Below are 57,184 nucleotides of genomic sequence, written 5' to 3'. Positions count from 1 at the left end.
TCCCGGTTAGCCAGCGGCAGGCAGCCCAGGGTTGATAAGCTATCGGCGATTTCGTTTTCGCTTCCCTGCAGTAACAAGACGTCACCGGTTTGGAAACGGATATCCCGCAGGCGCTGCTTTAAGCGGCCACCGTCACGGGCGACGGCGACTAAATGCAAGCCGAACTGGTGGTTAAGACGTAGCTCCCGCACGCTGCGGTTAACCATCACCGAATCATTGCGTATCACCACCTCAATCAGCTGAAGGCCTTCGGTATCCACCGGCTGCCGCTCATCGTCTTTCTTGGCGTCAGTTTCCTGTTCCTGCTCCTGCGCTTCATCCGGCTCTTCAGGCTCGGCAATGGCGCTCAGGCCTACTTTATCTTCCAGCAACTTTAGCTCGTCCGGGCCAGCTTCCAGCAGGAGAATATCGCCCTCTTGCAGAACGCCGTGGAATTGATAACCCGCTCGGCGATTATCCTCACGAACCACTGCTAAGACAGGAATGGTCTCATCAAGCTCATCGCGCAGTTGTTGGAGGGTGAGCCCATTAGCTTTGGAGTCTTCGGTTACTTTCAGCTCGACCAGATAGTTGGCGGTATCAAACATATCGTCCGCCGCCGCCTGACCGCTGCGCTTAGGCGTTAAGCGCCAGCCCACCAGCACAATAAACACCAGGCCAGCAAGCGCTACCACAATGCCCACCGGTGAGAAGCTAAACATGCCGAAGTTTTCACCGGTCATATTGCCCCGGTAAGCAGCAATGATGATGTTGGGTGGCGTGCCAATCAGCGTGGTTAAACCACCCAGCAGCGAACCAAACGCCAGGGGCATTAATAGCAGTGAAGGAGACGTATTGTGTTCCCGTGCAAGGCGCATCGCCACCGGCAGCAGTAGCGCCAGCGCCCCCACGTTATTCATCACACCGGAAAGCACGACCACCGTGCCCACCAGGACCAGAAGCTGTAGCAGCAGGCGCTCGCCCACCTTTAGCACCTGATTGGCAATCACATCGACCACGCCGGAGCGTTCAAACCCACGGCTCAACACCAGCACCGCCGCCACGGTGATCACCGCCGGATGCCCAAAGCCCGCAAAGGCGTCCTCCGCAGGCACCAGCCCCAGCATCACCGAGCCTAGCAGGGCAGCCAAGGCCACCAAGTCGTAGCGGAAACGGCCCCAAATAAAGGCGACTAGCGTTAGCCCCAGCACGATGAATACCAGCGTGCTGGGGGAGAGTCCTATGCTTTCCAGAGTCATGCGCGTGCCATCTCCTTATGTTGGCTCAGCTATGCCCCCTTGATATCCCTGATATCAAGAAGCGCTGGGCAGTGAGCGCCACATTAGACGATGACTATACGGCCATACAAGCACTGAAAAAATAGGGAAAATTCCACGCGCCTTAACTTTTCATACGGGCCAGCAACCGCTCGACGGCTTCCAGGTGCTCAGGCTCATTATGGCACATCCCCTGGAACACGGCGCATACATCCAGAAACGCCTTCAGCTCCATATCCGGGGCCATTTTCATTAGCCGCTTGGTGAGACGTGTGGCTTTCGGCGGCTGGGCTGCAATACGCTTGGCGTGGGCCAGCGCCGCATCCATCAGCTGCTCAGGCTCTACCACCTCTAGCACCACGCCATAGGTAAGCGCTTCATCGGCGCTAATCACCCGCCCCGACATCGTTAGCTCAAAGGCGCGCTGGTAGCCAATTTGGCGCTGCATAAACCACGCACCGCCATCGCCGGGGATGATGCCTAGGTTAAGAAACGTTTCCCCAAAGCTCGCCTTGCGGGAAGCAATACGCAAGTCCGCCATGTTCGCTAAATCGAAACCGGCACCAATCGCCGCGCCGTTCACGGCGGCAATAATGGGTACTTCCACCTGACTAAGCACCAGCGGCATACGCTGGATACCTTGGCGGTAACGCTCGGCCACTTCAGCCACATCCCCCGCAAAGTCACCGCTGCGTTCGGCCATATCTTTCACATTGCCGCCCGCGCAAAAAGCGCTGCCAGCGCCGGTGATCACCAGCACCGACACCTCTGTGCAGCGGTTCACCCACGTGGCGGTGGTGACGATATCATCCACCAGCGCCGTACCGGTGAGCGCATTACGCACGTCATGGCGGTTAAGGGTGAGCGTTGCCACGCGGTTTTCCAGGGTTAAGGTGGCGTCGGTTAATTCAGGAAGTGTCTGGCTCATGGGTGGCGCTCCACAATGATTCGGGCATCGACGATGGCATAGTTAGCGGCAGAATAGCCTTCTGGATAGGCAATCACCGGGTTCAAGTCTAGCTCGCAAATCTCCGGGTAGGCTTCCACCAACTGAGAGACCTTCATTAACAGCGCTACCAGCGCCTGCTTATCGACACCCGCAGCCCCTCGCACCCCCGCTAGCACCTTCTGCGCTTTAATTTGATCGACCATGGAGCGTGCGTCGCGCAGGGTAAGCGGCAGCGAGCGGAAGGCCACGTCTTCGAGCACCTCCACGAAGATGCCACCCAAGCCAAACATCAGCACCGGGCCGAAAATCGGGTCGCGCAGCATGCCGATAATCACTTCGACGCCCTTCTCGGCCATCGGTGTTACCAGCACGCCCTCTACCTTGGCGTTTGGGTCGTAAGCCTGGGCGTTTGTGTGAATTGCCTGAAAGGCATCGCGCAGTGCGGCTTCACCCACCAGGTTGAGCTTAACTCCGCCCGCGTCGGATTTATGCAGGATATCTTTCGAGACCACCTTCATCGCCAGCGGCGTGCCACCCGTGCGCTGGGCGATCTCGACGAGTTCATCCTCACGACGCACCAGCCACTCCTCGGGCACCGCGATGCCGTGCTCCGCCAGCAATGCTTTCGCTTCAAATTCCAGTAAGTCGCGTCCTTCTGCCTTGGCCGCTTTTAGCATGGCCTTGCCTGTTTCCGATGGCGCGGCGGGCGCTATCGTCTCCTGCGTTTCTTGGCTGGCAAGATACTCCCCCCGCTCGCCCAAGGCAGAAAGTACCCGCACCGCATGTTCAATGGAGGCGTACACCGGCAAACCGGCCTCGTGTAGACGGCGTAGCGCAGGCGGTTTGATCGGCGCATAGAGGCTGTAAATCACAAGGGGTTTCTCGGAGGCTTGAGCCAGTTCCACCATGTGCTCTGCACCACGCATCTCGTCGCCCATCAGCGACTCCGCAAAGCGCAGGCTGTACCCCCCGAACATGCCCACTAGAAAGACGCTATCGACACCTTCATCCGCCATCACTAACTCAATGCAGCGGGCCAGCAGCGAGGGGGTCGCATCCGAGGAGCCAGCAACGTCCACCGGGTTAATCGTCGACGCCTGGGGCAGCAGCACCTCGCGCAGTGCGGCACGGGTGGCGTCGGAAAGCTCGGCCAGCGTCAGGCCCGCCTCTGATAACCGATCAGCGGCAATGGTGGCTTGGCCGCCGCCGTCAGAAATCACCGCGACGCGCTTACCGGGGGCTTTTTGCAGCCGCCCTAGCCCTTCCGCCACGGGTAGGATTTCATCGGAGTACTGCACCACGCTAACGCCTGCTTGGCGCAGCAGGTCTACCGTCATTTGATAACTACCGGCTAAGGCACCGGTATGGGAGCTGGCAGCTTTTTGGCCCTGTTCAGTGGCACCGGATTTATATACCACCACCGGCTTCATGGCGGTCACGTCACGGGCCACTTTCAGGAACTGCTGCCCGTCGCGAAAGCCTTCCACATAAAGGGTGGCAACACGGGTGTATTCGTCTTCCCCTAAATAGCGCAGATAGTCGTTAAAACCGATATCGCTCTGGTTACCTGGGCCAACGTAGGTGCTAAACCCCACCTGCCCATTGTGCTGGGCCTCCAGCGCCAGGGAGAGCAGCATATTGCCGGATTGGGAAACAATGCCGATATCGCCCGGTTTGACGTTCTCCAGCGCCAGCAAGTTGATTCGGTGATGCAGGTTAAACATGCCGGAAGTATTTGGGCCGATGATACGCACGCCGTGGGCACGGGCGGCCTCCATCATTTGCGCCTCTAGCGCCGCGCCCGCCTCGCCGGTTTCGCCAAACCCACTGGCAAGAATCACCGCCCCCTTCACGCCACGGCGGCCACACTCGGCAATCAGCGCAGGCACGGTGGCGGCGGGTGTACAGAGCAGCGCAAGCTCAGGGCTGCCCGGCAGCTCGGTGATAGAAGGCCACGCCTTCACGCCTAAAATGTGGTCGGCTTTCGGGTTAATAGGGTAAATCGCCCCCCGATAGCCGCCTTTGATGAGCCCAACCATGGCTTTGTAGCCCCGTTTGGTAGGGTCAGCGGAGGCTCCGACGACGGCAATGCCGGAGGGGGCTAATATTTCATGCAACGGGCTGCGGACTGGAAGATGACCTTCGATGGTGTTCATGGTGTGACCTGTTTGACAAAGAAGTGCGCGAGGGATTGATTCAGAACTCATGCCTAAGGGTTAAGCCCACATTCATTGGCCCTGAAAGTTCGGCGTGCGCCGCTCGGCAAAGGCATCAACCCCCTCTTGCCAATCCTCGGTGGTGGAACAGGTAAACACCGCATCCAGCTCCTGCTGCAGCTGGCTCTCCATACTGGTATGGGCGCTGCGATTGACCAGCGGCTTGAGCATCGCCATAGAGACCGGCGCCTGCTTGGCAAGCCGCTCGGCAAGGGCGTGGGCTTCCGCCATCAGCTGCGCTTGGGGGTAGCTGGCCAGCGCCAAGCCGATCTTGGCGGCTTCTGAACCATTAATTTTGTCGCCTAGATAGAGCAAGCGGCGGGCCTGGGTAAGTCCTACTAGTTGAGGCAGCAGTTTTGAGACGCCACCCCCCACGCAGGTGCCAATGCTGGTTTCCGGAAAGCCAATCTGCGCGTCCTCCGCCATCACGATCAAATCACAGGAGACCGCCATTTCCGCCCCCGCCCCTAGCGCATAGCCGTTAACCGCTGCCACCACCGGCTTACTGAGTTTGGTGATGGCCTCGCATACATCATTGCCTAGCTGCAAGTACGCCCGGCGCTGAAACAGCGTGCGTGAGGCACTGCCGTGGGCCTTCATATCGGCACCAACACAAAAAGCGCGCCCCTCGCCGGTCAGCACCACCGCCCTTACCTGGGGGGACTGCTGCGCTAGCCGTAGAGCATCCAGCAGCTCTTGATAGAGCATTTCAATGACGGCATTTAGGCGTTCCGGGCGATTCAATCGCACGGTCAGCACGTGGGCGTCCAGTGAAACCAGCAGGGTTTCATAGTTGGGCAGCGCAGTGGCGTTGACGGACATGGTGCTTTTTCCAACCTCCAAAAGGGGTAGTGCTGTGGACTGCTACGAGTCAAAAGAAACAAATGTTTCTATAAAAAAATAATAAAGAAACAAATGTGTTTTGCGAACAATAGGGGATCCACCGCAAAGCCGTCAATACATCTGTAGCAAAAACATTTATCATTGGCACAAATGTTTTACTTTGATGAAAGAGGGTGCCATGCCTGACAACGCCAATAGCGCCGCTGCCAGCCTGGACAGCATTAACCAGCAGCTTGCCGAGAGCTACGCGGCGCTTAGCCCACAGCTCAAGCGGGCCGCCAGCTATGTGCTGGAACATCCCGTGGAGATGGCGTTTCAATCAATTCGCAAAACCGCCCACGCAGCGTCGGTAACGCCCTCCACCCTGGTGCGGCTTGCCAAGCGCCTTGAGTTTGAGAGCTACGAGCAGTTTCGGGAGGTGTTTCAATCGGCGGTGCAAGCGGTACCGGTGGAGCTATCTGGCCGCGCCAGCCAACTGAAGCACCACAACCGAAACCCAGAAGAGGCACTGTTTGCGGAGGTGGGCGACGCCGCCTTCGACAATATTGGCAGGCTGTTTACTGCAGATAACCAAGCGCGAGTGAAAGAGGCCGCCGAGCGCATTCTGGCGGCGCAAAAGGTGGCGGTGGTGGGGTTTCGCGATACGTTTGCCTGCGCTTATCACTTTGCCTATGTAGGGCGCATTGCGATGCCGGAAGTGACGCTCATTCGCGGCCAGGAGGGGGGCCTGTTAACCGAGTTGGCCCCGTTTAACGAGCAGGATGTGGTAGTCGCGTTTGGTTTCGAGCCCTACTGCGCCGAGACGGTGAAAGCGCTGGAAATTACCCGCGCTAACGGTGTTCAAGCCATCGTGATTACCGATACGCTGCGCTCGCCGCTGGTGCCAGGGGCCAGCGTGACGTTTACCGTTGCCAACGCCACGCCACACTTTTTCCCATCGTTGCTGGCGGCGATTACCTTAAGCGAAGCGATTCTGGCGGAGTGCGTGGCATTCGGCCCTGACCAGCTTGTCGATAACGTGGCAAGCTTTGAGAGCCGAATGCGCCGTCTGGGTGCTTATGTCGATATAGAGTAAGTGTCGATATAGAGTAAGCGTTACGGCAACAGAATCGTAGAACCGGTGGTTTTGCGGCCCTGCAGGGCATCCTGGGCTTTACCGGCGTCTTGCAGCGGATAGCGGTTGGCGACATCGATGCGGATCTTGCCGCTCTCGATCATGGAGAAAAAGTCCTCGCACATCATCTCCAGGCGCTCGCGGGTATCGGCGTAGCCGTTCAGGCTGGGGCGGGTCACAAACAGCGAGCCTTTCTGGTTCAGGATGCCGATATTCACGCCATCGACAGGGCCGGAGGCGTTGCCAAAGCTCACCATCAACGAGCGAGGTTTGAGGCAATTCAGCGAGATTTCCCAGGTGTCTTTACCCACCGAGTCGTACACCACGTCGCACATTTCGCCATTGGTCAGCTCACGCACCCGCTCCACCACGTTCTCTTCGGTGTAGTTGATGGTGGCCCACGCGCCGTTGGCTATCGCTAGGTCGGCTTTTTCCTGGGAGCTGACCGTGCCAATTAGCTTCACGCCCAGCGCCTTGGCCCACTGGCAGGCAATCGAGCCAACGCCACCCGCCGCCGCATGAAACAGAATCGTTTCACCGCCCTTAAGCTCGTGGGTTTGGCGCAGCAGGTACTGCACCGTTAAGCCTTTCAGCATACTGGCGGCGGCGGTTTCAAAATCGATAAAGTCCGGCAGTTTCACGACTTTAGCGGCGGGCAGCGTATGCAGCTCCGCATAAGCACCCAGCGGGCCTTGGGCATAGGCCACACGATCACCCACCTTAAGATGCGTGACGCCCTCACCTACGGCATCCACAATACCTGCGCCTTCGGTGCCTAGCCCTGATGGCATAGCGGGCGCAGGATACAGCCCCGTGCGGAAGTAGATATCGATGAAATTAAGCCCCACCGCTTTATTAGCGATGCGTACTTCACCGGCAGCGGGGGCAGTAGGTTCAACATCCACCCACTCCAGGACCTCTGAGCCACCGGTCGTCGAAAACTGGATGCGTTTAGCCATGAAAAGACTCCTGTTATTCGTTATTGGCTTTAGCATGATGGGACATAGCGTGAGGCATAGCACCTATTCCCAACATAGCGTCGTGCCGCTATCCAACCGCGTTGTGCATCTTAAATCAAGCCATTAGCCTGCTAGGCCGACACACCGCTGTCACGCACCCATGCTAGACTTGGCGAAAATGTGTTGAACATGGCTTATCGGTGACCACTAAACGGAGTGGCTATGACCCATCCAGCAATCTCTGTACCGACGCTCATCGCCCATCGCGGCTACTCAGCGGCTGCACCTGAAAACACCTTGGCAGCGGTACGCGCCGCCCACCAAGCAGGCGCTACCTGGGTAGAACTAGATGTACAGTTACTCAAAGATGAGACCCCAGTAATCTGGCATGACGGAGACGTCAGCCGCTGCTCGGATGGTCGCGGCGAGCTTGCCAACCTCACCTGGCAGCAAGCCCAGCAGTTTGATGCAGGAAGCTGGTTTGGCGACCGCTTCGCGGGGGAAAAAATGGCCAGCCTGGAGGCTATGCTCGCCCTGCTAAACGAACTGGACATGGGCGTTAACCTGGAGATCAAGGTCCATAAAGGCCGTGACCCCATCCGCTTGGTGGATGCGGTGCTGCCTGCTGTTCTGGCTGCCCTTCCCCCCGAGCGGCTAATTATCTCGTCGTTCGACTCAGTTGCCCTGGCCCACTGTCGCCAACACGCGCCTAAAGAGGCCCTAGCGTTAGGCACACTGTTTGGCAGTCTACCGAAAAACTGGCGCGAGCAGTGCGAAGCGGTGGAGGCGTTTAGCATTCACCCGCACTGGCCACGTCTGAAGCAGACACAGGCTGCCGCCATGTGCCGCGATGGCTATAAAATACTCTGCTACACCGCCAATGACCCCAGTGCCTTCGAGAGCCGGTGGCGCTGGGGCGTTGCCAGTGCCATTACCGATGAGCCCGCTGCCTTCCGGCGCTATTTGGAAAACCGCCAACGCGCGGGCCAACCCGCTTAACCGGCCTTTAAGGGGAATAATGAACTATATTGGCGCTCACGTTAGCGCAGCAGGCGGCGCCGACCAAGCCGTCTTGCGCGCTGTCGAGATCGGTGCAACGGCGTTTGCTCTGTTCACCAAAAATCAACGTCAGTGGAAGGGTAAACCGCTGACTGACGAGGCTATCGCGGCCTTCAAGCAAGCCTGCCAAACTCACGGCTTTGGCCCTGGGCAGATCCTGCCTCACGATAGTTATCTGATTAACCTGGGCCATCCGGAGGCCGAGGGGCTGGCCAAGTCTCGCGCGGCGTTTTTGGATGAGATGCAGCGCTGTGAGCAGCTAGGGCTGACGCTGCTCAACTTCCACCCCGGCAGCCACCTGAACAAAATCAGCGAAGCCGATTGCTTGTCACGCATTGCCGACTCGATCAATGAAGCGTTATCCCAAACCCGAGGCGTTACCGCAGTGATCGAGAATACCGCAGGCCAAGGCACTAACCTCGGCTGGCGCTTTGAGCACCTGGCCGAGATTATCGATCAAGTGGAGGATAAAACCCGCGTGGGCGTGTGTATCGATACTTGCCATGCCTTCGCTGCCGGGTACGATCTACGCACCCGCGAAGCCACCCAAGCTACCCTGGACGAGCTAGGCAGCGTGGTGGGGTTTGAGTACTTACGGGGGATGCACCTCAACGACGCTAAAAGCACCTTTGCCAGCCGCGTTGACCGCCACCACAGCTTGGGTAAAGGCAATATCGGATTAACTGCCTTTACCGTCATCATGCAGGACGAGCGCATCAATGGGATACCGATGATCCTTGAGACCATCGAACCCGCCATTTGGGCCGACGAGATTAACTGGCTACGCGCGCAAGCACCGGACGCCCCTGGTAAGGAGTAAATAACATCGTAGCGCTTACATAGTCGCTAAGCGCTCTTCATCCAACACGCCAGACATCCGCACCATGGCTAGCGCCTCATCCAGGCTGTCGACCTCCTCAATTACCAGTAGCTCGCTTTCCAAGCTCACCGGCTGGCCTGCTTTATCTGACAGCAACTTCTCTAAGGAGGCCACGTCCGTCGTGTCGTCTAAGTGGTGAATATCCACCGATGCGCTACTTGCGCTGGGTAGGTAAATGGTGCCATTAGAAAAATCTACGGCGTAGGCAATCACGCCAGGAACGATAAAGAACAGTAAGCCCACGCCATTGGCAATAGCAACGACTGGGTCTACCTGCCCACTTAGCTGCCCCTTACGCTCGGGATAAAACATCGTACCGCAACCGCTTAATGCCACAATGGAGACACCTACAATGGCCCCCGTTAACCAACGGCGAACTGTTTGCTGCATGGAGGTTCCCTCAAAATCTTAACGTACCGATAGCCAAGGCCGTCGTGCTTATTATGGTCAGATTAACGGCTACCGAATCACAAAACAGGGCGATTCTAGCACACATTAAGACCGGTAAACGCTTGGCTGCCTGCATAGGATTTTGCCGCCTTACTCGCTTAGCCGTACAATGCCGAATTCAACGCTAAATTAAGCGCTACATTTAACTCAACGATTCAGCATCACCCCTACAACCAAGGAATGCTCACGCCCATGCGCGCCAGCCAATTATTGATTGCGACATTAAAAGAAACCCCGGCCGACGCTGAAGTCATCAGCCACCAGCTAATGCTGCGCGCCGGGATGATCCGTCGTTTAACCTCGGGCCTTTACACCTGGCTGCCTCTGGGGCTACGCACCCTGCGCAAAGTGGAAGCCATCGTACGCGAAGAGATGAACCGCGCCGGCGCCCAGGAGGTGCTGATGCCTGCCGTTCAACCCGCCGACCTGTGGCAAGAGTCCGGCCGCTGGGAGCAATACGGCCCCGAGCTGCTGCGCTTAAAGGACCGCCATGAGCGCGACTACTGCGTTGGCCCTACCCATGAGGAAGTGATCACCGACCTGGTACGTAAAGAGATCGCCAGCTACAAGCAGCTGCCAGTTAACTTCTATCAGATCCAAACCAAATTCCGTGATGAGATTCGCCCGCGTTTTGGCGTCATGCGTTCGCGCGAGTTTATTATGAAGGATGCTTACTCCTTCCACCTGGACGAAGCGTCTCTTAAAGAGACCTATCAAGCTATGTACGATGCCTATTCCCGCATCTTTACCCGCTTGGGCCTCGACTTCCGCCCGGTCATTGCCGACAACGGCTCAATTGGCGGCACTGGCTCCCATGAGTTCCATGTATTGGCCGACTCAGGTGAAGACGACATTGTCTTCTCCAATGAATCCGATTACGCCGCCAACATCGAGAAAGCCGAAGCCCTGCCCGCCCCGCTAGGCAGCAACCCTGAGCGTGCTACTCCCAACGAAGAGATGCGCTTAGTCGATACACCAGATGCCAAGACCATCGCGGCCCTCGTGGAGCAGTTCAAACTGCCTATCGAGAAAACCGTAAAAACGTTGATGGTGCATGCGGCAGAAGGCGGTCTGATTGCCTTACTGGTGCGCGGTGACCACGAGCTCAATGAAGTAAAAGCGGAAAACTTGCCCGAAGTAAAAGCACCCCTCACCATGGCTAGCGAAGAAGAAATTCGCGCCATCGTTGGTGCTGGCCCCGGTTCACTTGGCCCTGTAAACCTGAATATGCCAATGATCATTGACCGCAGCGTTGCCCTGATGAGCGACTTTGGCGCGGGCGCTAACATTGATGGCAAGCACTACTTCGGCATTAACTGGGAACGCGATGCCGCCCTGCCGCAGGTCGCTGACTTGCGCAACGTTGTAGAAGGCGACCCTTCACCTGATGGTAAAGGCACGCTCTCGATTAAGCGCGGCATTGAAGTCGGCCACGTTTTCCAGCTGGGCAAGAAGTACTCTGAGGCCATGAATGCCACCGTACTGGGCGACAACGGTAAAACCAGTCATCCGTGGATGGGTTGCTATGGCATTGGTGTGACCCGCGTTGTGGCGGCAGCAATTGAGCAAAACCACGACGAAGCTGGCATTATTTGGCCAAACGCTATTGCCCCGTTCCAGGTGGCCTTGGTGCCGATGAATGCCCACAAGTCACAGCGGGTACGCGAAGAGTCCGAGCGCCTTTATCAAACCTTAACGGCGGCAGGCTTAGACGTGCTGCTGGATGACCGCGATACGCGCCCCGGCGTAAAGTTTGCCGATCTAGAACTGATGGGTATTCCCCACCGCTTAGTGATCGGAGACCGTGGCCTAGACAACGGCGAGTTAGAATACAAAGGCCGTCGCGACAGCGAAGCCACCATGATTCCTGCCGAGACAATCGTCGACTTTTTGCGTGAGCAGGTAGGCCTTATTAACGCAAAGTGACCGGTGCACATGTCGCGAAGGAGGATGTGGCGACGTTTGCAGAGCGTAACGTTGAACAGCCTACGTTTGAAGAGTGTTAATCGTTGGTTGCTAGCAGGGAGCTTACTAGCTGCAGCTCCACTGGCACAAAGCGCAGCGGAACCTCCGCTGCGCCCAACTCTAGAAGGCGCTTATCAGCAAACGCCCTACCATCAGTGGCAGTTACAGCAGTGGCGCAGCCGTATGGATGCGCCACTCTCACGATTTATTGCTGAGCCAGAACAGCGCCGAACTCTCTTAACCCGGCTCTATCAAGAGGCTAAATTGGCCGGCCTACCCCCCGAGCTGATACTTGCCTTGATTCAGGTAGAGAGCGCTTTTGATGCTGATGCTATCTCGTCTGCCGGTGCAGTAGGCTTAATGCAGATCATGCCGTTTTGGGTAGAAGAACTTGGCCTGCCTATGGACGATCTCACCGAGCCAAACCGTAACTTACGCTATGGCTGCACGATTTTAGCCCACTACCTTGCTGTCGAACGCGGCGACTTTACCCGCGCTCTGGCCCGCTACAATGGTAGCCTTGGGAAAACCTGGTACCCAGAGCGAGTCTTAAAGGCGTGGCGCGACCACTGGCGATAAGAACATAAAGACGTGCCATACGGCTCCCACCCTGACGACCTAAGCACTCCGGGAACGCACCTCGTTACGCTTACATGTGTTAAGTCGTTATGATGCGCTTGCCATGACTTGCCAGCCATCACGCCCAGCGGTTTTCACTTGATAAAGCGCTTTGTCGGCCGCTTCATAAGCTGCCGCAAACGGCGTTGCCTCTGCCACAAAGCGCACCGCACCAATACTTAACGTGACATTTTTATTATCTGGGTGTGCTGGATGCGGACACTGCGCCTCTTCTAACCCTATTTGCAAGGCTTCACAGAACTGGGATAACGCTTGGTCGCTTGAACACGGTAATAGTGCCGCGAACTCATCTCCCCCAAGACGATATAGCGTTGCTTCTGGCCCTAAAGCATCTTCAAGCAAATTCGCCAGTTGACGCAGCAAACGGTCCCCTTCAGGGTGACCTAAGGTATCGTTGTACTGCTTAAAAAAATCGATATCGACCAGGATTAAACCCATGGAGCGGCCATTATGAGCAGCTACATCCTGGTGGAGTGCGCTGCGATTGCCAATGCCCGTCAACGGGTCGCGCATAGCACGGGCCATCCAGGCAAACTTTTCGGCGGTTGCCCGTTCGGCACGCCGCAGTTGGCGCTCATGCATGGCCCCAAACAGCAGACCTAAAGCGAAAATCAGCAAACTAGCGTAGGTCAACACTTGGTTGTACCAGCGCGTACTTTCGGAAAATTGGTTAATCACCGCACCACGGCGATCAAGCTGATCCATTTCGATATGGGTCAAACACTCTATAGGAATAAAAAGTGCATGAGCCGCATCGAAAGGGGTAATTTGTTGATTGTCAATAAGCGCCGTAAGCTCATCTAGCAGCGCCAAGCTTGGTGCGGTGCAGGCGTAGGTTTGATGATAAATGGCCACATCAAACAGGCCGTATGCCAAGTCCAACGAATGACGCACCTCACTTAGCTCCATTGACGGGGAAGCCACCAGCAGTTCTTCTTGGGCACGTTGTATGTACTCACGCGCGCGGGTTGCTAATTGCTGGCCAGTCAAACTGCCGGTTTGGCTAAAGTAGGCCTGTATCTCCGGGTAAACCCAGCGCGCTTCGTATACGATGAGCACCATGAGACCAACAAAGCTCATGAGGCTTAGCGTTAACCAAGTTACATAACGCCGCCTACCACGTCGTCGTAAACCCGATGACACCAACGGCTTATTAGGAAGATTGGCATTCACCATTGTGCCTCAATACTGCGAATCATCCAGATCCAGTCGTTGAAATCACGCAGATTATCCACATCACGGCCAGAGTACTCGCGCTCAACCAAGCGAATTGGCCCTCGGGAGCGCAGGGTTAGCGGCTCACCATCTTCAAAAGTCACCAAATACCACGTTGGATCATCCCACCCTCCTAGACTCACTTCATAGTCATCCCATGCCGTAAAGTGCAGAGTGGGCGGCACCTCACCAAAGTGCTCAATTAAAAAGTCCCGAAACGGCATACCGCTCATTTCAACGTCACGCCCCTGGTAAGGGTCGAACACCGTAAACGTAGTATTAGATTGATCACGAAGATCACTGAGCGCTATCTTGTATGTTGACTCACCATTAATCAGGCTTAAAGCCTGAGCATCTGCTTTAGCCGGCAGCCAACCCATCATGATAAAGGATAGAACAACGCCTGATTTTTTTAACACCTCACGGCACCAGAGCACCCGCCCGCTAGCAAAAACAGCATTCATAGTCGTTAATACCCTAATGTGGTTTGATACTTAATTTGATTAAAGCACCTTACCAAAGCATAACTGCGAACGCTCTTCAACGGCTATGACACAGATCTTTTTAAGGCAGCTTCTCCTAATTAAGTAGCAAAACTTACCAACGAGCAGCATCCTGCTGGTCGGTATCGCGCTCTTTGACCCAGTATGCCCCCTGCTTGGAGTGCTCTTTTTTCCAAAACGGTGCCTGAGTTTTTAAGTAATCCATAATGAAATCACAGGCCTCAAACGCATCACGGCGGTGCGCACTTGCTACCAACACCCGGACGATAGGATCCCCCGGCGATAAGTCGCCCACGCGATGAATCACCCGCACCGCCTGCAACGACCAGCGCTGCCAAGCCTGCTCGGCAATCTGTGTCAACGTGCGCTCGGTCATTCCCGGGTAGTGCTCAAGTGTTAATCCCGTCACGTCGGGCGTCTCGTTAAAATCCCGCACCAACCCGGTAAACGTCACGACCGCGCCAATGTCGGTGCGCTGGCGCAGCACACTCTCATAGCCATAGGCCATGGAAAACGGCGCGACCTGGACTTCAACTGCGATATCCGCTGAAGAGAGTTCCTCTGAAGTCATGACTTACCCCCCAGTCACTGGTGGGAAGAAGGCTACCTCGTCGTCATCGGTAATACGCGCGCTATCATTGGCCATCACCTGATTAATGGCGCATAGGGTCCGCTGATCAGACAGCACAGAAAAACGCGTATCTTGTGCACTTAGTGCTGCTTTTAGCCCGGCCACATCGCGGCTTGGTAGCTTATCCAACCCAATGGCCAAATCGCTCTCACCTACCCGCTCACGTAGTTCAGCTAAAAACTTGACGCGCACGCAGGGTGATGCGCAGCGCTCACCCAGACTCACCTCACCAGCGACACCCTCGCCAGTAACAATAGGTGTCACCGCTTCGCGCTCACGCTGGTAGTCACCACGCACTCCGCCTTGTTTGCTGTCGAGCTGCACCGCTTCAATACGCATCTCTTTATCAACGGCTTTACACATATCGTAAAGCGTCAAGCAAGCCACCGAGACAGCCGTGAGCGCTTCCATCTCAACACCAGTGCGACCGTTCAGGCGACACATCGCCGATACGTTCACCCAGCTATTCTCATGGTCAATCTCGAAATCCACCGCCACTTTAGAGAGCGCTAGTGAGTGGCACAGAGGGATCAGTTCATGGGTCCGCTTAGCGGCTTGGATACCCGCAATGCGTGCCGTTGCCAGCACATCCCCTTTGGGCAACGCGCCATCACTCAATAGCTGGAGAGTGTTGGGCTGCATTACAATTCGCCCGGAGGCAACAGCCTCACGGCGGGTTTCACGCTTATCGCCGACGTCAACCATATTCGCTTCGCCGTGCGCGTTCAGGTGGGTTAGCTGCATAGTGTCACCTTTTCATCATCAAGCCAGAGTGCGGCACTGTTGGTCAGCCCACTCGGTTACCCAGCGAGCAATCTCTTCACTACTGTTTAAATCCAAGCGCGTCATCGTGGGTGCAAGCGGTATAGGCGATTCACCTGTAAGTGCGACGGCCTGCGCCCAGTCATCGTTCAAAATCGCAGGATCCCCCACCCCCTCCCGGTAAAGCACCAGTTTAGGGATAGGCCATGCCTTGAAACCTTCAACAATCACCAAATCAGGGTGATGGGGCACCATCAGCGCAAGCAAACTATCCAGGTCAGGCTCATCCTGCCCTGGAGTCTCTTGCATCAGCGCATAGCGCTGACGGGATGCAATCAGCATAGGCGCTGCCCCGGCGCTACGCAGCTTGTAACTGTCTTTACCGGGCTGGTCTACGTCAAACTGATGGTGGGCATGTTTAATGACCGCCACCGAGAGCCCCTTTTCACGCAGCAGCGGCAGCAGCTGCTCAAGTAGCGTTGTTTTGCCAGTACCACTCCAAGCAGCCACGCCAAGCACGGGGAACGGGTAGCGCAGGGCATCACTCATAAATCACCTTTTACCAGCGGCCTTAAAAATTACTCACCCTCTTTTTCTGCAGGCAGTAACCAGTTTAACGCAATGCCGACTAAAGCAGCTAAGCTAACACCCTGTAGGGTGAACTGCCCGCCGCCAAATTGCATACCACCAATACCAAACACCAAAATTAGTGACACAACGACCAAGTTGCGCGCTGCGGTCAGTGACTGACCCGCCCGCACCAGGGTATTCATCCCCACCACGGCAATGGAGCCGAATAGCAGCGTCATAATGCCGCCCATTACCGGGCCTGGAATGGTCTGCAGCAGCGCCCCTAACTTACCGACAAATGCCAAGATAATCGCGATAACCGCCGCTACGACCATATATTTCGGATTAAACGCTTTGGTCAGCGTGACAGCCCCGGTAACTTCAGAATAAGTGGTATTGGGTGGGCCGCCGAATAGGGCTGCCGCCGTCGTTGCTAAACCATCACCAAGCAGGGTGCGGTGTAAACCCGGCTTTTCTAAATAGTTTTTACGCGTTACCGAGCCAATCGCCACCATATCGCCAATGTGTTCAACGGCGGGTGCGATCGCTACCGGGATCATAAATAGGATGGCTGCCCAGTGGAAACTTGGCGCAGTAAAATTAGGGAGAGAGAGCCAGGCTGCCTCACGCACCGGGGTAAAGTCGATCACACCCATAATAAGCGCTAACGCATAACCGGTGGCAATACCGCCCATAATCGGTACTAAACGCAAAATACCACGGCCAAACACTGCGAGTATCAGCGTTACCAACAGGCTGGCCATGGAGAGAAAAATCGCCTGCCCATAGCCAATATGATCGCTCGTCTCTCCAGTTGCCATGCTGACCGCTACCGGCGCTAATGCCAAACCAATCACCATAATCACCGGCCCCACCACGACTGCAGGCAGCAAGCGGTGTAACCACGCCGTTCCCTTTAAACGCACCGCCTGGGAGATAGCGACATAGACAAGGCCTGCAGCCATCAGCCCCCCCAGCGTCGCCGACACGCCAAAGCTAGCGATGGAGCCTTGAATAGGGGCAATAAATGCAAAGGAAGAGGCCAAAAATACCGGCACGGTTTGCTTAGTGACACCGTGAAACACCAGCGTTCCAAGCCCTGCGGTAAATAGCGCCACGCTGGGGTCCAGCCCCGTTAATAGAGGCACCAACACAAGCGCACCAAACGCCACAAACAGCATTTGTGCGCCGGTTAACAGCATTTTAGGCCAAGACTCTTGTCCAGCACTATTTGTCATTACACCACTCCTGAAGGGTCTGTTATTAATAACGGAGGCAAAAAAATGCCCCCAACGCAAAGCGTGAGGGGCCTCATAGGACAGAGCGCTTAGCGCGTTCCGAAAATCTTATCGCCGGCATCTCCCAAACCGGGCACGATATAGCCATTTTCGTCGAGTCGCTCATCTACCGACGCCGTGTAAATTTCTACATCGGGATAAGCTTCTTGCACCCGTTTAATCCCTTCAGGGGCAGCAACCAAGACAATCACTTTCATATGTTCACAGCCACGCTCGCGCAGCATATCCAGCGTTGCAACCATCGAACCGCCAGTTGCTAGCATCGGATCGATAACAATTGCCATCCGCTCTTCGATATCGTTGGCGAATTTAGCGAAGTATGGCACCGGCTGAAGCGTTTCCTCATCCCGGTAAAGGCCAACAACGCTCACCCGCGCGCTGGGAATTAAATCTGTTACGCCTTCCAGCATACCTAACCCTGCACGCAGGATAGGTACAATAGTAACCTTCTTGCCTTTCAAACGACGGGTCGCAATGGGCTCGCCGTTCCAGCCTTGAATCTCATGATCTTCCAGCTCCAGACCTTTGGTCGCTTCGTAGGTCAGAAGCTTAGCCACTTCACCTGCCAGTTCACGAAAGCTCTTGGTGCTCAAATCAGCTTCGCGCATCAGTCCCAGCTTATGTTGAACAAGCGGATGGTTAATGGCGTAGACACTCATGGGACTTCCTCACAGCAGGGGATACGAGATGGCGACCTAGGTCGCATCGACAAGCTTACAAAATTGCGCGCCATTCTACCCGCAACTGACCATTAGGTTAAGGGGTTTCAGGCAATTGCCACTCAATTGGTGTACGCCCTTGCTCCTGCAAGAACTGGTTCGCCCTTGAAAAGTGGTGGTTGCCGAAGAAGCCGCGATGCGCCGACAACGGTGACGGATGCGGAGACTCGAGCACCAGATGGCGGTTGGTATCGATCAATGCTTTTTTCTGACGAGCATGGCTACCCCACAGCAAAAAGGCACAAGGGCCAGCATGACGACTCACAACCTCAATAGCTCGATCAGTGAAGTGCTCCCAACCTTTACCACGATGCGAGGCTGCGTTGCCCCGCTCCACAGTAAGAGCGGTATTCAGTAGCAGCACACCCTGCTTAGCCCATGACTCTAGGAACCCATGATTCACCGGTATAAACCCAACGTCGCTCGCCAACTCTTTGTAGATATTGGCAAGCGACGGTGGTACCGGAACGCCAGGCTGCACTGAGAAACAGAGCCCGTGCGCCTGGTTCGGACCGTGGTAAGGGTCCTGCCCCAGAATCACTACTTTCACCGATGAAAGCGGCGTTAACTCAAAAGCCCGAAACCAGTTGGAAGAGTGCGGATAGATCACCTTCTTAGCCGTTTTCTCTTCAGCCAAAAAAGCTTTTAAGGCTGACATATAGTCAGCCTGAAACTCTTGACCCAGCCACTGGCTCCAGTCATCGGGTAGCGGATTAGCCATATTACTTCTTCATTTGGTCCGCGAGGGGCTCAACATAGGCAATACCCATATCCCAAGGGAATTGAATCCAGCAGTGTTGAGCCACTTCAGTCAGGTATTGATCCACCAGAGGTCGCCCTTCTGGCTTAGCGTAAATCGTTACAAAATGCGCTTTAGGGAGCATTTCGCGCACGGCGCGAGCTGTTTTACCGGTATCGACGAGGTCATCCACCAGCAGCCATCCGTCACCGTCGTGTTCTACCCCTTTCATAATATCTAAGCCACCTTGATCCATGTGATCATAGCTTTTGATGCACACGGTATCTATGAGGCGAATATTAAGTTCGCGGGCAATCAGCGCAGCCGGAATCAAGCCGCCGCGGGTAATCGCCACAATCCCTTTAAAGTCGCGCTCAATGAGAAGGTGGCAAAGTTGGCGCACATCACGGTGAATTTGGTCCCAAGAGACAGTGAAGTGTTGATGGTAGCGTTCGCTGCTCATGGGGCGTTACTCGTCTTCGTTAAAGGAACAGACCGCGAATACACTATAGCCCGCATCGCGAATTTTCTGAGAGCCACCCAGTTCGGGTAGGTCAATAATAGTAGCGGTTTCCACTACCTGCCCACCACAACGCTGGATTAAGTTCGCCGCTGCCAGCATGGTGCCGCCAGTGGCAATCAGATCATCCATTAATAGGATGCGATCGCCTTCTTGGAACGCATCAGCATGTAGCTCGACTTCCGAGTGACCATACTCCAGCGTGTAGGTTTCGCTGATGGTTTTAAACGGCAGCTTGCCCTTTTTGCGCACTGGCACAAAACTGCAACCCAATTCATACGCCAGCGGCGCGCCGATAATAAAGCCACGGGCGTCAATGGCCGCGATGGCATCCAAGTTCATTTCCTGGTAGCGGTGCACGAAGCTATCAATCAGCTTACGAAAGGCAGCGCTGTTCTGCAGCAGTGGGGTAATGTCACGAAAGTTGACCCCCTGCTCTGGCCAGTCAGGAACCGTGCGAATAACGGACTTAATGTAATCGCCGTAGATGCTCATCGCGTCTCTCATTGATTAGTCAAAGGTTGGGTAATTAACCCAGGAATAAAAATTTCGCCGCAAATAGCAGCGCTAGTACAACGACTGCCGGGTTTAGGTCCGCAAAACGGCCCGACAACGTTTTAATCGCCACATAGCTGATAAAGCCCAGCGCAATACCTTCCGCAATAGAGAAGGTCAACGGCATGGCCAGAGCAGCAATGAGTACCGGAGCAGCATCAGTGGGGTCTTCCCAGTTGGCATGTGCCAAGCTACCCGCCATCAGTACCGCTACATACAGTAGCGCTCCCGCAGTGGCGTAAGCTGGAATAGAGCCGGCTAGCGGCGCAAAGAACAGGCTGATTAAGAACAGTACGCCTACCACAACGGCCGTAAGACCTGTACGCCCGCCGGATACAATACCTGCGGTTGATTCGATATAGCTTGTGGTAGTGGAAGTACCCAGCGCTGCGCCCGCCATAGAAGCAGTACTGTCGGCCATCATGGCACGACCAATGCGCGGTAGTTTTCCGTTCTCATCCAAGAGCTTGCCACGGTGGGCAACACCTACCAGCGTACCGGACGTATCAAACAGGTCGACAAATAAGAACGCGAAGATGACGCTCAGCATGGCCACATCCAGCGCGCCCATCAAGTCCATTGCCATGAACGTCGGTGCAATAGAGGGCGGCATCGACATAATACCGCCGTACTGATTATGGCCAAACACCATGGCTAGCACCGTGACGCCGATAATGCCAATCATCACAGCACCGGTAACACGTAGGTAGGCCAGTGCAGTAATCACAAAGAAGCCCAGCAATGCGTAAAGCGGCGCCGGCTCAGACAGATCGCCAAGTGATACGAAGGTAGCCGGGTTAGCCACCACAATACCGGCGTTCTTCAATGCGATCATAGCGAGGAAAAGGCCAATACCCGCAGCGATGCCCAAGCGCAAAGAGAGTGGGATAGAGTTGATGATCCACTCGCGAATTTTGAAGATACTCAGCAGGAAGAAGGTCAAGCCAGAGAAGAAGACGGCGCCTAACGCTGCTTCCCAGGTGTAGCCCATTCCCAATACCACGCCATAAGTAAAGAAGGCGTTCAAACCCATACCCGGCGCCTGAGCGATTGGGTAGTTGGCCCATAACCCCATGACAAAACAACCAATAGCCGCTGCCAAACACGTAGCGACAAACACGGCGCCATAATCCATCCCCGCTTCCGAGAGAATGCTCGGGTTGACGAAGATGATGTAGGCCATCGTAAGAAACGTCGTGACCCCAGCGATCACTTCGGTTTTTACATTGGTCTTCTGCTCAGTGAGCTTGAAGTAGTTGTCCAGAAATTTCATGTAGTTTTTATCCTTCGCGCTTACGCTGCATGCGTCCCTTGGTGCGAGAAAAGCCGCACATACTACCGAAAGGCACCACGTGATGCGAGTACCTTCAGTGCGGCTGGCTAAGTTGAGGATGAACCTCATACCTAAATCATTAGCAAACTTCAGGCCACAAGCTAACCAATCGGTCAACAAATAGCCAAAACCTTCCCTACCGACGACTTGCCAGCACCCTTTCCACAGTTTCAACGATCACTTGGGTTTGTGGATCAATCTCAATATTGACCCAATCACCCACCAAGCGGCTGCCCAGCATGGTGCGTGATAGTGTTTCAGGGATGAGGTTAACACTAAATTCAACGCCCTCCCCATCCGCAGATAGGCGTACATCCCCCACGGTCAGGCTAATGCCATCTACACCAATGTAGCCTTTTTCAAACACAAACTTGGCCACCCTCTCCGGCAGAGCAAACCAAAGCCGGCGGTTATTGGGTGCTTCTTCAATAGCGACGACCTTGGCCATACAAATAATGTGGCCCGACATGGAATGCCCACCAATCTCATCACCAAAACGCGCTGCACGCTCTATGTTGACACATTGCCCTGGCTTAATTGCACCAAGATTGGTCAATCTAAGTGTTTCACGCATTAAGTCGAAGCTAACTCGCTCACCCTCAATCGCCGTTACCGTAAGACAAACGCCGTTATGCGCGACGGAAGCGCCAATCTCTAGCCCGTTACGCATACTCTCCGGCAGGGCAACTACATGGGTGCGGAACTCCTCCAGCTCGTGCACCTCAATGACTTCAGCAATACCTTGAACAATGCCTGTAAACATAGGCCCTTCCTTTTCAATCTCAGGTTAGTCGGGTGGCGTAGGCCACAAAGCTCGCGCAAGCTTACTACTAAATAACCCGGCCTTGTGCAGCCAGTGGCTAGCGACCTTACTGTCGCTCATGGTTTTTTGCTGCCAGCAAGCAACAAACACCCCTTCACACAGAAATAAAATCCATAAAAATATCTAAAAAAAGCAAATAACCCTGCACATTTGCTCTTAAACATAAAATCGAACGGATTTAATTGACAAGACACTCGCCGATCTTTAGACTTTCGCCGCAAATGTAATGACGCCGATTTGTACCCAGATTGCGGGCGTCCACCTGGCCATTGGCGGGGTGAAGTGCAGCTAAAAGGGTGTGTCCAGCGTTGATGGCCACCCGCAAGGGTGGCCTTTTTTTATTTCCCGCCCTACGCTTGCTCCCTCGCACTCCGTCTCCGGCCTACCATTAAGGCAGACGCTATGATTGAACTTAGCAACGTTAGTAAAACCTATGGCAGCGGCGAAAAAGCCGTTCACGCCCTTCAGAATGTTAATTTAACGGTTCCTAAAGGCGCCATACATGGCGTTATTGGCCTGTCCGGCGCGGGCAAGTCAACGCTTATTCGCTGCGTTAACCTACTTGAGCGCCCCACTAGCGGCAGCGTTTTGGTTGATGGTCAAGAGATGACAGCGCTAAGCCGCAGTGAACTTAACCATGCTCGTCACCGTATCGGCATGATTTTTCAACACTTCAACCTGCTAACTACCCGCACCGTATTTGACAATATCGCCCTTCCCTTGGAACTGATGGGCGAAAAACGCAGCGCCATTAAGGATCGCGTGCTGCCATTACTTGATATGGTGGGCCTAGCAGACAAGGCAAAGCAGTACCCTGCACAACTCTCTGGCGGCCAGAAACAGCGTGTTGCCATTGCCCGCGCCCTAGCCAGCAAACCCAACGTACTGCTGTGCGACGAGGCAACCTCCGCTCTCGACCCGCAAACCACCAGTTCTATTCTTGAACTACTCAGGGATATCAACCATCAGCTGGGCATTACCATTCTGCTTATTACTCACGAAATGGAAGTGGTGAAGTCGATTTGCCATCGGGTGAGCCTGATTTCCGACGGGAAGCTGGTAGAAGATGCTGAAGTTGGTGACTTCTTTACCGCGCCAGCAACGCAGCTTGGCCGCGACTTTTTGAACGACTTTTTGCAGCTGAGCCCACCAAAAGAGTTGCTGGAACGCTTGCAAGATGCACCCGGCGAGCATACCCACCCAGTGGTGCGGCTGACTTTCTCAGGCGACGCCGTATCTACTCCACTGATTTCTCGCCTGGCTCGAGAGTGCAGCGTCGATGTGAGCATTTTGCAGGCAAAGGTAGAGTCTATTCAGGATCGCACTCTCGGCCTGATGATTGCCGAACTGCTCGGTAACCATGAGCAGACGCAGCAAGCCATGTCCTATTTAGAAGCGCATCAACTACAGGTGGAGGTACTCGGCCATGTCCAGCGCAATGTTTAATCTTATTTTACAAGCCACGCTGGATACGCTGTATATGGTGGCAGTATCTGGCGTGATTGCCACACTACTTGGCCTGCCGCTAGGCGTGATGCTCTACGTGACCCGTCCGCGGCAAATATTGGCGATGCCTGCACTCAACCATGTACTCGGCATTATTACCAATATTGGCCGTTCGATTCCCTTCATCATCCTAATGGTCGCCATCATCCCTTTCACCCGTATGCTGGTGGGCACGTCGATCGGTATCAACGCTGCCTCTGTACCGCTCACCATTGCAGCCATACCGTTCGTTGCCCGCTTGATTGAAGGGGCACTCAATGAGATATCGCCCGGCCTGATTGAGTCGGCGCAGTCCATGGGCGCCACCCCTTGGCAGATCATTACCAAGGTGCTGATTCCCGAGGCCCGCGGCGGCATTATCACCGGGCTTACCATCACTTTAGTCACGCTGGTGAGCTACTCTGCCATGGCGGGCGCAGTAGGCGGCGGTGGCCTGGGTGACTTAGGCATACGCTACGGCTATAACCGCTTCAACCCGACCATTATGCTGATTACTGTGGTGATTTTGGTGGTGTTGGTACAAGGGTTCCAAAGCCTGGGTGACTATTTAGTACGTAAAAGCGACCGAAAATAGTCATAGGCCACGCCTTTCATCGGCATAGCCAAATATAACCAAAACGCATTAGACTTACGTCTCTTATTACCGCATCATTGCACCATGATTCACAACGACACTGGGAGTAACGACATGCAAAAAGTCATTATTGGCAGCCTGACCGCCCTCGCTCTGGCTATTAACGTTGCTAATGCGGAAACCCGCACGATTAAGATGGGTACCGTGGCAGGCCCTGAAACCGAAGTCATGGAAGTGGCCGCCCGTATTGCCAAAGAAGAGTACGACCTGAACGTCGAAATCATTGAGTTCACCGATTACGTCACGCCTAACGCTGCGCTGGCTGACGGCAGCCTAGATGCTAATGCCTATCAGCACGAGCCCTACATGCAGGCAATGGTTAACGACCGTGGCTATGACTTTGCCGTAGCAGGCTACACCTTCGTTTATCCTATCGGTGCTTACTCTGAAAAGTACGACAGCATTGATGAGTTGCCAGATGGCGCACAAATCGCACTGCCTAACGACCCCTCTAACGAAGGGCGCGCACTCATTTTGATGCACAACGAAGGCCTCATCACGCTGAACGACCCCACTTTCCTGGAAGCGACGCCGTTAGATATTGCTGAAAATCCCCGCGATTTCCGCTTCCGTGAAATTGAGGCAGCTCAGCTACCTCGCGTTCTTCCCGACGTAGACATGGCTTTCATTAACAATACCTTTGCCCAGCCAGCAGGCCTAAGTTTGGATGACGCGCTGATCAAAGAGGGCCCTGAATCACCCTACGTTAACCTGATTGTCGTGCGCGGTGGCGATGAAGACCGCGAAGAGATTCGCCAGTTAGTAGACGCCTACCAGCGTGATGAAGTGATTGAAAAAGCCGAAGAGCTGTTCAAGGGTGCAGCAGTACCGGGCTGGATCGAAGAGTAATCCTCCCCACCGCTCGCTTACGTATTATCAGGCCAGCCGGGAGGCTGGCCTGATGCGTTTCCCATCAAAGGAGAGGGTATGTCGACCACCGATTACACGCTGTTAAACCGTCAACTGGAAGCATTACTGGATACCCGCGACTGGCTGACCAACAGCGCGCAAACCTGCGCTTTTATTCAGCAGGCGCTGGGCGAATTGAATTGGGTCGGTTTTTATCTGCAGCGGGAGCCAAAGCTGCTCTGCTTAGGGCCATTCCAGGGCAAACCCGCTTGCCACCCGATTCCGTTTAGCAAAGGCGTATGTGGGGCAGCAGCTCGGGAGCAGGCTACCCAGCGTATCGACGACGTGCACGCCGTTGCTGACCATATTGCCTGCGATGCAGATTCGCGTTCAGAACTGGTAGTGCCGATTTTGCTGGATGGTACTGTATGGGGCGTTCTGGATATCGATAGCCCACAGCACGCCCGTTTTAGCCAGGAAGATCAAGCGGGTATCGAGGCGCTCGTTGCAATGTTTGTACGCCAAACAGACCTCCCCCGCTTTATTTAACGGTGCGCGCCTCGTTCCGAAAACTAGCCCCGAAAACTAGCTCCGAAAAATAGGGCAGACAAGAAAAAGCCCCGCTCACTGAGCGGGGCTTTAAGAAACTGGTAGGACCAGGCGGATTTGAACCGCCGACCTCCACGATGTCAACGTGGCGCTCTAACCAACTGAGCTATGGTCCTAAAAAGGGGATGCACGCAAAAAACTTGGTAGGACCAGGCGGATTTGAACCGCCGACCTCCACGATGTCAACGTGGCGCTCTAACCAACTGAGCTATGGTCCTGCTGTGCAACGGATGCGTATTCTACGGCTTCATAGCTGAATTGCAAGTAGTTTTTACTCCCCACTCCCTACCAACGAGCCTATTTCATCTGTTGTTATGAATAATATCGACACTTATCAAACCTAGGGGCTAAGCTGCACATAGGTAAACAGTGACCGCCCATTACATAAGGAGGTGGGTTTTGCTAGGGCCATTGCTCGGATGCATCGCCGTATTACTGCTACTTTCCACGTTGGTTGCCCGCATAAGGTTACACTGGTGGTGGGTGCGCAGCTTTGAATTTCCCCGCTTACAGATTGCGGTACTCGCGGGCGTATGCATGTTGGTAAGTGTAGCATTACTTGAACCCAGCCCATGGCAAACGGCGGCTGTGGCCCTATCACTAATAACCTTTCTGCTCCAACTACGCTACGTTCTTCCCTGGACACGCCTCTGGCCCGTTCAAGTAAAGTCGGCCAGCAATGCCCCTGGCGATCAAAAAATCACCCTGCTGATTGCCAACGTACTTACCCCAAACCGTACAGCCGATAAGCTACTCAGCATGATCCGGCAATACCAGCCCGATATTGTGCTTACTCTGGAGTCCGATCAATGGTGGCAGGATCAGCTAGACCAAGCACTTAATGAACAGTGGCCCCACAGCGTCAAAATCCCCCTCGATAATCTTTACGGTATGCACCTGTATTCGCGACTCCCCCTTAGCGAGACCGAAATAAAGTGGCTGATCCAGGACGACATCCCCTCTATCCATACCTATGTCACCTTGGCGAGCGGTGACCGTATCCGTCTATACGCCCTTCACCCGCGCCCACCTGCACCCAGCGAAAGCGAGAAATCGTTGTGGCGGGATGCCGAGCTACTCTTAGTCGGTAAAGAGATTCATCGCCACCCTTCTGCCACCCTGGTGGCGGGCGATTTGAATGACGTTGCCTGGTCGCGAACCACACGCCGCTTCTGCCGCATTAGCGGTATGCTTGACCCCCGCCGTGGTCGTGGCATGTTCAGTACCTTTCACGCCAACTACCCGATACTGCGTTGGCCGTTAGACCATGTTTTTGTGAGCGAGCACTTTACGCTGGACAGTATGAAGCGCCTGGATGCCTTTGGGTCTGACCACTTCCCTATCCTCGCGACGCTCAGCTACCGCCCTGCCCGCCAAGATGAGCACGAAACACCGGAAGCCAGCCAGGAGGAGCGCCAGGAAGCCAGCGAAACCATTAAAAAAGGCAAAACGGAAAAGCAGCAGACTTAGCCGTTTTGCCCACTTGATAACAAAAAACCACTACTTGGGCACACCGCCCTGTGTTAACACGGCAGGGTCAAGCAAGCGCTCTAGGGTGGCGCGGTCCAGGTCGGTCTCCTCCTCCGCCACGTCGATAATCGGCCGCCCTGCTTGATATGCTTTCTTAGCAATCGCAGCGGCCGCATTGTAGCCAATCACGCTGTTCAGAGCGGTCACCAAAATCGGGTTACGCGCTAGCGGCTCCTGCAGGTTCTCTTCACGCACTTTGAAAGTAGCAATGGCCCGTTCGGCCAGCAGCTTGGCAGTATTGCTCATAAGAGTGATTGATGTCAGCAGGTTAGAGGCCACCAGCGGCAGCATAACGTTAAGCTGGAAATTACCGCTCTGCCCAGCTACCGTGATCGCGGTATCTAACCCGATTACCTGTGCCGCCGCTTGGGCCGCTGACTCAGGAATCACCGGGTTGACTTTGCCCGGCATAATAGAGCTACCCGGCTGCAACGCTTCAAGCTCGATTTCACCTAGGCCCGCTAGCGGCCCTGAGTTCATCCAGCGCAGGTCATTGGCGATCTTCATTACTACACAGGCCAACCCTTTTAGCTGGCCGGATAGTTCTACCGCCGCATCCTGGGAAGCCAAACTGGCAAAAAAACTGTCGTTGGGCGCAAAGGAGAGCCCCGTTTGCTGACTCAGCTCCTGCGCCATTAATTCGGCAAGCCCCTCCGGGGCGTTGATACCCGTTCCCACAGCGGTGCCGCCCTGCGCCAATCGGCATAGCCGCGTCATGGCGCTATCGAACCGCTCAATCGCTTGCCCTACTTGGCTTGACCACGCCCCTAGCTCCTGGTCCATGCGCAGCGGCATGGCATCCATTAGGTGAGTGCGCCCGGTCTTTACGATATGGCTTAGCTCTTCAGCGCGCCGGTCGATGGTCGCCTGCAGCGACAATAATGCAGGCCGCAGCGACTCGTTTACCGCAATGGCAGCAGAGAGATGAATGGCCGTAGGAATCACATCGTTGCTGGATTGCCCCATATTGACGTGGTCATTAGGAGTGACCTCTACCCCTTCACGACTAGCTAGCGTCGCCAGCACCTCGTTCACGTTCATATTGGTCGACGTGCCAGAGCCAGTCTGGAAAATATCAATGGGGAAGTGGTCATCATACTGGCCGTCAATTACCGCACGGGCCGCCTTTTCGATTGCCTGCGCCCGCTCCGCATCCAACAGGCCTAGTTGATAGTTACTGCGTGCCGCGGCTAACTTGATTCGCGCAACCGAGTGTACAAAGGCTGTTGGCATCGGCGTGCCAGAGACCGGAAAATTATTGATCGCACGCTGGGTTTGAGCGCCATAGAGAGCACCTGCAGGTACTTCAAGCTCCCCCATGCTATCTCGTTCAATACGCGTTTCCATTTTGCACTCCTTTGATTCATTGGCGATGTTGGGCTAACACCACTCCACGGTAACGGCTCCCTCTACTTTTGAGCCTAGCGGCCCTACCACTCCAGGTAAACCACCCCCGATGATTTGGCTATTACGTGAGTGAATCATTCAGTTACGCAAATGTTGCACTGCACAAAAGCCCCTGCTATGCTGCAATGCAAGATAACCAATATCAGCAGCGGTGCATTCCTCAACTCGCCGACGCTGATACACCAACATCAAGGGCACTACCCATATTAGCAGCCCTTATGTGTAAGCCATGGCACAGGAGTGTTTACTATGCGTACTTTCAATACTAATGAAATGACTCAGCAGTTCGATAATCTATTCATGGCACCCGCGCGTGCTTACATGAACCTGAGCATCGACTACTCTGAAAAGCTGCTTAACGCTCAAATGGATGCTAACAAGGCCTACTTTGATACGGGTATCGCTCAAATGCGCCAGCTGATGAGCGTCAAGGATACGGACGGCCTACGCAGCTACATGGAAGGCCAGCAAAAGGTCGCCAAGGAGCTAGTAGAGCGGGTAAAAGGCGATGCGGACAAAGTGGTGTCGCTGCAGCAGGACTTCCTGCAAAAGAGCCAGAAGCTAACGGAAGAGAACGTTAAGCAAGCGCAAGCGGCGGCCAGCAAAATGAGCAAAACCGCCTAATTTGCGTTGATCGCGAAAGCGGTTAATCAGTATCAGTGCGGTTGAATGATGCCCCTGCCAGTTCGCTGGCAGGGGCGTTTTACCAATTAAGCGCGGACTTTACGAAAGGAATCGTCAGTTTTCGCTTAGCAGAGAGAGACGCCTTATCCAGCGTTTCTAGTGCCCGGCATAGCTCCCCTAGTTCCCTAGGCCCTCGATGCATAATGTAGCGGCCAACATCATCCGGCAGCTGCATCCCGCGTACATTCGCACGTAGCTTTAAGGCGGCCAGGCGGTCATTATCATCCATAGGATGCAGATGAAAGGTCACCCCCCAGGTAAGGCGGGATGCTAAATCGGGAAGGGCAACGTCTAAGCGGCGTGGAGGCTTATTAGCGGCGATCAGTAAGGCTTTGCCCGCATCCCGTAAACGATTAAACGCATGAAATAGCGCCTCCTCCCAACGTTTGCGGCCAATCACATATTCAAGATCATCAATTGCGACTAAATCCAGTCGCTCAATGTCCTCTAGCATCAGCGGTGGAAAGTGACCCAGATCCGCCAGCGGCAAATAGAGAGCGCGTTTGTCTTGATCGGAAGCAGCATGGCAAGCTGCTTGCAGTAGGTGGCTGCGACCGCTGCCAGGAGCGCCCCACACATAGAGGAAAGGCTCTGCTTCGGGTGATAACTGATGGGATAAGTGCTCTACCAACGATGCATTGGCGCTTGAAGCATAGTAATTGTTGAAGGTTGCGTCATCCCGCAACCCTACCCCAAGCGGTAGCTGTGCCGGCACTCGGCTCATGATGACTCCCTTTTGTCGTGGCGACCCAGCTCATCATGCTGTGTTTGCTGTTCTAATGATTCCATCTGTGCATCATACAACGCACTGTTTTTATAGCGATCTTTTACTTCCCGCAGTAACACCATAATGACAGCCGCCGCAGGAAGCGCCAACAGCACGCCCGTCAAGCCAAAGAGGTGCCCCCCTGCCAATACGGCAAAAATAACTGCCACCGGATGCAATCCAATCTTATCGCCTAACAGCTTCGGCTGCAGCACCACACTTTCCGCCACCTGGCCTAAACTAAATACCGCGACTACACCTAGCAGCGCCCACCAGGTCTCAAACTGGAATAGCGCGACCACGAGCGCTATCACCAACCCAACGATAAACCCCAAAAATGGCACAATGCTGACCAAACCGGATACCACCCCGATCAGCAGCCCAAAGTTGAGTCCTAATAGGGTAAGCCCTACGGCATAAATAATGCCTAAACACAGCATTACCAATAGCTGCCCCCTCAAGAAAGACGAGAGCACTTCATCGCAGCGGTGCGCAAGACGGGACGTCTCCCCCACCCATTGGCGTGGTACCAGGTTAGCAAGATTGTTCAGCATACGGCTCCAATCCAGCAGTAGATAAAACGTGACAACAGGAATTAGTGCCACATAGGTCACCCAAGAAACGAACGCCATTCCTGAACGGCCGATCTGACCCAGCGCCTGAGCGACATAGCTCCCCGCATCGCGCCAGTTTTCAATCAGGGTTTCACGCACATTACTCAGCTCGGACGCTAAATCATAACCGGTCCACTCTTGCACTTTGGGCGCCAAGACACTCTCTATCCAGTTGAGCACGCCGGGTAATGCCTCCCCAAGCTGCTTGATCTGCTGGACCACCAGCGGAATAAGAATGAGTAGGCTCAGGGCCAGCACGATAAACAGTACTAAAAAAACGCTGCTCACTGCCCAGGGCCGTGTCATACCCAAGCGCTGGAAGTAATTGGTCAGCGGGTCGGCTAAATAGGCCAGGATAAGTCCGGCAATGAATGGCATTAATACCGCATCTAAAAGATAAATAACGCCAACCAAGGCCACCAACAGAATGATGCCCCACCACGAGTTTCGCATTTTATTCACTCCTTCCTGGATAAACGGTCAGCGCCCCGCCATGAATAGTAACAAAAGTTGCCAGTCGCGCACCCGATAACGCGTCACATCGATGCGACTTACGTCGCTGGGTGATACAATCGCAAGCCGTTATTGCTCCGGCACTGGCTAACTTGCCAGCACAATCGCATTGCATAGGCTTCACAGGACCTGTCATGACCGAGACTTCTCCCTCCCAGGCTACGCCCTCTCTCAGCTACAAAGACGCAGGCGTCGATATCGATGCCGGTAACGCCCTTGTTGACCGTATCAAGCACGTTGCCAAGCGTACCTCACGCCCTGAAGTGATGGGTGGCCTTGGCGGTTTTGGCGCGCTGTGCGAGCTTCCCGCCGGCTACAAGCAACCGGTACTGGTCTCCGGCACCGATGGCGTTGGCACCAAACTGCGCTTGGCGATGGATCTTGGCAAGCATGACACCATTGGCATCGACCTGGTAGCGATGTGTGTCAATGACTTAATTGTGGCAGGTGCCGAGCCGCTGCTTTTCCTGGATTACTACGCCACGGGCAAGCTGGATGTCGACATTGCCGCTGATGTCGTGACCGGCATTGGCGCAGGCTGCGAACTGGCAGGCTGTGCGCTGGTGGGCGGTGAGACCGCAGAGATGCCCGGCATGTACGAGGGTAACGACTACGACTTGGCCGGCTTCTGCGTCGGCGTGGTAGAGAAGTCCGAGATTCTCGACGGCAGCAAGGTCGCCGAAGGCGATATCCTACTCGGCCTGGCATCATCCGGCCCGCACTCCAACGGCTACTCGCTGATTCGCAAGATTCTCGAAGTGAGCAGCGCCTCCCTGGAGGAAACCGTCGACGGCAAGCCCTTGGGCGATGCGCTAATGGCGCCCACGCGTATTTACGTGAAGTCGCTTCTCTCGATGATGCGCGACACCGACATTCCGGTTCATGCACTTTCCCACATCACCGGCGGCGGCCTGCTGGAAAATATTCCCCGTGTGCTGCCTGACGCCTTAGCGGCACATATCGATTTGTCCAGTTGGCAGCGCCCTGAGGTATTTAACTGGCTGCAGGCCAAAGGCAACGTCAACGAAACCGAAATGCACCGCGTACTGAACTGCGGTATCGGCATGGTAGTTGTGGTGCCCGCCGCACAGGCCGCCAATGCCAAGGCTCACCTTGAAGCCCAGGGCGAGACCGTTTACCAAATCGGTCGGATTATTCAGCGCCAGGAAGAGGCCGTGGTGCTTGACCACGCCCAAGCGAGCCAGCAAGCATGAGCAGCACCGACTACAGCAGCGACACCCTAAACGGCATGACGCCTGAACCGTTGGGCGCACGCCGCGTGGTGGTACTGATCTCCGGCAGCGGCAGCAATTTACAAGCTCTCATTGATGCTAAGCAGCATGACCGCCTGGGCGGTGAGATTGTCGCGGTTATCTCCAACGAGCCGGATGCCTACGGCTTAAAGCGCGCCCATGAAGCTGGTATCGAAGCGGTAGTACTGCCCCACCGCGAGTACGATAGCCGCGACGCCTACGACGGCGCGCTGATTAAAGTCATCGAGCGCCATGAGCCGGATGTGATCGTACTCGCTGGCTTCATGCGTATTCTAACGCCACGTTTCGTGCAGCGTTTTCTGGGGCGGATGCTCAATATTCACCCTTCCCTGCTGCCCGCTTATCAAGGTTTGAATACCCACGCTCGCGCGTTAGCCGACGGTGTTTCTCACCACGGCTGCAGCGTGCATTTCGTCACCGAAGAGTTAGATGGCGGCCCGGTGGTTCTGCAAGCAGAGCTTCAGGTAAGCGCAGACGACACGGTGGAAACGCTGAAAGATAAAGTGCATGCGCGTGAGCACCTGATCTATCCAATCGCGGTGCAGTGGTTCCTGGAAGGACGCCTGCAGTACACCGCAGAGGGCGCTACGATGGATGGCCACCCACTCCCGCCCTACGGCATGCGTCTCTCCCACGCGGATGCCGCCGAAGAGCTGGATGAAGAAGCCGACAACACTTAATTCCTATCAGCGCCCTTGCTAAAAAGCCTTGTCGCATCACGGCGACAAGGCTTTTTTATTTTTAGTAGCAAAGGGCGCGGGTATCAGGTGCGCGGCAAAGTCACGCCGCGTTGGCCCATATACTTACCGCCTCGGTCTTTATAAGAGGTTTCGCATACCTCATCCGACTCCAGGAAAAGCATCTGGGCGACGCCTTCATGGGCATAGATTTTCGCGGGCAGGTTGGTGGTGTTGGAAAACTCCAACGTTACATGCCCTTCCCACTCAGGCTCCAGCGGCGTCACGTTGACGATAATGCCGCAACGCGCATAGGTGGATTTTCCCAGACAAATGGTCAGCACGTTGCGCGGAATGCGGAAATACTCCACGGTCCGCGCCAGCGCAAAGGAGTTCGGCGGGATGATGCAGACATCGCCCTTCACATCGACAAAGCTCTTATCATCGAAGGCTTTAGGGTCAACAATCGCCGAATGAATATTGGTAAATACCTTAAACTCATCGGCGCAGCGCACGTCATAGCCGTAGCTGGAGGTGCCGTAAGAGATCACTCGCTGATCATTCACATAGCGCACCTGTTCAGCCTCGAAAGGCTCAATCATGGCATCGCTTTGCGCCATCCGGCGAATCCACTTGTCTGATTTAATGCTCATCGGTTACTTCATCACTCGCTAAAAGAAATCGTAGGACCGCCGCTTTCGCTAGCGCTGACAGACTGCGCCACTTGGCTGGCAATCTCGGCAAAGGTGCGGCTAACGGCGCTGTCCGGCTCGGAAATCACGCTTGGGCGGCCGGAGTCTGCCAGCTCGCGAATCGACAGGGTCAGCGGCAAACGCCCTAACACCGTGGTGTCGTACTCTTCCGCGATGCGGTCACCGCCACCGGTGCCAAAAATCGCCGCTTCGTGGCCGCACTTCTCGCAGTGATACAGGCTCATGTTCTCCACCACACCCAGCACCGGTACGTTTACCTTGCGGAACATTTCGATCCCTTTACGAGCATCCAGTAGCGCAATGTCCTGGGGCGTGGTGACAATCACAGCGCCGGAAACTGGCACCTTTTGCGCCAGCGTTAGTTGGATATCACCGGTGCCTGGCGGCATATCAATCAGTAGGAAGTCCAGGTTATCCCACTGGGTTTGGGTCAACATCTGTTGAAAAGCGCCCACCACCATCGGACCGCGCCACACCATGGCATCTCGGGTATTGACCATAAATGCCATCGACATGGCTTGAATACCGTGGGCTTCCAGCGGTAGAAACTTGTTATCTCCAGCCGCCTGGGGGCGGACGCCCTCTTTTACACCCAGCATTTGTGCTTGGCTGGGGCCATAGATATCCGCATCCAGCACACCCACACGATAACCTTGTGCCGACAGCGCCAGCGCCAAATTAACAGTGACGGTGGATTTGCCTACGCCACCCTTACCGGATGCCACTGCCACAATATGTTTTACACCATCCATCAATGGCACTCCCGTTGTTTGCGCATAAAAAACATGGCGTGAATGATACTCCTCAGCGCTCTATTTCTAAACCAACAAAAAAAGCGGATGTGGGGAATTCCCACATCCGCTAGAACGCTTCTTGCTTGGCACGCTATCAAGCGTGCTTGTGAACAAACAACCTATCGTTAATTGCTGCTCTGCTGACTCTCTTCGTCAGACGTTTCGTTAGACGAAGTGCTTTCGCCTGACTCACTGCTACCTGACTCACTGCTGTCGCTTTCGTTCGTGTCGCTAGCGTTACTATCCTGGGCCTGTTGGCTTTCTTGAGCTTGCTGGCTTTCTTGAGCTTGCTGACTTTGCTGCTCTTCTTGCTCGCCTGCTAGATTGGGCACCTCTTCATTCGCAGCGTCATCTACATGCAGGCGCTCATCGAGTGAAGAGAGTTCATCGCGCCATTCACTTAGCTGTGTCTCTAAACGGGCCAGCTGTTCTTCACGAGTTTCAATCTCATTTTCAACCTTTGCAACTTCTTCGCGCCCCATGTCTAGCGCCACCATCAGATCATCCATCTCGGTGCGCACTTGGTTAAGGCTCTGTTGTTCCTCTTCCCGCAGCTGAGTCAGTGAGTCAACTTCCTCCTGTATAGCATCGCGCTCACCCATCACGCTCTCACGCTCACTTTGTAGCGTTTCCAGCTCGCTTTCTTGAGTCGCGATCTCTTCTTCAAGGGTTGCTAATCGTTCGTTGGCATCACTGATCTGGGATTCAATATTGCCCAGTTCAGTTTCAGCGGCGCCTAGCTCTTCCACCGCCTGCTGACGCTGCTCTTCCGCTTCTTGACGGGCGGCTTCAGCCTGCTGGCGAGCATCCTCGGCACTTTTACGAGCATCCTCAACCTGCTGAAGCGTCGATTCTGCTTCGTCACGCTCACTGATCACTTGATCACGCTCTTCACGCAGCGACTGCAACTCGCTTTCGGCATTGGCGAGCTGCTCTTCCAGTGCGGTGACTTCTTGTTGCAGTGCCTCTCGCTGGCCGGCCAACTCTTCCAAGCGGGATTGAACGCTGCTCGTTTCTTCCTGAGCAGACTCAAGGCTTGCCGTTGCCTCTGCTTGCTGCTGTTCTAAGGCAGCCATTTCATCACGCATAGACGCCAAATCAGCTTCGGCCTGTTCTACTTCTGCTAGGCGCTGACTTAGCTCAGTATTCTCTTGCTCAACGCTGGCGAGCTGACCTTCAAGTGTCTCGGCGCGCTCCTGGTGAGTGCCTGAATTGGATTGCGCCATGATGGCCCAGATCACTGCAACCGCCGCGATACCGGCAATACCTTTAACTCGGTTATCTTGGAAGAGCGTTTTCATGTCCGGCTTACGGCCAGGCGCGTGCTGATCTGAACGGTTTTCTTCTGACATGCTGCATCCCTCTTTTCGCTTGGCTGCTGACGTTGGCAGCGTTAATGGCAAGTAGCACGATAAGTGAATGATCGTTTTTTAAAAAGTGTTCTTTACTAGCATACACAGACAATTACATAACGCCACCCAGCCCAGCACTCTCAATCATTCAACGCTCAGTAAAACGTTCATGCTTACCTTCGGCAAAGCCCATCGCTGTACCTTGATGGGTTTCAAACCACCCGAGCGTTCGATGAAGCGACACGACGCTACCAATAATTAACAGCGTAGGCGGCTTAATGACACCCGTCATAAAACCATTTGGCAAATGCTGCAGTGTACCTAAGTGGGTGTGTTGCTGTTGTGTTGTACCCTGCTCAATCAAAGCAAGTGGGGTTTCTGGGTGTAATCCATGAGCAATGAGTTTCTGACATATTAACGTAAGGTTGCTAAGCCCCATATAAAACACCAGCGTTTGACCAGGCTGAGCAAGGGTGGGCCAATCTAACGTGAACTCGCCATGCTGCAAATGCCCTGTCACAAAACGCACTGACTGTGCATGATCTCGATGAGTTAACGGTATACCTGCATAAGCGGCACAGCCCGATGCTGCTGTAATGCCCGGCACCACTTCTACTGGCACTTGGGCCGCCACTAAGGCCTCAAGCTCTTCTCCACCGCGTCCGAAAATAAACGGGTCACCGCCTTTCAAACGCACTACCTGCTTACCCTGCCACGCCCACTCCACCAACGACCGATTAATCTCATCTTGGGGCACGCTATGAGAAGAGCGCGCCTTACCCACGTAATAACGCTCAGTACCTGACGGTAAAAGCGCCAATATCTCATCACTTACTAGCCGGTCATAGAGTACAACCTCCGCGCTTACCAGCCGCTTGTAGGCCTTTAGCGTCAGCAAATCAGGGTCTCCAGGACCTGCCCCAACTAAGCTGACTCGCCCAGCGCAGCTGATACAGGCGCCTCCCGAGTCCGTTGAAAGCCAGCCAGTATGTGGTTGCAATGTATCCAAGCTAATCACCAGTGGAATAAGAACAGCCTCAAATATAACAAAAAGTAATTTAAAACAGAATTTTTAGACAATCGATCTGCCCTAATGCTTTAAAAACAAAAAGAATATAAAAATATTTACTAATTACTAAAAAATATTAAAAAAGCAGAAATTGTCAGCAATGGCTTACATATTGTTGCTGCATTTACCGCTACTCTTTTCGGCTAACTTATAATAGGCATACACCTTGGAGATTCACGCATGCCCGTGAATGACATCATAGTCACTCCTGAATTCAAACCTACGAGTGCCGACCGGCTAGTACCCCACATCCCTGGCGTGCTTTTTCAGTTTTACCGTTCTCGCTGCGGGCATATGCACTTCCCCTATTTGGAGGGAGGCGGAAAAGTGCTGGCTCATATTGATCGGCAGCAACTATCCAAAGATGCTAGCCAACTGTTAGAACAGTTAACGGGAAGCGACTACCCAAAGGTAATGTCGGCCATCGAGCGCTCAGCACGCTGGATGCTGCCGCTCACAACTCGCTTCCGCTTATCTTTCCCCAAAGAGAAGCCACACTGGATCGCCGTTAGCGCTAACCCGGAACCAATTGAAACTGGAGTACGCTGGAACGGCATTATGATGGATATCACCGAACAGGTGATTGAAGAACAGCGCTTGCGCCAGCTAAGTGATACTGACCCACTGACCGGCTTGCCCAATAGGCGTAAGCTCATGACACAGCTGACCCATCATACTTCAATGAGCACGCGCCACGGGTCGCCGCTTTCCATCATGATGATCGATATTGATCATTTCAAGCAGCTTAACGACCGCTGGGGCCACCTTCAGGGCGATAGCGTTCTCAAACAACTGGCCACGCTTACTCCCACACTGCTCCGCTGTGAAGATATAGTGGCACGCCTAGGCGGTGAAGAGTTTATGGTAGTGCTGCCGCTTACCTCGCTGCAGCAATGCCATAAGCTTGCCGACCGACTGCGCAAAACAATTGCAGCTCATGATTTTGGTACTGGTAAGGGAAGCGTCACGCTGAGTATTGGCTTGGCCGAGTACCGCTGTGGTGAGCCTCTCAACAGCTTGGTGGAGCGGGCCGACCAGGCGCTTTACAAAGCTAAAGGCATTGGCCGCGACTGTGTATGCCTTCTACCCTGATATAGATGCTCATCAAAGGAGGCCAACCATGTCATCCCTTGCGAAAACCCACTGTGAACCCTGCAGCGGTAACGCTACGCCGCTCTCTTACAGCGAATGCCATACCCACCTTGAGACGCTTCCAGAGTGGCAGATTGTCGAGCACGATGGCATCATGAAGCTGACGAGACAATTTACGTTTCGCAACTTTGCCGATGCGCTGGCGTTTACCCAGCGTGTTGGCGATATAGCTGAGCAGGCTGGGCACCACCCGGTGATTGTGACCGAATGGGGTAAAACGACAGTAACGTGGTGGTCCCATGAAATAAACGGCCTGCACCTTAATGATTTCATTCTTGCCGCCAGAACCGACGAGGTAGCCGAATAAATGTTTGAGCAAATTGAGCGAGTCCCTGGAGATGCCATTCTCGGGCTGATCGAAGCTTTCAAAAAAGATACCAACCCGCAGAAAGTGGATCTTGGTGTTGGCGTATACCGCGACGCCGCCGGAAACACACCGGTCATGCGTGCTGTCAAGGAAGCAGAGGCTCGCCTGCTCAAGAATGAAACCACCAAAACCTACATTGGCTCCCACGGTGCGCCTGCGTATGGCGAAGCCGTTCTGCCGATGGTTTTAGGCGCTGACTCCCCAGTACTGGAAGCCAACCGGGCCAGCGCTACTCAGTCACCTGGTGGCACCGGTGCACTACGCCTAGCGGCCGACTTTATTGCCAGCCAGCTGCCGGGCAAGGGCATTTGGGTAAGCGACCCAACGTGGCCTAACCACCACGGTATTTTCACCGCTGCTGGTATTGAGCTACACAAGTACCCCTACGTTGATGCCGATAACCGCCTGGATTTCGACGGCATGCTGGCGGCGCTGAAGAAAATTCCAGAAGGCGATGTCGTGGTACTCCACGCTTGCTGCCATAACCCCACTGGCTTTGACCTTTCTCAACAGCAGTGGCAAGAGGTAATGGCGGTTCTGAAAGAGCGCCAGCTGCTGCCACTCATCGACTTTGCTTACCAAGGTTTTGGTGAAGGCCTGGACGAAGACGCCTACGGCGTGCGTCTGCTGGCCGAGAACCTGGATGAAGTCATTATCACCAGCTCCTGTTCGAAGAACTTCGGTATTTACTGCGAACGTACTGGCTGCTTGATCCTGGTGGCTAAAGATGCCGAGCAGATGGAAAACGTGCGCTCCCAGGTAGCGATTGTCGCTCGTGAGAACTACTCCAACCCGCCCGCTCACGGCGGAGCGATTGTCAGCGAAATCCTCCACGACGCCGAGCTTTCTGCCATGTGGCGCGAAGAGCTGACCGAAATGCGCGACCGCATCAATACGCTGCGCCGTGACTTCGTTGAAGCGCTGAAGCCCTACGGTTTGGATGAGAAGTATGCCTGCGTTGCCGAACAGCGCGGCATGTTCTCTTACACCGGCCTAACGCCGGAGCAGGTAGACCGCCTGCGCGACGAGTTTGGCATCTACATGGTGCGCTCTGGCCGCGCGAACGTGGCTGGTTTCTCCCATGAAAACCTACCCTACCTCGCCAAAGCTATTGCTGCGGTTAACGACTAACCAACCGCATATCCATCCTACGCCCAGGCCAAACGCCTGGGCGTTTTTGTTGGTGGCAACTGCCTGTTTGTAAAGCCATAAGATTATCAACCCCCTGGCAAATGTTGTGTACAATTGCGCATTCGCCGCCAGAGCCTGGGGCGCCCGTGCGGCGTCCGTTACAACGCAGCGCTTGACCGATTAGTCAAACCTTCGGCACACTCAGCGTAGCCTTGTATACAACACACCATAACCAAGAGGCCTAACATGGCGGCTGCCAACACTCACTACCCCTGGTACAAAAAAGAAGATACCGACGCCTTCTTCGCGCTCTTTCAAAACAATATCGCCAACTTCGTTATCATCGCGATTACGATGCTAGGCATGGGGTTCCCCGCCTCTATTGTTTACGGCCAAGTACTCCCCGGTGCCGCAGTCGCGGTGATGGTAGGTAACTTCTACTACGCGTGGAGTGCCGCCCGGCTGGCACGCAAAGAGAATCGCAGCGATGTCACCGCGCTCTCCTATGGCATCTCTACCCCAGTGATGTTTGTTTTCCTCTTCGGCGTCTTGCTACCTGCCAAACAGCTAACCGGCGACCCTGAACTGGCCTGGAAAGTAGCCGTCGCTGCCTGCTTTATCAGCGGTGCTATCGAAGCAGTGATTAGCGTGATTGGCCGCTGGGTACAGTACCACCTACCCCGCGCCGCTATGCTGGGGGCCGTGGCCGGAGTGGCGCTTACCTTCATTGCTGGTGAAATGCTGTTTAAAACCCTGGAAATGCCGGTGATCGGTCTTGTCGTCCTGGGCATTATCATTGTTGGTCTAGTCGCCCGGGTCAGTATGCCCTTTAAGCTGCCCACCTCCCTGTTTGCCATTGTGGTCGGTACGGTGATGGCCTACTTAATTGGCGACGCCGGCAGCGAGCGTTTTAGCGATGCTTTCTCTCATTTGGGCTTTTATCCACTCCTGCCTAACCTCGCCTGGTTTGAAGGGTTAGGCCTACTGTTTACCGGCATGCTCGCCGTGCTTACCGTTGTGCTGCCCATTACGCTCTACAACGCGATTGAAACCATGAACAATGTAGAAGCCATGGAAGCCGCTGGCGATAAGTACGACGTGCGCGAATGCCAAGCGGTAGACGGTGCGGGCACCATGATTGGCGCACTGTTCGGTGGGGTGTTTCCAACCACCGTCTATATTGCCACGGTGGGCGCTAAATGGATGGGAGCGGGGCGCGGCTATAGTATTTTGAATGGTGCCGTCTATGCCATTGCCACCATGTTTGGGCTAATTGCAGCGCTGGCTGCCATTATTCCGGTTTCCGTCGTTGCCCCCATTCTGGTATTTGTCGGCATGTCGATGATCGCCACCGCCTTCCAGGCGAACGATACCCGCTACTACCCTGCGATTGCCCTGGCCATGCTGCCCTACTTTGCCAACTACGTGATGACACGCTTTAACCGGGGCGCAGGAGAAGTGGTTAGCGATATCTCCAGTGCCATTGTAGTGATGGGGCAAGGGGCCATGTTTATGGCCATCTTCCTGGGGGCCATGACCGTGTCTGTCATTGACCACCAGTTCCGCCGAGCCGCGGCCTTTGCCGTCATTGCCGCTGGCTTCTCGTTTGTGGGCTTGATACACGCTCCTAAGCTTGCCTTTAACGCTGCGCCAGAGTTTGTCACAGGCTATTTGGCCATGGCCCTACTGTTTGTGTACTTCTCTTTTCAAGAAGCCCCTCATAAGCGCTAGGCTAGTGTGACACTCCCGCCTGCCGATGCGGGCGGGAGAGGATGCGCTTGAGTAACACCCACGCCGTTAGCCCGGCTAGCAGGTTGCCAATGGCCGCACCGGCGGCAAGGCCTGTCCATCCAAATAATTGCGCACCGAGCCACAAGCAGGGCAAGTAGCAAACAAACAGCCGCGCACTGGAGAGCAGCATCGCCCGCAGCGGCCAACCTAACGCATTGCCTGCCGACACCACCAACATACACACCCCAAGCGCTGCATAGCTGGGCAGCAAAAAACGAATCAGTAGCGCTAGCTCACTCTGGACTTCCGGGTTACCTGCCAGGGCCATCGCTACCCACGGGGATGCTAACGCCAGCAGCACGCCTAGGCTCAGTTGCCAAATCACTGCGACCTTCAACGCCAGTCGCATTAACTGCTGGATCTGTCCCCAATTCCCCGCTCCATAACAGCGCCCCAGCCAGGGCGGCAGCGACATTGTCATCGCTAAAATCACCATCAGCGATAACGTCTCAAGACGGCTCGCCAGCCCCCACGCCGCCACTTGGGTATCGCCCAGTTCCGCCACGGCAGCAATCGCCAACATGGCAGCCAGCGGTGGCATAAGCTGGCTCACCATTGCCGGTGCGGCAATGCCGGTGAATGGCCGCCATGAGCGCTGTACCTCTTGCCATAGATCTACTGTGCTCGTCCATTGGCAGCGGCGCAATTTACCCCACGTCAGTAAAAGCCCTACAGAAAACGCTACGGCGGTGGCCAAGGCAGCTCCCGGAAGCCCCCACCCTTCCCACGCACCAAAGCCAAAAATAAATAGCGGATCAAGCGCCAGATTAATCAGGCTACTGGCCACCATCATCTTTCCCGGCATGCGGGTGTCACCGTGGGCACGAAAAACGCTATACATAAAGTAGAGCAGCGCACCTAACCAAGCAGAAAACAGCTGAGGCCCCCAATAAGCGCGAATATACTCCAGCGCCGCACTATCTGCCCCTAGCAGCCTAAAGAGCGGCACCTGAAGCAGCCATAACGCTATTACCAACACACCCATTACCGCGCCACCCGCAATAAGCACCAGGCTGCTTAGACGTTTAGCTCTTGCCTGCTCACCTGCCCCTAGCGCTCGGGAAATCAACGCGGCAATGGCTATCCCCATACCAACCTGGATACCAATCATCAAAAACGATAGCGGAAAGGTGAACGACTGGGCTGCCAGTGGCGCGGTCCCCAAGCGCGCGATAAACGCGCTATCCACAAGCTGGAAACCCAATAGCGCCAGCACGCCAATGGCCATCGGCCATGTTTGCCGCCATAGGGTTATCGCCAACTCGCGTTGTTGCATAACAGCTGCCAAAAGCCGACTCCTTACAAGGCGTTACTTATCTGTTTAAAACGCAAAAACGCCACCACCTATGAAGGTGGCGGCGCTTTCAACGAACGCTGCTTACTGACGAATACCTTCAAACGTCACATATAGTTCTAATTCATGCATCGCTTCAGGGAAGGCGCTCATATCGATACCAAAGTCGCCAAGGGTCAGCATAGTGCTACCCTCGAAACCTGCGCGATAGTTGCCCCAGGGGTCTTCACCTTCACCCATCAGCGTTACTGGCATTTCGATCTCTTGGGTCTGACCATGCAGGGTCAGTTCACCCGTGACGACGCCTTCGTTATCGCCGGTAGCCTCGAAACCGGTAGATGTAAAGGTAGCGGTCGGGAACTCATCGGCATTGAGAAAATCGCCGCTAAGAATATGGCGGTCACGCTCAGCGTGATTGCTGTTTAAGCTATCGACCTGCACTTCCATCTCGACAGAAGAAGCGCCTAAATCGTCCGCATCGTAAGAGAACTGGCCATCAAACTCTTCAAAGCTGCCTAGGATGTAGGAGAAGCCCAGGTGATTAATCTTAAATTGAACAAAGGCATGCTGGCCTTCGGTATCAATTTGGTACTCGGCCGCTTGAGCTTGGCTCAAAGGTACTAGTGCTGCTGCCGCTACAGCTGCTGCCATGACATTTTTCTTAATCATTACTTCCATCTCCTCTCTTTCCTTTATGGGCACTGCTAGGCTTATAAGCGCTAGGCAGCGTACAAAAAATCAGTGATTGTTTTGTTGGCTATAGCGAGGGTTGACCATACGGCGAATCGTTGTATGGCGGTGTTTAAAGTGATGCAACAAAGCCGCCAAGGCATGCCCCCCCGCCAACACCATTAGCGCCAACGCACTATACCAATGCACATCCCCGGCAATGCTTGCCTGATTAGGCAGGTCGTGAAGCACAGCGGGAACATCAAACCATCCAAACACGCTAATGCCGCGGCCGTTCGCTGTGGAAATCAAGTAACCACTAGTCAATACAAGCAATAGAATCGCGTAGAGCGCTATATGGCCGAGATGAGCGGCAGTACGCTCAAAACGGCTGCCCTCCCCCGCTGGCGTTGGTTGTACAAAGCGCCACGCAAGGCGGGCGAATGTCGCCAACACTAATAAAATCCCAATCGAGCGGTGAATCCAGGGCGCTTGGTTGTACCACGGGTCATAGTAACCTAACCCAGTCATCCACCATCCCAGTATGAATAGCCCGATGATGGTAAGCGCACTGAGCCAATGAAAGAGGATACTAATGACACCCCAACCGCTGCGTGTGTTCCGCCACATCCTTGATTCCCCGTTAAAAAAAGCGCACTTCCCGCTGCCAATCGACGTTATCTAGGATAAGAGCATACCGCTTGGGACTGAAAAACACCGCTGAAAAAAGCAGAACAGATCATTCGTAAAAACTGTTGTAACGGACGGCTAGCAGCGGAACCCCCAATAAAAAACCGGCCATAAATGACCGGTTAGACGTTCGCTACACCATACCCTTAGCCTGCAACGAGGGCATCCAGGCCGCGCGCTAGGTCCCGCTGTATATCATTTTGACTCTCAAGCCCTACTGCCACCCGAATGAGCCCGGGAGCAATGCCTGCCACCTCTTTCTGAACGTCGGAAAGACGCCCATGTGTGGTGGTAGCCGGGTGTGTAATGGTCGTTTTCACGTCGCCCAAGTTACCGGTAATCGAGAGCATCCGCGTGGCATCGATCACCTGCCAAGCACCCTCTTGCCCACCTTTCACCTCGAAGCCAAGCACCGCCCCAAACCCCTGCTGCTGGCGTTTAGCCAACGCATGTTGGGGGTGTGCTTCCAAGCCGCTATAGTAAACGCGATTGACCGCTGGGTGCTGCTCCAGCCAGCGCGCCAGGGTCAAGGCGTTTTCGCAGTGCGCTTTCATACGCAGCGAGAGTGTTTCCAACCCTTTGGTGAATATCCACGCATTAAACGGACTCATGCATGGCCCGCAAGTGCGTACAACACCGAATACCTCTTCCAGCACATCATGCTTACCCACGACCGCACCACCTACCGCACGCCCCTGGCCATCCAGGTACTTCGTGGCGGAGTGGATCACCAAATCCGCCCCTAGTGCGATGGGTTGTTGCAGAGCAGGGGTTAAAAAGCAGTTATCAATCGCCAGCAAGGCACCGCTACGCTTGGCGAGCGCCGCCAGCGCAGGGATATCCGCCACTTCGGAAAGCGGGTTCGAGGGCGTTTCAGCAAACATCAGCTTGGTGTTAGGACTCATCGCCTCTTCCCAAGCTGCCAAATTAGAGAGTTCCACATAGCGGGTAGTAATACCAAACTTACCCAGGTACTTATCAAATAGGCTGACTGTGGAGCCAAACAGCGAGCGTGACGCCACAATCTCATCGCCTGCCGAAAGCAGCGCCAGCGCTGTTGAAAGGATTGCCGACATCCCCGAACTCGTCGCTACGCAGCGCTCTCCGCCCTCCAGCGCAGCCAAACGGCGCTCGAAGGTATGCACGGTGGGGTTAGTGAAGCGCGAGTAAACGTTACCCGGCTCTTTACCACCGAACTTACGTGCGGCTTCCGCCGCACTCTCATACACAAAGCTCGAAGTAGGAAAAATGGGCTCGGCGTGCTCTTGCTCAAACGTGCGCTGATGCCCTGCACGAATGGCCAGGGTCTCTAACGACCACTCATCCTGATGGCTGTCATCATGCATAATGGCGCCCTTTGTTCAAAACAACCGGTTTATCTAATAATCAATCGCAGTGCCAGACGCGTCTAATCGTCCAGATCATCGTCTTGATTGTGCATATCGACCAGCGCGTGGTCACCCGCACTCTGATCTTTGGCCGCATCGTTACGGCTGGCTTCCAGAACGGCTAGATACGCATCGTCGATATCGCCGGTGACGTAGTTGCCGTCAAACACCGAACAGTCGAAGGCTTCCATGTCAGGGTTTACTTCGCGGCAGGCGTCTTTTAGATCTTCCAGATCCTGGTAGAAAATACGGTCGGCGCCAATCAACTGTCCCACTTCCTCCTCGGTACGGCCATGGGCAATCAGCTCGGAGGCCGCCGGCATATCGATACCGTACACGTTGGGGTAGCGAACGGGCGGCGCGGCGGAGGCAAAGTAAACCTTACGCGCACCGGCATCCCGCGCCATCTGAATGATCTGCTTGCAGGTGGTGCCCCGCACAATGGAGTCGTCCACCAGCAGGACGTTTTTGCCTTTGAACTCCACGTCAATGGCGTTCAGCTTTTGACGTACCGATTTCTTACGCTGGGTTTGCCCCGGCATGATGAAGGTGCGACCAATGTAGCGGTTCTTCATAAACCCTTCGCGGTAGGTCACGCCGAGGTGCTGAGCCATCTCCAGGGCGGAGGTCCGGGAAGTGTCGGGAATGGGGATGACCACGTCGATATCGTGATCCGGCCACTCGTTCAGGATACGGTCACCTAGCTTACGCCCCATTTGCATCCGCGTGCCGTAAACGTAGGCGCCGTCCAGAATCGAGTCGGGGCGGGCAAGGTAGACATGCTCAAAAATGCACGAGCGTAGCTGCGGGCGATCCGCGCACACCTGTGTATGCACCTGGCCCTGCATATCCACAAAGATCGCTTCGCCAGGAGCAAGGTCGCGTTCCAGTTCAAAGCCACCCACATCCAGCGCCACCGACTCAGAGGCAATCATTACCTCCTGGCCGCCGACATCCTGGCGGGTGCCAAACACAACCGGACGAATACCGTAAGGGTCGCGGAAGGCCACCATGCCGAACCCGTTGATAATGGCGACCGCCGCGTAGCCGCCTTTGCAGCGCCGGTGCACTCTACGCACCGCATCGAAAATATCTTCAGCTTCCAGGTGCAGCCCCTGTTTCCCCAGTTCGTGGGCGAACACGTTAAGCAGCACTTCGGAATCGGAGCTGGTGTTGATATGACGAAGATCGGTAGAGAACAGCTCCTGCTTCAACTGCTCAGAGTTGGTCAGGTTACCGTTGTGGGCCAGCGCAATGCCGTAAGGGGAGTTAACGTAGAAAGGCTGTGATTCCGCTTCGCTGGAGGAGCCTGCTGTCGGATAGCGCACATGGCCAATGCCCAGGTTACCCTTCAGGCGAGCCATGTGGCGGGTATGGAAAACATCGCGCACCAAGCCGTTACTTTTGCGGAGTAGGAAGCGCCCCTCGCTCCACGTCATCATCCCGGCAGCGTCCTGACCACGATGCTGAAGTACGGTCAGGGCATCGTAGATTCCCTGATTTACCGCCTGCTTGGCCAGAAGGCCCACAATACCGCACATTCCAGTTACCTCGCTTTATACCATGGCTTACCGGGGCAAGCCCGTACGTTCATCAAACTTACAAGCACTGGAGCCGAAAACAGCACCAGCGGAGAATTTGTTGGCAGCACCCGTTACTCCTTGGCAGGGGCACTGCTTGGGGGTAGTGTCTGCTGCGGAAGACGTAGCTCAGGCAGCGAAATATCGCGCAGCGATTCAGGCGGTGCCGGTAGCTCCCGCTCCCACTGGTCAAGCTGGCTAACGGCCCAATCACGAAGCTCGATAAAAGTGGGCCGAAGAGACGCTTGCTGCCAGGCCTGCAGCTCGGCCAATGGCGTCAGAGTAATTAAAACAGTGGCGACGAGTAGAATCACCGCTCCGCGAGCCACGCCAAAGGCCGCACCGGCAAAGCGGTTTAACAGCCCCATCCCCACCCACTCGACGGCGGCATGTACGATGCGAATCACGATCCCGCACAGCAGGATAACCGCAAAAATCACCAGCACAAACGCCAAGACCAGGCGGGCATCAAAGCTCTCGATAAAGCCGCTCATCAGCTCCGCTACGGGTTCTGCTAGAACGCGAGCGACCATCAATGCCACTACCCAGGCAGCCAAGCCAAGCGATTCGCGGACAAACCCGCGCACAAAGCCCGCCAACATCGATAGCCCCAGAACCGCTAAAAAAAGCGCATCAATCCAGGTCAGCGCCATTATTAATCCCTTACCCGTACAAGCAGGCCTTGCACGTTTATGCGCCGCTTAATTAACGCCATAGCCGCCTCGCCGTCTTCGGACGTAGCGTAGGGGCCGACCAGCACTGTCGTCAGGTTATTATCCCGGGCACGCTGGAATACGCTGAACCCTTCGTCACGCAACTGCTTGCTAATGCGTTCAGCATTGGCCGCATCGCCAAAGCTGCCGACTTGTACCGCCCACTCGCCCTGCTGTTGGGCAGCAGGTGCAGCACTGGACGAGGAAGTATTCGAACCACGATTTTCACTCGCGGCTACCAAATCGGCAATCGGGTCACTCACCGGCGGAGACTCAGGTTCACTACTCGGCTGCGAGGCGGTTGACGTGCCAGGATCGGCAGGGGCGCTTTGCGAATCAGCGGCGGAGCTTTGGGACGATGGGGCGCTATCGCTGGATGATGCGACTTGATCAGTCTGGGGCTCCCGAGGCAAAACTTCGATAGGTGCCTCTAGCATTTCATCGTTCTCTACGGGCACTGAGGATGAGGGGTTTCCGATAGAAGCGGGCATTTCTGGTACCGGTACCTCCTGGCGCACTACCTCAACCGGCTGCTCGATCACGAAGGTCGGTTGCGGGCGCTCTTCCCTAGGGGCAGGGTCGCTCATCAGCCAGGGAACCACAATAGCTAACAGCGCCAGCAGGATAACGATGCCACTAATGCGTTCCGTTTTACCGTATTTCATATCCCTCTCCATCAAGCTTAGCGAGCCTGCGGCGCTGCTTGCGGCAGTGACGTCGCCAACAGCTCCGCCACCGTAAAGAACGAGCCGGTGGCCAGCACGCGATCTTCCGGCGCTAGCTGCTTGGCAAGCTTGGCAGCCCCTGCGGCAGGTGAGTTGGCGCAATCATACACCCGTCCGCCTAGCGACGTAATACGTTCGGCCAGCTCTGCTGCTGAGCGGCCGCGCTCCCCTTCCAGCGTGACACAAACCCAGTCGCTCACCTTGGGTAACAACGCACGGATAACACCATCCGCATCCTTGTCATTGAGCATGCCAATGAGCGCCCACTGGCGACCCCCTTTCGGCGGCACCGGCAAGCGGCGCGCCAAGTACTCCGCAGCGTGGGGGTTATGCCCGACATCCAAGCACCACTGCCCTACCCACTGCATCCGCCCGGAGAGCGTTACCGTACGCAGCGCCTTACTCACTTTATCGACTTGCAGCGCCACGCCAGCCAACGCTAGCGCTTGCAGCGCGGTTGCCGCGTTGTCGATAGGCAAACCGGGGTCTGGCAAGCCATCCAGCGACAGGGTATCCCCCTGCTGAGTTAGTCCGTGCCAACACCAGGGCCTACCTACCATATCGCCTGCGCTGTGGCTAAACGCCGAGCCTAAGGCATAGCTAGGCGCAGCAATGGAAATTGCCGATTCTAAAACGCTTTTCGGCAGCGCCTGGCTGCCCAGCACGGCGGGTTTTAAAGGGCGGAAGATACCCGCTTTTTCACGCCCGATCTGTTCAAGGTCGGTGCCCAGGAAATTGGCGTGATCCAACGCAATCGTGGTGACAATCGCCACGTCGGCGTCGATGATATTGACCGCATCCAACCGCCCCCCCAGACCTACTTCGAGGATGGCGATATCGAGCGATGCTTGCGCCAGGCACCACAGCGCACAAAGCGTCCCCGCTTCAAAATACGTTAGGCTAACCGTCGGCTCTTGCAAACGGGCACTTTCGACCTGCTTAAAGCCTTCCACCAAACGCTGGTCGCTAGCTTCCCGGCCATCCAGTGTGACCCGTTCGTTATAGCGCAGCAGATGAGGAGAGGTGTAGGTGCCCGTGCGCAGTCCATGGGCGCGGGCCAAGGCATCGATCATGGCAAGGGTCGACCCCTTGCCATTGGTGCCCGCGACCGTGATCACCTGTTTTGCAATGGGACGCTCTAGCAACCCCATGCGCTTGGCTACCAGAGAAACCCGCTCCAGCCCCATATCGATCCCGACAGGGTGCAGTGTTTCAAGGTGGTGTAGCCATTCGGCTAAGGTGTTAAGCATTGCGTGAAGCGTCATCGCTTGGTGTTTGTCGGGGCTCTGCCGGCACTCCCGACTCAGCCTTATCAGCCACCTGCTCTTCGTTGACCACTGGCTCAACCACCGGGTCGGCTTCCGGCATACTACCTTCTACCGGGTTGGCGCTTTGGTGAGTCAGCTTACGCAGCACGCCACCCACGCGGGCGCGCATATCGTGACGATGAACAATCATATCCACCGTGCCATGCTCCAACAGGAATTCGCTACGCTGGAAACCTTCAGGCAGCGTTTCACGCACGGTCTGCTCGATAACACGGGGGCCAGCGAAGCCAATCAGCGCATTGGGCTCAGCAATGTTCAGGTCGCCCAGCATCGCCAGAGAAGCGGAAACGCCGCCAAAAACCGGATCGGTCAGGACGGAAATATACGGCACACCTGCCTGCTTGAGCTTTTCAAGCGCCGCCGAGGTTTTCGCCATCTGCATTAGGGAGAACAGCGCTTCCTGCATCCGAGCACCGCCAGACGCCGCAAAACAAACCAACGGAATACGCTCTTCCAGGGCAATGGTAGCGGCACGGACGAATTTCTCACCCACCACGGCACCCATGGAGCCACCCATAAAGGTGAACTCAAACGCTACCGCCACAACGGGCAAGCCATCCAGCTCGCCGCGCATCGCCACCAGCGCGTCTTTTTCGCCGGTCTCTTTTTGCGCTGCGGTCAGGCGGTCTTTGTATTTCTTGGAGTCGCGGAATTTAAGGCGGTCGTTGGGTTCGATCTCCGCCGCAATCTCTTCGCGCCCCTGCTTATCCAGGAACCAATCCAAGCGCTTGCGCGCCGTTAAGCGTAGATGGTGCTCACACTTAGGACACACACTGTGATGCTTCTCTAATTCAGGCAGGTAGAGAACGGCTTCACACTTAGGACATTTACGCCAGAGGCCATCGGGCACGCTGGCACGACGGTCTTTACGCTGGATACGCCCCATAGAGGGCACGATCTTATCTAACCAGCTCATATCAAAAAGGCTTCCGTATACGTCAAGGCTTGGCAACGCCAAACCTGATGAGTGTCATCAATCAATTCAGTGTAGACGATGAGGGAACGCGCTTAAGCGTCCATCGCGGTGCGCATTTCTGCTAGCACGGTTTTCAACTGCCCGGCGATTGTTTCGGGCGCATCAACGCTACTGGCAATACGGTTCACCAATGCGCTGCCTACAATGACGCCGTCGGCGACTTTTGCCACTTCGGCAGCCGTCACGCCATCGCGAATACCAAAACCAACGCACAGCGGCAGTTCGGTCATCTCCCGCAATGGTGCAAGGTGCTCAGCAACATCCTGGGCGTTCAGTGTTGCTGCACCGGTAACGCCTTTCAGCGAAACATAATAAAGATAGCCCTCACCGTGGGCGCATATTGTAGCGGCACGGGCATGGGAAGTGGTAGGCGCAACCAGGAAAATCGCGGCCAAGTCACGCGCTTTCAGCAGCGGACCGAACTCTTCGGCCTCTTCTGGGGGCATATCCACCACCAGCACGCCGTCCACACCAACGCTAGCCGCTTTTTCGGCAAACGTTTCGTAGCCAATGCGCTCGATGGGGTTCAGATACCCCATCAACACAACCGGGGTTGTGGTGTCGGTTTGGCGAAAATCCGCCACCATCTCCAGTAGATCCACCAAACGGGTGCCCTGCTTCAGCGCCCGTTCGCAGGCTTTCTGGATCACCGGGCCATCGGCCATGGGGTCCGAAAACGGCACGCCAAGCTCGATCACATCCGCACCCGCTTCCACCAGAGCATGCATAAAGCCCACGGTGTACTGCGGCGCCGGGTCGCCCGCGGTGATATAGGGAATCAGGGCTTTACGACCCTGCTGCTTTAACTCTGAAAAACGCTGGTCAATACGGTTCATGCTAGCCCTTAAAACTCAATGCCGTCGATTTTCGCAACGGTCATGATATCTTTATCACCACGACCCGAGAGGTTCACCACGATATGCTGATCTGGGCGCATGGTGGGTGCCAGCACCTTGGCGTGGGCCAACGCATGGGCCGACTCCAGTGCGGGCATAATGCCCTCCATGTGGGTCAGCTCACGGAAGGCTTCCAGCACCTCTTTATCGTTCGCTGCTACGTAGTTAACCCGACCCACATCTTTCCATAGCGCGTGCTCAGGGCCTACGCCTGGGTAATCCAGCCCAGCGGAGATAGAGTGGGTATCCGATACCTGCCCCGCTTCGTCCGACATTAAGTAAGTGCGGTTGCCATGCAGTACGCCACGGGGAGCATTGGATGCTAGTGGCGCGGCATGACGGCCGGTTTCAACGCCATCGCCACCCGCTTCAACGCCGTACATAGCAACGGCGTCGTCTTCTACAAACGGGTAGAAAAGCCCCAGCGCGTTGGAACCGCCGCCCACACAGGCCACCAGCGCATCAGGCAAGCGGCCGATCTGCTCCAGCGACTGGCGACGAGCTTCACGGCCTACTACGGCATTGAAGTCGCGCACTAACTGCGGGTAGGGGTGCGGCCCCGCCACGGTACCGATGATATAGAAGGTGTTATCAACGTTCGTGACCCAATCGCGCAGCGCTTCGTTCATCGCGTCTTTTAGCGTCCGCGTGCCGGACTCCACTGGAATCACCCGAGCACCCAGTAGGCGCATTCGGTAAACGTTGAGCTTTTGGCGCTGGACGTCCTCCGCCCCCATGTAGACATCGCACTCAAGCCCCAAACGGGCGGCCACAGTGGCCGTGGCAACGCCATGCTGGCCGGCGCCGGTTTCAGCAATCACCCGCGGCTTGCCGGTCTTTTTCGCTAACAGCGCCTGCCCAATGGTGTTATTTACCTTATGGGCGCCAGTGTGGTTTAAGTCTTCGCGCTTGAGCCAGATTTGCGCGCCGCCTAGCGATTGTGACCAGCGCTGGGCATGGTAAAGCGGTGACGGACGGCCCACGTAGTGAGCAAGATCACGATCAAATTCAGCCTGGAAGTCGGGGTCATCACGCAGGCTATAGTAAGTCTGCTCCAACTCTTCCAGGGCAAAACTCAGAGTTTCTGACACAAACCGGCCGCCGTAGGGGCCAAAATGACCGCGGGCATCCGGCATTCGGGTCAGGTCGCTGAACTTGGTTTCAGTTGCTGAGACAGTCACAGGCATACCTCACAAGATCGCCAGAAAGGCAAAATGGATAAACAAAAATTAAGCGTGCCCACCTACCGGTATGGCCACGCAATATAACGGGGTGCACACAAGCCAAGGCGCTTAACGCCGATCCGCCTGCGCCACATGACGAACAAAAGCGGCCATTAATCCGGCCTCTTTAATACCGGGGGATGCCTCAATACCGCCTGACACATCAACGGCATACGGCGCCACTTGATCCACCGCAGCAGCGATATTACTGGCTGTTAGCCCACCCGCGAGGATAACAGGTTTTTCAAGGGTTGCGGGGATTCTAGACCAATCGAAGGTCTCGCCAGTTCCCCCTGGCAAGCCGGGACGATAGGCATCCAACAGCAGTGCCTGGGCGGCGGCGTACTGTTGTGCAGCTTTATGTAGATCAAGATCATCGCGCATGCGCAGCGCTTTGATCCAGGGACGGTCGAATTGCTGGCAAAACGCCGGTGACTCATCACCGTGAAACTGGATAAGATCCAGATGCGGCAAGCACTGCTCAATCAGTTCAGCAGGCTGGTTCACAAATAACCCAACGCGAGTCACAAACGCGGGCACCTGTGCGGCAAGTACCTGAAGTGCCCCCGGCGTAATGCTGCGGCTACTTTTCGGCCACATCACAAAGCCCAACGCATCGACCCCCAGCGCAACCGCCTGGGTAATATCTTCAGGGCGGGTTAGCCCGCAAAACTTGATGCGCGTGCGCGCCTTTACTTGGCTCATGAAGAGGTCTCCTGCTGCTCGGGGGTGGCTTGCTTGGAGAACGTTAGCTGCCGCCTTGCCGCCACCCGTGGGCTATCGGGTAACTCGCGCTCGCCTGTCCACTCCCCCGTAAAGGCAAGCAGATTTGGGCCTAGCGGCTCTTTGGGGAGAGCGAAACGCTCGTCGTAAATGGAGTCAACAAAGTGCAAGCCACAGGCCGGTGCGGTGACATCTCCTGCACGGCGGTTTTTCAACGCTAGCAAGCGCTCAATATACCCCTCATCCTGCACGCCACGCCCAACGCTCGCCAAAGCACCCGCAATGTTGCGAATCATATGGTGCAAAAAAGCATTGCCTTGGATATCAATCACCACCAGCGGGCCGTAGCGCTTTACTTCGACAAAGTGCATCTGACGCCAGGGAGTTTTCGACTGGCAGCCCGCTGCTCGGAAGCTGCTGAAGTCGTGCTCGCCAACCAGCGCTTGGGCGGCACGGTGCATAGCCTCCGCATCCAGCGGGTCGCGACACCAGGTCACGTTCGCGCGCTCTAACACGGGGCGACTAATCTGGTTCAGAAAAATATAGCGATAGCGTCGCGCCAGCGCCCCCAAGCGGGAGTGGAAGTCGTCAGATACCGGCTTTACCCAGCGCACGGCCGCGTCTCTGGGCAAATTGGCATTCGCACCGAAGATCCAGGCCTTTTCGGTGCGCTGTACCGGCGGGTCGAAATGGATCACCTGGCGGGTAGCATGGACGCCCGAATCCGTGCGCCCGCTGGCGTGGATTCGCACCGGCGCACCGGCCACCTTGGCTAACGCATCCTCGATGGCCTGCTGTACGGAGGCCGCGTGCTTTAAACGCTGGAAGCCGCAAAAGCGTGAGCCATCGTATTCAATGCCCATCGCCAAGCGGCCAACCAGCGGTTGTGTCTCATCAAAGTGGTAGAACAGCGTCATCAAGCCACGTCATTTGGAGAAGGTTAAAGGTTAGCTATTATCCCGACGTCGCGGCTCGAATGCCACCTCTTCAATTTCCCACTCCTCTTCCGGCACTCGGCGCGGTCGTGATGTCCTGGCGCTTTTGCTCTCAGCAGCACTTTCGCTTGCTGCGTCTTCGTCTGTAGTGCCGAAGTCATTGGTTAAAGAGGGCGGATGGTAGTCAATATAGTGTGCACGATACGCCTCATCTTCCGCGACGGCCGGCAGCGGCTCTTCAGCTTCGGAAATATGCGCTTGCGAGGCTGGCTCCTCTACCGGCTCCGGCGTTTCTAGGAAGGCAGCTCTCAGAGCCGCTTCCTCCTCTTCTGGAGGGGAAGCCGCCTCATCAGTAGCGGCAGTATCTGCAGTGCCTGCTTTCCCTTCCCCCGACGCTTCATCCTGCATATCCCAGGCCGTACCGTTTTTATGGTCAGTACCAGCAGCCGACTGAGGTCCAGGTGCTTCCGCCTCCTCAACCAGACTAAACTGTGTATCACGGTGGGGCTCATCATGGCGACTTGCCAGCGGCTCCTTTGCCATGAAGTCGCCGGCCTCATCATAGCTCTCCGGCTCTTTATTGTAGACACCAGCGGTTGGCGGCGCTTGCCGTGGCCTATCTTCTTCGGCAGCGGCAGCTTCGCTAAGAGGTACTTCGCCAAGAGGTACGCCGCTCTCCCCCGCAGTTGCGGCAGACACGCTTGGCTCTGGCCGCTGGGGAGGTGGCGTCTCAAAGCCCGCAGAGGACGACACGTCCTCCCACTGGCGCTCACGCCGCTTGCGGGACCATACCAGCCCCCCCAATAGTAGCGCCAGGGCAACGCTCGCCAGCGGCCACTGATAGGCTTCCAGGCGCTCTACCAAGCTAGGGGACGATGAGGTGTTAACAGCAGTGTTAGCCGGCGCAACGTCATTGGTCTGCAATGGTTCGGCAGCCGCCAGCGCACGCTGGGCCTCCCGCTGGGAGGCATGTAGTGCTTCGGTTAGCGATGCCACTTCTTGACGCAGCGCCGCCATGTCAGCGCGCATCTGCTCACGCTCTTCCAACACTATTTGCAGCATGGCCTGGCTTTCCTGAAGCTGCTCAGCTAGGTCACTTAGCGTCAGCCCAGCGAGTTCATTCTCTTGCACCATACCTTCTGGAGCGACATCTGCGGATGGTGTCTGGCTAGGTGCTGCCTCGCTATCTGAGCCATCTGAGCCAGCTGACTGCTCAGCCTCCTCGTCAGCTGTCTGGGCTTCATTCACAGAAGAAGCCACGCTCGAAGGCTGTCGCATAGCTTGAACTGCCTGGGCAGCCTGAGTTGGCGTCAGGGCCATCACTTTCTCGTGACTGGGTACACGCAAGGTTTGCCCCGCTTGCATATCATCCACATCACCCGTTGGGAACGCAGCCGGGTTAGCCTCTACCAACGCCATCATCATTTGCTGAACGCTCACATCAGCGGGCTTGATCCGCTCGGCAACACTCCATAGCGTATCGCCGCTGGCAATATAAGTAATATGTCGCTCAGGCACGGGCTGTGGTAAAGCAGATTGCGCCACTGAAGGTGTATCAGACACAGTAGCGTCAGCATTGGCTGCATAATTCGGCGGGTCAAACAGTAGCATAAGAGCTTCTGTATGCTGCCCTTCAGGCGTGGTAATAGTGATTAATAGATCCAGCCATGGCTCGTTCACCGCTTGGTCAGAACGGAGTACCAGCCGTGCCCCAGAAGGCAGCCGTTGAAGTTCGGTACGTACGCTGGCAGCGAGCGGCGTCCACTCCAAGCCTAGAGCACTGAAAGCGGATTGATCGGCAATCTCCACACGCACCTCTTCCAGCGGCACATCGGCGGCATCGACGAGTGGCACGCTGGCATCTAGCGGTGATTGCAGCGGTGAGTTAACGGTGGCTTGACCAAGCCCCACGGCTAAGGCCAACGGGCTAACGGCACTCAACGGTAGCCACAATAACCATGCCAGCTTTTTTTTCATGTAGGCCCCTTACTGCCTGCGATTCACTGCCACGATGCAACACCTGCATTCTGTTGCGACGAGATAAGCTAATTAGTTCTTATCATAGCGTATTTATTAAGTCGTTATGTGTAACGCATACCTTTGCATGACGTTATGGCTGAGAAACATACAGCTTAGCAACACTTAATGTACAAAAATCAAATTAGAAACATAAGTCATGGCAAAAAAAGTGGGAAGCTGCGAACAGCTTCCCACTTTTTATCTAGCGCTTATATCTAACGCTCATATGCAGCAATGCTGCGGGCTCTTACTGCTCGCGCAGAATTTTCAGCATCCGCTTAAGCGGTTCGGCGGCGCCCCACAGCAGCTGGTCGCCTACGCTGAAGGCGGAGAGATACTCACCGCCCATCTTCAGCTTACGCAGGCGGCCTACCGGCACTTGCAGCGTGCCAGTGGCAGCCGCTGGCGTCAAACCGGCAATAGTGGCGTCTTTTTCGTTGGGGATCAGCTTGACCCACTCGTTATGCTTGGCGATGCGCTCTTCGATCTCATCCAGCGGCACATCCTGCTTCAGCTTGATGGTAAACGCTTGGCTGTGGGAGCGCATGGCACCGATACGCACGCAGAGACCATCAATGGGAATCGGATTATTCTC

57 protein-coding genes and 2 tRNA genes (2 of these 59 cut by a window edge) are annotated in these 57,184 nt (G+C 55.4%); 17 read left to right on the top strand and 42 right to left on the bottom strand.

All coding sequences use genetic code 11. The features are described from left to right. From LG300_RS06470 to LG300_RS06455, 4 genes are all read right to left on the bottom strand, one after another. Positions 1-1,238, bottom strand: partial view of an SLC13 family permease gene (locus LG300_RS06470; protein WP_404377578.1) — the 5' portion only. It extends 607 nt beyond the left edge of the window; 1,238 of the gene's 1,845 nt are visible here — the first part of the coding sequence; it begins with the start codon at positions 1,236-1,238; the stop codon falls past the left edge of the window. Between the two features lie 142 nt (positions 1,239-1,380). Continuing rightward, positions 1,381-2,184 carry an enoyl-CoA hydratase-related protein gene (locus tag LG300_RS06465; protein WP_404377577.1) on the bottom strand — a complete coding sequence of 268 codons (804 nt, stop codon included), beginning with the start codon at positions 2,182-2,184 and terminating at the stop codon, positions 1,381-1,383. Further along, positions 2,181-4,361: an acetate--CoA ligase family protein gene (locus LG300_RS06460; RefSeq protein WP_404377576.1), complete on the bottom strand. Its 2,181-nt coding sequence runs from the start codon at positions 4,359-4,361 to the stop codon at positions 2,181-2,183. The genes LG300_RS06465 and LG300_RS06460 overlap by 4 nt, the downstream gene beginning before the upstream one ends. A gap of 72 nt (positions 4,362-4,433) precedes the next feature. After that, positions 4,434-5,243 (bottom strand): enoyl-CoA hydratase/isomerase family protein, encoded by an 810-nt coding sequence (locus LG300_RS06455; protein ID WP_404377575.1) that lies wholly within the window; start codon positions 5,241-5,243, stop codon positions 4,434-4,436. A gap of 199 nt (positions 5,244-5,442) precedes the next feature. Between LG300_RS06455 and LG300_RS06450 the strand changes: the two genes are divergently transcribed. Continuing rightward, on the top strand, positions 5,443-6,339 hold the full coding sequence (locus tag LG300_RS06450) for a MurR/RpiR family transcriptional regulator (protein ID WP_404377574.1): 897 nt from the start codon (positions 5,443-5,445) through the stop codon (positions 6,337-6,339). Between the two features lie 20 nt (positions 6,340-6,359). Here LG300_RS06450 and LG300_RS06445 read toward each other — a convergent pair whose 3' ends face one another. Next, entirely contained in the window at positions 6,360-7,337 is a 978-nt protein-coding gene (locus LG300_RS06445) for an NADPH:quinone reductase (protein ID WP_404377573.1), read from the bottom strand. A 222-nt stretch (positions 7,338-7,559) separates the two neighbouring features. On the opposite strand from LG300_RS06445, the gene LG300_RS06440 reads away from it, so the two are divergent. Both LG300_RS06440 and nfo read left to right on the top strand, forming a co-directional pair. After that, positions 7,560-8,336, top strand: a complete 777-nt coding sequence (locus LG300_RS06440; protein WP_404377572.1) for a glycerophosphoryl diester phosphodiesterase — start codon at positions 7,560-7,562, stop codon at positions 8,334-8,336. Between the two features lie 19 nt (positions 8,337-8,355). Continuing rightward, positions 8,356-9,216 carry a deoxyribonuclease IV gene (nfo, locus tag LG300_RS06435; RefSeq protein WP_404377571.1) on the top strand — a complete coding sequence of 287 codons (861 nt, stop codon included), beginning with the start codon at positions 8,356-8,358 and terminating at the stop codon, positions 9,214-9,216. A 15-nt stretch (positions 9,217-9,231) separates the two neighbouring features. Here nfo and LG300_RS06430 read toward each other — a convergent pair whose 3' ends face one another. Beyond that, the gene (locus LG300_RS06430) at positions 9,232-9,666 is read right to left on the bottom strand and encodes a hypothetical protein (RefSeq protein ID WP_404377570.1); all 435 of its coding nucleotides are present in this window, start codon (positions 9,664-9,666) and stop codon (positions 9,232-9,234) included. A gap of 252 nt (positions 9,667-9,918) precedes the next feature. Between LG300_RS06430 and LG300_RS06425 the strand changes: the two genes are divergently transcribed. Both LG300_RS06425 and LG300_RS06420 read left to right on the top strand, forming a co-directional pair. Further along, a complete protein-coding gene (locus tag LG300_RS06425; protein ID WP_404377569.1) occupies positions 9,919-11,652 on the top strand; it encodes a proline--tRNA ligase in 1,734 nt (577 codons plus the stop codon). A 24-nt stretch (positions 11,653-11,676) separates the two neighbouring features. Beyond that, positions 11,677-12,270, top strand: coding sequence for a lytic transglycosylase domain-containing protein (locus LG300_RS06420; protein WP_404377568.1), 594 nt, complete (start codon positions 11,677-11,679; stop codon positions 12,268-12,270). Between the two features lie 87 nt (positions 12,271-12,357). Here LG300_RS06420 and LG300_RS06415 read toward each other — a convergent pair whose 3' ends face one another. From LG300_RS06415 to LG300_RS06360, 12 genes are all read right to left on the bottom strand, one after another. Further along, complete coding sequence (locus tag LG300_RS06415; protein ID WP_404377567.1) at positions 12,358-13,410, bottom strand: diguanylate cyclase domain-containing protein; 1,053 nt, start codon at positions 13,408-13,410, stop codon at positions 12,358-12,360. Between the two features lie 89 nt (positions 13,411-13,499). Next, a complete protein-coding gene (locus LG300_RS06410; RefSeq protein ID WP_404377566.1) occupies positions 13,500-14,009 on the bottom strand; it encodes a hypothetical protein in 510 nt (169 codons plus the stop codon). 133 nt (positions 14,010-14,142) lie between these two features. Next, a complete protein-coding gene (moaE, locus tag LG300_RS06405; protein WP_404377565.1) occupies positions 14,143-14,619 on the bottom strand; it encodes a molybdopterin synthase catalytic subunit MoaE in 477 nt (158 codons plus the stop codon). 3 nt (positions 14,620-14,622) lie between these two features. Beyond that, a complete protein-coding gene (gene moaC / locus LG300_RS06400) occupies positions 14,623-15,423 on the bottom strand; it encodes a cyclic pyranopterin monophosphate synthase MoaC (protein WP_404377564.1) in 801 nt (266 codons plus the stop codon). 18 nt (positions 15,424-15,441) lie between these two features. Then, a complete protein-coding gene (mobB, locus tag LG300_RS06395; protein WP_404377563.1) occupies positions 15,442-15,990 on the bottom strand; it encodes a molybdopterin-guanine dinucleotide biosynthesis protein B in 549 nt (182 codons plus the stop codon). A 29-nt stretch (positions 15,991-16,019) separates the two neighbouring features. Continuing rightward, positions 16,020-17,249, bottom strand: coding sequence for a uracil-xanthine permease family protein (locus tag LG300_RS06390; RefSeq protein WP_404377562.1), 1,230 nt, complete (start codon positions 17,247-17,249; stop codon positions 16,020-16,022). Between the two features lie 89 nt (positions 17,250-17,338). Beyond that, positions 17,339-17,968, bottom strand: coding sequence for a uracil phosphoribosyltransferase (gene upp, locus LG300_RS06385; protein WP_404377561.1), 630 nt, complete (start codon positions 17,966-17,968; stop codon positions 17,339-17,341). A gap of 97 nt (positions 17,969-18,065) precedes the next feature. Continuing rightward, the gene (gene ung / locus LG300_RS06380; RefSeq protein ID WP_404377559.1) at positions 18,066-18,749 is read right to left on the bottom strand and encodes a uracil-DNA glycosylase; all 684 of its coding nucleotides are present in this window, start codon (positions 18,747-18,749) and stop codon (positions 18,066-18,068) included. Position 18,750: 1 nt separating this feature from the next. Next, a complete protein-coding gene (gene gpt / locus LG300_RS06375) occupies positions 18,751-19,230 on the bottom strand; it encodes a xanthine phosphoribosyltransferase (protein WP_404377558.1) in 480 nt (159 codons plus the stop codon). A gap of 6 nt (positions 19,231-19,236) precedes the next feature. After that, positions 19,237-19,782, bottom strand: coding sequence for an adenine phosphoribosyltransferase (locus tag LG300_RS06370; RefSeq protein WP_044628303.1), 546 nt, complete (start codon positions 19,780-19,782; stop codon positions 19,237-19,239). 34 nt (positions 19,783-19,816) lie between these two features. Further along, positions 19,817-21,115: an NCS2 family permease gene (locus LG300_RS06365; protein ID WP_404377557.1), complete on the bottom strand. Its 1,299-nt coding sequence runs from the start codon at positions 21,113-21,115 to the stop codon at positions 19,817-19,819. Between the two features lie 196 nt (positions 21,116-21,311). Next, positions 21,312-21,938: a riboflavin synthase subunit alpha gene (locus LG300_RS06360; RefSeq protein WP_404377556.1), complete on the bottom strand. Its 627-nt coding sequence runs from the start codon at positions 21,936-21,938 to the stop codon at positions 21,312-21,314. 462 nt (positions 21,939-22,400) lie between these two features. Here LG300_RS06360 and LG300_RS06355 point away from each other — a divergent pair, with 462 nt between their 5' ends. The 4 genes from LG300_RS06355 to LG300_RS06340 all read left to right on the top strand — a co-directional run bounded on the left by LG300_RS06355 (position 22,401) and on the right by LG300_RS06340 (position 25,536). Then, positions 22,401-23,444 carry a methionine ABC transporter ATP-binding protein gene (locus LG300_RS06355; RefSeq protein WP_404377555.1) on the top strand — a complete coding sequence of 348 codons (1,044 nt, stop codon included), beginning with the start codon at positions 22,401-22,403 and terminating at the stop codon, positions 23,442-23,444. After that, positions 23,425-24,078, top strand: a complete 654-nt coding sequence (locus LG300_RS06350) for a methionine ABC transporter permease (protein ID WP_404377554.1) — start codon at positions 23,425-23,427, stop codon at positions 24,076-24,078. The genes LG300_RS06355 and LG300_RS06350 overlap by 20 nt, the downstream gene beginning before the upstream one ends. Positions 24,079-24,192: 114 nt before the next feature. Next, on the top strand, positions 24,193-24,987 hold the full coding sequence (locus LG300_RS06345; RefSeq protein ID WP_404377553.1) for a MetQ/NlpA family ABC transporter substrate-binding protein: 795 nt from the start codon (positions 24,193-24,195) through the stop codon (positions 24,985-24,987). 78 nt (positions 24,988-25,065) lie between these two features. Further along, positions 25,066-25,536 (top strand): GAF domain-containing protein, encoded by a 471-nt coding sequence (locus LG300_RS06340; protein WP_404377552.1) that lies wholly within the window; start codon positions 25,066-25,068, stop codon positions 25,534-25,536. Between the two features lie 99 nt (positions 25,537-25,635). Here the strand turns inward: LG300_RS06340 and LG300_RS06335 are convergent. Together LG300_RS06335 and LG300_RS06330 are read right to left on the bottom strand one after the other, a co-directional pair. Next, positions 25,636-25,712: transfer RNA gene (locus LG300_RS06335), tRNA-Val, on the bottom strand. A 25-nt stretch (positions 25,713-25,737) separates the two neighbouring features. After that, positions 25,738-25,814: transfer RNA gene (locus LG300_RS06330), tRNA-Val, on the bottom strand. Positions 25,815-25,995: 181 nt separating this feature from the next. Here LG300_RS06330 and LG300_RS06325 point away from each other — a divergent pair. Further along, positions 25,996-27,066, top strand: a complete 1,071-nt coding sequence (locus LG300_RS06325; RefSeq protein WP_404377551.1) for an endonuclease/exonuclease/phosphatase family protein — start codon at positions 25,996-25,998, stop codon at positions 27,064-27,066. 30 nt (positions 27,067-27,096) lie between these two features. Here LG300_RS06325 and LG300_RS06320 read toward each other — a convergent pair whose 3' ends face one another. Continuing rightward, the gene (locus tag LG300_RS06320) at positions 27,097-28,473 is read right to left on the bottom strand and encodes a class II fumarate hydratase (RefSeq protein ID WP_404377550.1); all 1,377 of its coding nucleotides are present in this window, start codon (positions 28,471-28,473) and stop codon (positions 27,097-27,099) included. A 309-nt stretch (positions 28,474-28,782) separates the two neighbouring features. Here LG300_RS06320 and LG300_RS06315 point away from each other — a divergent pair, with 309 nt between their 5' ends. Then, positions 28,783-29,157 (top strand): phasin family protein, encoded by a 375-nt coding sequence (locus tag LG300_RS06315; protein WP_404377549.1) that lies wholly within the window; start codon positions 28,783-28,785, stop codon positions 29,155-29,157. 79 nt (positions 29,158-29,236) lie between these two features. Here the strand turns inward: LG300_RS06315 and hda are convergent, their stop codons facing one another. Next, on the bottom strand, positions 29,237-29,941 hold the full coding sequence (gene hda, locus LG300_RS06310) for a DnaA regulatory inactivator Hda (RefSeq protein ID WP_404377548.1): 705 nt from the start codon (positions 29,939-29,941) through the stop codon (positions 29,237-29,239). Further along, entirely contained in the window at positions 29,938-31,050 is a 1,113-nt protein-coding gene (locus LG300_RS06305) for an AI-2E family transporter (protein ID WP_404377547.1), read from the bottom strand. The genes hda and LG300_RS06305 overlap by 4 nt, the downstream gene beginning before the upstream one ends. A gap of 194 nt (positions 31,051-31,244) precedes the next feature. Between LG300_RS06305 and purM the strand changes: the two genes are divergently transcribed. Together purM and purN are read left to right on the top strand one after the other, a co-directional pair. Then, positions 31,245-32,324 (top strand): phosphoribosylformylglycinamidine cyclo-ligase, encoded by a 1,080-nt coding sequence (purM, locus tag LG300_RS06300; protein ID WP_404377546.1) that lies wholly within the window; start codon positions 31,245-31,247, stop codon positions 32,322-32,324. Beyond that, the gene (purN, locus tag LG300_RS06295; RefSeq protein ID WP_404377545.1) at positions 32,321-33,064 is read left to right on the top strand and encodes a phosphoribosylglycinamide formyltransferase; all 744 of its coding nucleotides are present in this window, start codon (positions 32,321-32,323) and stop codon (positions 33,062-33,064) included. The genes purM and purN overlap by 4 nt, the downstream gene beginning before the upstream one ends. A gap of 83 nt (positions 33,065-33,147) precedes the next feature. On the opposite strand, the gene dcd is transcribed toward purN, so the two are convergent. The 4 genes from dcd to cobA all read right to left on the bottom strand — a co-directional run bounded on the left by dcd (position 33,148) and on the right by cobA (position 36,872). After that, positions 33,148-33,714 carry a dCTP deaminase gene (gene dcd, locus LG300_RS06290; RefSeq protein WP_044628317.1) on the bottom strand — a complete coding sequence of 189 codons (567 nt, stop codon included), beginning with the start codon at positions 33,712-33,714 and terminating at the stop codon, positions 33,148-33,150. A gap of 11 nt (positions 33,715-33,725) precedes the next feature. Further along, positions 33,726-34,526, bottom strand: a complete 801-nt coding sequence (gene apbC, locus LG300_RS06285) for an iron-sulfur cluster carrier protein ApbC (protein ID WP_404377544.1) — start codon at positions 34,524-34,526, stop codon at positions 33,726-33,728. Positions 34,527-34,693: 167 nt separating this feature from the next. Next, the gene (locus LG300_RS06280) at positions 34,694-35,920 is read right to left on the bottom strand and encodes a kinesin (protein WP_404377543.1); all 1,227 of its coding nucleotides are present in this window, start codon (positions 35,918-35,920) and stop codon (positions 34,694-34,696) included. 148 nt (positions 35,921-36,068) lie between these two features. After that, a complete protein-coding gene (cobA, locus tag LG300_RS06275; RefSeq protein WP_404378003.1) occupies positions 36,069-36,872 on the bottom strand; it encodes a uroporphyrinogen-III C-methyltransferase in 804 nt (267 codons plus the stop codon). Positions 36,873-37,169: 297 nt separating this feature from the next. On the opposite strand from cobA, the gene LG300_RS06270 reads away from it, so the two are divergent. From LG300_RS06270 to LG300_RS06255, 4 genes are all read left to right on the top strand, one after another. Next, complete coding sequence (locus LG300_RS06270) at positions 37,170-38,081, top strand: diguanylate cyclase (RefSeq protein WP_404377542.1); 912 nt, start codon at positions 37,170-37,172, stop codon at positions 38,079-38,081. A 28-nt stretch (positions 38,082-38,109) separates the two neighbouring features. Then, positions 38,110-38,448 carry a 4a-hydroxytetrahydrobiopterin dehydratase gene (locus LG300_RS06265; protein ID WP_404377541.1) on the top strand — a complete coding sequence of 113 codons (339 nt, stop codon included), beginning with the start codon at positions 38,110-38,112 and terminating at the stop codon, positions 38,446-38,448. Further along, complete coding sequence (locus tag LG300_RS06260; protein ID WP_404377540.1) at positions 38,449-39,639, top strand: aromatic amino acid transaminase; 1,191 nt, start codon at positions 38,449-38,451, stop codon at positions 39,637-39,639. A 246-nt stretch (positions 39,640-39,885) separates the two neighbouring features. Then, the gene (locus LG300_RS06255; RefSeq protein WP_404377539.1) at positions 39,886-41,370 is read left to right on the top strand and encodes an NCS2 family permease; all 1,485 of its coding nucleotides are present in this window, start codon (positions 39,886-39,888) and stop codon (positions 41,368-41,370) included. 1 nt (position 41,371) lies between these two features. Here LG300_RS06255 and LG300_RS06250 read toward each other — a convergent pair whose 3' ends face one another. The 15 genes from LG300_RS06250 to asd all read right to left on the bottom strand — a co-directional run. After that, a complete protein-coding gene (locus LG300_RS06250) occupies positions 41,372-42,706 on the bottom strand; it encodes an MATE family efflux transporter (protein ID WP_404378002.1) in 1,335 nt (444 codons plus the stop codon). Positions 42,707-42,808: 102 nt separating this feature from the next. Further along, complete coding sequence (locus tag LG300_RS06245; RefSeq protein ID WP_404378001.1) at positions 42,809-43,393, bottom strand: YceI family protein; 585 nt, start codon at positions 43,391-43,393, stop codon at positions 42,809-42,811. Between the two features lie 69 nt (positions 43,394-43,462). Further along, positions 43,463-44,023, bottom strand: coding sequence for a cytochrome b (locus LG300_RS06240; RefSeq protein ID WP_404377538.1), 561 nt, complete (start codon positions 44,021-44,023; stop codon positions 43,463-43,465). A gap of 206 nt (positions 44,024-44,229) precedes the next feature. Continuing rightward, on the bottom strand, positions 44,230-45,429 hold the full coding sequence (locus LG300_RS06235; RefSeq protein ID WP_404377537.1) for an O-succinylhomoserine sulfhydrylase: 1,200 nt from the start codon (positions 45,427-45,429) through the stop codon (positions 44,230-44,232). A 62-nt stretch (positions 45,430-45,491) separates the two neighbouring features. Continuing rightward, a complete protein-coding gene (gene purF, locus LG300_RS06230) occupies positions 45,492-47,012 on the bottom strand; it encodes an amidophosphoribosyltransferase (protein ID WP_404377536.1) in 1,521 nt (506 codons plus the stop codon). A 113-nt stretch (positions 47,013-47,125) separates the two neighbouring features. Further along, the gene (locus LG300_RS06225; RefSeq protein WP_404377535.1) at positions 47,126-47,704 is read right to left on the bottom strand and encodes a CvpA family protein; all 579 of its coding nucleotides are present in this window, start codon (positions 47,702-47,704) and stop codon (positions 47,126-47,128) included. 2 nt (positions 47,705-47,706) lie between these two features. Next, positions 47,707-48,429 carry an SPOR domain-containing protein gene (locus LG300_RS06220; RefSeq protein ID WP_404377534.1) on the bottom strand — a complete coding sequence of 241 codons (723 nt, stop codon included), beginning with the start codon at positions 48,427-48,429 and terminating at the stop codon, positions 47,707-47,709. A 17-nt stretch (positions 48,430-48,446) separates the two neighbouring features. After that, a complete protein-coding gene (gene folC, locus LG300_RS06215; protein WP_404377533.1) occupies positions 48,447-49,739 on the bottom strand; it encodes a bifunctional tetrahydrofolate synthase/dihydrofolate synthase in 1,293 nt (430 codons plus the stop codon). After that, positions 49,732-50,733 carry an acetyl-CoA carboxylase, carboxyltransferase subunit beta gene (accD, locus tag LG300_RS06210; protein WP_404377532.1) on the bottom strand — a complete coding sequence of 334 codons (1,002 nt, stop codon included), beginning with the start codon at positions 50,731-50,733 and terminating at the stop codon, positions 49,732-49,734. Before accD ends, folC begins: the two co-directional genes overlap by 8 nt. A gap of 92 nt (positions 50,734-50,825) precedes the next feature. Continuing rightward, on the bottom strand, positions 50,826-51,629 hold the full coding sequence (gene trpA, locus LG300_RS06205; RefSeq protein ID WP_404377531.1) for a tryptophan synthase subunit alpha: 804 nt from the start codon (positions 51,627-51,629) through the stop codon (positions 50,826-50,828). An 8-nt stretch (positions 51,630-51,637) separates the two neighbouring features. Beyond that, entirely contained in the window at positions 51,638-52,876 is a 1,239-nt protein-coding gene (trpB, locus tag LG300_RS06200) for a tryptophan synthase subunit beta (protein WP_404377530.1), read from the bottom strand. A gap of 105 nt (positions 52,877-52,981) precedes the next feature. Beyond that, positions 52,982-53,617, bottom strand: coding sequence for a phosphoribosylanthranilate isomerase (locus tag LG300_RS06195; RefSeq protein WP_404377529.1), 636 nt, complete (start codon positions 53,615-53,617; stop codon positions 52,982-52,984). Then, complete coding sequence (gene truA, locus LG300_RS06190; protein ID WP_404377527.1) at positions 53,614-54,552, bottom strand: tRNA pseudouridine(38-40) synthase TruA; 939 nt, start codon at positions 54,550-54,552, stop codon at positions 53,614-53,616. Before truA ends, LG300_RS06195 begins: the two co-directional genes overlap by 4 nt. A 30-nt stretch (positions 54,553-54,582) precedes the next feature. Next, positions 54,583-56,547: a FimV family protein gene (locus LG300_RS06185; RefSeq protein WP_404377525.1), complete on the bottom strand. Its 1,965-nt coding sequence runs from the start codon at positions 56,545-56,547 to the stop codon at positions 54,583-54,585. A 289-nt stretch (positions 56,548-56,836) separates the two neighbouring features. After that, a protein-coding gene (asd, locus tag LG300_RS06180; RefSeq protein ID WP_404377524.1) for an aspartate-semialdehyde dehydrogenase crosses the window boundary here: on the bottom strand, positions 56,837-57,184 show its 3' portion. 765 nt of this gene lie beyond the right edge of the window; 348 of the gene's 1,113 nt are visible here — the last part of the coding sequence; its start codon lies beyond the right edge, outside the window — the gene reads right to left on this strand; it ends in the stop codon at positions 56,837-56,839.

It is taken from the genome of Vreelandella aquamarina, from assembly GCF_044805175.1.
In the GTDB taxonomy this organism is placed as follows: Bacteria; Pseudomonadota; Gammaproteobacteria; order Pseudomonadales; family Halomonadaceae; genus Vreelandella; species Vreelandella aquamarina_B.
The sequence above is the reverse complement of the archived record's forward strand: the minus strand, read 5'-3'. Positions and strand labels throughout refer to the sequence as shown.

Coding starts and splice junctions, on each gene's coding strand:
- LG300_RS06235 (WP_404377537.1), bottom strand. CDS start 45,429: ATGCATGATGACAGCCATCAGGATGAGTGGTCGTTAGAGACCCTGGCC.
- moaE (WP_404377565.1), bottom strand. CDS start 14,619: ATGACTTCAGAGGAACTCTCTTCAGCGGATATCGCAGTTGAAGTCCAG.
- truA (WP_404377527.1), bottom strand. CDS start 54,552: ATGACGCTGTTCTACCACTTTGATGAGACACAACCGCTGGTTGGCCGC.
- LG300_RS06460 (WP_404377576.1), bottom strand. CDS start 4,361: ATGAACACCATCGAAGGTCATCTTCCAGTCCGCAGCCCGTTGCATGAA.
- folC (WP_404377533.1), bottom strand. CDS start 49,739: ATGCTTAACACCTTAGCCGAATGGCTACACCACCTTGAAACACTGCAC.
- purF (WP_404377536.1), bottom strand. CDS start 47,012: ATGTGCGGTATTGTGGGCCTTCTGGCCAAGCAGGCGGTAAATCAGGGA.
- LG300_RS06195 (WP_404377529.1), bottom strand. CDS start 53,617: ATGAGCCAAGTAAAGGCGCGCACGCGCATCAAGTTTTGCGGGCTAACC.
- trpA (WP_404377531.1), bottom strand. CDS start 51,629: ATGAACCGTATTGACCAGCGTTTTTCAGAGTTAAAGCAGCAGGGTCGT.
- LG300_RS06260 (WP_404377540.1), top strand. CDS start 38,449: ATGTTTGAGCAAATTGAGCGAGTCCCTGGAGATGCCATTCTCGGGCTG.
- purM (WP_404377546.1), top strand. CDS start 31,245: ATGACCGAGACTTCTCCCTCCCAGGCTACGCCCTCTCTCAGCTACAAA.
- LG300_RS06280 (WP_404377543.1), bottom strand. CDS start 35,920: ATGTCAGAAGAAAACCGTTCAGATCAGCACGCGCCTGGCCGTAAGCCG.
- LG300_RS06425 (WP_404377569.1), top strand. CDS start 9,919: ATGCGCGCCAGCCAATTATTGATTGCGACATTAAAAGAAACCCCGGCC.
- LG300_RS06315 (WP_404377549.1), top strand. CDS start 28,783: ATGCGTACTTTCAATACTAATGAAATGACTCAGCAGTTCGATAATCTA.
- LG300_RS06350 (WP_404377554.1), top strand. CDS start 23,425: ATGTCCAGCGCAATGTTTAATCTTATTTTACAAGCCACGCTGGATACG.
- purN (WP_404377545.1), top strand. CDS start 32,321: ATGAGCAGCACCGACTACAGCAGCGACACCCTAAACGGCATGACGCCT.
- LG300_RS06340 (WP_404377552.1), top strand. CDS start 25,066: ATGTCGACCACCGATTACACGCTGTTAAACCGTCAACTGGAAGCATTA.
- LG300_RS06430 (WP_404377570.1), bottom strand. CDS start 9,666: ATGCAGCAAACAGTTCGCCGTTGGTTAACGGGGGCCATTGTAGGTGTC.
- LG300_RS06390 (WP_404377562.1), bottom strand. CDS start 17,249: ATGACAAATAGTGCTGGACAAGAGTCTTGGCCTAAAATGCTGTTAACC.
- LG300_RS06420 (WP_404377568.1), top strand. CDS start 11,677: ATGTGGCGACGTTTGCAGAGCGTAACGTTGAACAGCCTACGTTTGAAG.
- LG300_RS06455 (WP_404377575.1), bottom strand. CDS start 5,243: ATGTCCGTCAACGCCACTGCGCTGCCCAACTATGAAACCCTGCTGGTT.
- LG300_RS06185 (WP_404377525.1), bottom strand. CDS start 56,547: ATGAAAAAAAAGCTGGCATGGTTATTGTGGCTACCGTTGAGTGCCGTT.
- LG300_RS06320 (WP_404377550.1), bottom strand. CDS start 28,473: ATGGAAACGCGTATTGAACGAGATAGCATGGGGGAGCTTGAAGTACCT.
- accD (WP_404377532.1), bottom strand. CDS start 50,733: ATGAGCTGGTTAGATAAGATCGTGCCCTCTATGGGGCGTATCCAGCGT.
- LG300_RS06445 (WP_404377573.1), bottom strand. CDS start 7,337: ATGGCTAAACGCATCCAGTTTTCGACGACCGGTGGCTCAGAGGTCCTG.
- LG300_RS06265 (WP_404377541.1), top strand. CDS start 38,110: ATGTCATCCCTTGCGAAAACCCACTGTGAACCCTGCAGCGGTAACGCT.
- LG300_RS06220 (WP_404377534.1), bottom strand. CDS start 48,429: ATGAAATACGGTAAAACGGAACGCATTAGTGGCATCGTTATCCTGCTG.
- LG300_RS06245 (WP_404378001.1), bottom strand. CDS start 43,393: ATGATTAAGAAAAATGTCATGGCAGCAGCTGTAGCGGCAGCAGCACTA.
- LG300_RS06450 (WP_404377574.1), top strand. CDS start 5,443: ATGCCTGACAACGCCAATAGCGCCGCTGCCAGCCTGGACAGCATTAAC.
- LG300_RS06355 (WP_404377555.1), top strand. CDS start 22,401: ATGATTGAACTTAGCAACGTTAGTAAAACCTATGGCAGCGGCGAAAAA.
- LG300_RS06255 (WP_404377539.1), top strand. CDS start 39,886: ATGGCGGCTGCCAACACTCACTACCCCTGGTACAAAAAAGAAGATACC.
- trpB (WP_404377530.1), bottom strand. CDS start 52,876: ATGCCTGTGACTGTCTCAGCAACTGAAACCAAGTTCAGCGACCTGACC.
- nfo (WP_404377571.1), top strand. CDS start 8,356: ATGAACTATATTGGCGCTCACGTTAGCGCAGCAGGCGGCGCCGACCAA.
- LG300_RS06370 (WP_044628303.1), bottom strand. CDS start 19,782: ATGAGCATCTACGGCGATTACATTAAGTCCGTTATTCGCACGGTTCCT.
- apbC (WP_404377544.1), bottom strand. CDS start 34,526: ATGGATGGTGTAAAACATATTGTGGCAGTGGCATCCGGTAAGGGTGGC.
- hda (WP_404377548.1), bottom strand. CDS start 29,941: ATGAGCCGAGTGCCGGCACAGCTACCGCTTGGGGTAGGGTTGCGGGAT.
- moaC (WP_404377564.1), bottom strand. CDS start 15,423: ATGCAGCTAACCCACCTGAACGCGCACGGCGAAGCGAATATGGTTGAC.
- LG300_RS06270 (WP_404377542.1), top strand. CDS start 37,170: ATGCCCGTGAATGACATCATAGTCACTCCTGAATTCAAACCTACGAGT.
- LG300_RS06345 (WP_404377553.1), top strand. CDS start 24,193: ATGCAAAAAGTCATTATTGGCAGCCTGACCGCCCTCGCTCTGGCTATT.
- gpt (WP_404377558.1), bottom strand. CDS start 19,230: ATGAGCAGCGAACGCTACCATCAACACTTCACTGTCTCTTGGGACCAA.
- LG300_RS06240 (WP_404377538.1), bottom strand. CDS start 44,023: ATGTGGCGGAACACACGCAGCGGTTGGGGTGTCATTAGTATCCTCTTT.
- LG300_RS06410 (WP_404377566.1), bottom strand. CDS start 14,009: ATGAATGCTGTTTTTGCTAGCGGGCGGGTGCTCTGGTGCCGTGAGGTG.
- LG300_RS06305 (WP_404377547.1), bottom strand. CDS start 31,050: ATGCGAAACTCGTGGTGGGGCATCATTCTGTTGGTGGCCTTGGTTGGC.
- LG300_RS06465 (WP_404377577.1), bottom strand. CDS start 2,184: ATGAGCCAGACACTTCCTGAATTAACCGACGCCACCTTAACCCTGGAA.
- dcd (WP_044628317.1), bottom strand. CDS start 33,714: ATGAGCATTAAATCAGACAAGTGGATTCGCCGGATGGCGCAAAGCGAT.
- LG300_RS06250 (WP_404378002.1), bottom strand. CDS start 42,706: ATGCAACAACGCGAGTTGGCGATAACCCTATGGCGGCAAACATGGCCG.
- mobB (WP_404377563.1), bottom strand. CDS start 15,990: ATGAGTGATGCCCTGCGCTACCCGTTCCCCGTGCTTGGCGTGGCTGCT.
- LG300_RS06360 (WP_404377556.1), bottom strand. CDS start 21,938: ATGTTTACAGGCATTGTTCAAGGTATTGCTGAAGTCATTGAGGTGCAC.
- upp (WP_404377561.1), bottom strand. CDS start 17,968: ATGAGTGTCTACGCCATTAACCATCCGCTTGTTCAACATAAGCTGGGA.
- LG300_RS06365 (WP_404377557.1), bottom strand. CDS start 21,115: ATGAAATTTCTGGACAACTACTTCAAGCTCACTGAGCAGAAGACCAAT.
- LG300_RS06225 (WP_404377535.1), bottom strand. CDS start 47,704: ATGGCGCTGACCTGGATTGATGCGCTTTTTTTAGCGGTTCTGGGGCTA.
- LG300_RS06440 (WP_404377572.1), top strand. CDS start 7,560: ATGACCCATCCAGCAATCTCTGTACCGACGCTCATCGCCCATCGCGGC.
- LG300_RS06415 (WP_404377567.1), bottom strand. CDS start 13,410: ATGAGCTTTGTTGGTCTCATGGTGCTCATCGTATACGAAGCGCGCTGG.
- ung (WP_404377559.1), bottom strand. CDS start 18,749: ATGGCTAATCCGCTACCCGATGACTGGAGCCAGTGGCTGGGTCAAGAG.